The sequence below is a fragment of the Amycolatopsis sp. MtRt-6 genome (assembly GCF_017308975.1).
GTDB lineage: Bacteria > Actinomycetota > Actinomycetes > Mycobacteriales > Pseudonocardiaceae > Amycolatopsis.
The window spans coordinates 332886-388508 of the sequence record NZ_JADWPD010000003.1; the positions used below are offsets into that span (position 1 = coordinate 332886).

57 protein-coding genes and 4 pseudogenes (2 of these 61 running past the window's edge) are annotated in these 55623 nt (G+C 71.7%); 20 read left to right on the forward strand and 41 right to left on the reverse strand.

Annotation, left to right across the window (positions count from 1 at the left end; translation table 11 throughout):
• Positions 1-89, forward strand: partial view of a helix-turn-helix domain-containing protein gene (locus tag I4Q55_RS07830; protein WP_206785333.1) — the 3' end only. 271 nt of this gene lie to the left of the window's left edge; the window shows 89 of its 360 coding nt (coding positions 272-360); the start codon falls outside the window, past its left edge; it ends in the stop codon at positions 87-89.
• Here I4Q55_RS07830 and I4Q55_RS07835 read toward each other — a convergent pair.
• Together I4Q55_RS07835 and I4Q55_RS07840 are read right to left on the reverse strand one after the other, a co-directional pair.
• The gene (locus tag I4Q55_RS07835) at positions 86-1321 is read right to left on the reverse strand and encodes a DUF445 domain-containing protein (RefSeq protein ID WP_206785334.1); all 1236 of its coding nucleotides are present in this window, start codon (positions 1319-1321) and stop codon (positions 86-88) included. The genes I4Q55_RS07830 and I4Q55_RS07835 overlap by 4 nt on opposite strands.
• 4 nt (positions 1322-1325) lie before the next feature.
• Entirely contained in the window at positions 1326-2114 is a 789-nt protein-coding gene (locus tag I4Q55_RS07840) for an Abi-alpha family protein (protein ID WP_206785335.1), read from the reverse strand.
• A gap of 72 nt (positions 2115-2186) precedes the next feature.
• Between I4Q55_RS07840 and I4Q55_RS07845 the strand changes: the two genes are divergently transcribed.
• Positions 2187-3008, forward strand: coding sequence for a maleylpyruvate isomerase family mycothiol-dependent enzyme (locus I4Q55_RS07845; RefSeq protein ID WP_206785336.1), 822 nt, complete (start codon positions 2187-2189; stop codon positions 3006-3008).
• On the opposite strand, the gene I4Q55_RS07850 is transcribed toward I4Q55_RS07845, so the two are convergent.
• Positions 3005-3412 (reverse strand): lipopolysaccharide assembly LapA domain-containing protein, encoded by a 408-nt coding sequence (locus I4Q55_RS07850; RefSeq protein WP_206785337.1) that lies wholly within the window; start codon positions 3410-3412, stop codon positions 3005-3007. The two genes, I4Q55_RS07845 and I4Q55_RS07850, sit on opposite strands and share 4 nt — an antisense overlap.
• Before the next feature lie 46 nt (positions 3413-3458).
• Positions 3459-4598 carry a dipeptidase gene (locus I4Q55_RS07855; protein WP_206785338.1) on the reverse strand — a complete coding sequence of 380 codons (1140 nt, stop codon included), beginning with the start codon at positions 4596-4598 and terminating at the stop codon, positions 3459-3461.
• A gap of 100 nt (positions 4599-4698) precedes the next feature.
• On the opposite strand from I4Q55_RS07855, the gene I4Q55_RS07860 reads away from it, so the two are divergent.
• Both I4Q55_RS07860 and I4Q55_RS07865 read left to right on the forward strand, forming a co-directional pair.
• The gene (locus I4Q55_RS07860; RefSeq protein ID WP_206785339.1) at positions 4699-5145 is read left to right on the forward strand and encodes a MarR family winged helix-turn-helix transcriptional regulator; all 447 of its coding nucleotides are present in this window, start codon (positions 4699-4701) and stop codon (positions 5143-5145) included.
• A gap of 48 nt (positions 5146-5193) precedes the next feature.
• Positions 5194-5574 carry a VOC family protein gene (locus I4Q55_RS07865; protein ID WP_206785340.1) on the forward strand — a complete coding sequence of 127 codons (381 nt, stop codon included), beginning with the start codon at positions 5194-5196 and terminating at the stop codon, positions 5572-5574.
• A 349-nt stretch (positions 5575-5923) separates the two neighbouring features.
• On the opposite strand, the gene I4Q55_RS07870 is transcribed toward I4Q55_RS07865, so the two are convergent.
• The 9 genes and pseudogenes from I4Q55_RS07870 to I4Q55_RS49035 all read right to left on the reverse strand — a co-directional run.
• Complete coding sequence (locus I4Q55_RS07870; RefSeq protein ID WP_374194455.1) at positions 5924-7009, reverse strand: ISAs1 family transposase; 1086 nt, start codon at positions 7007-7009, stop codon at positions 5924-5926.
• A gap of 208 nt (positions 7010-7217) precedes the next feature.
• Positions 7218-7732: pseudogene (locus I4Q55_RS07875) on the reverse strand (amidohydrolase family protein); the annotation flags it as partial.
• The gene (locus I4Q55_RS07880) at positions 7729-9273 is read right to left on the reverse strand and encodes a benzoate-CoA ligase family protein (RefSeq protein WP_206785341.1); all 1545 of its coding nucleotides are present in this window, start codon (positions 9271-9273) and stop codon (positions 7729-7731) included. The gene I4Q55_RS07880 and the pseudogene I4Q55_RS07875, both read right to left, overlap by 4 nt.
• A gap of 8 nt (positions 9274-9281) precedes the next feature.
• Positions 9282-10703, reverse strand: a complete 1422-nt coding sequence (boxB, locus tag I4Q55_RS07885; RefSeq protein ID WP_206785342.1) for a benzoyl-CoA 2,3-epoxidase subunit BoxB — start codon at positions 10701-10703, stop codon at positions 9282-9284.
• Positions 10704-12320, reverse strand: coding sequence for a 2,3-epoxybenzoyl-CoA dihydrolase (gene boxC / locus I4Q55_RS07890; RefSeq protein WP_206785343.1), 1617 nt, complete (start codon positions 12318-12320; stop codon positions 10704-10706). It lies immediately after the preceding gene.
• A gap of 32 nt (positions 12321-12352) precedes the next feature.
• Entirely contained in the window at positions 12353-12778 is a 426-nt protein-coding gene (locus I4Q55_RS07895; protein WP_206785501.1) for a hypothetical protein, read from the reverse strand.
• Positions 12779-12886: 108 nt separating this feature from the next.
• Positions 12887-13759 (reverse strand): annotated as a pseudogene (locus tag I4Q55_RS07900) (GNAT family N-acetyltransferase); the annotation flags it as partial.
• A gap of 153 nt (positions 13760-13912) precedes the next feature.
• Positions 13913-15217 (reverse strand): glycoside hydrolase family 3 C-terminal domain-containing protein, encoded by a 1305-nt coding sequence (locus I4Q55_RS49030; protein ID WP_307793150.1) that lies wholly within the window; start codon positions 15215-15217, stop codon positions 13913-13915.
• A 28-nt stretch (positions 15218-15245) separates the two neighbouring features.
• Positions 15246-16346: pseudogene (locus tag I4Q55_RS49035) on the reverse strand (glycoside hydrolase family 3 protein); the annotation flags it as partial.
• Between the two features lie 89 nt (positions 16347-16435).
• On the opposite strand from I4Q55_RS49035, the gene I4Q55_RS07910 reads away from it, so the two are divergent.
• Entirely contained in the window at positions 16436-17017 is a 582-nt protein-coding gene (locus I4Q55_RS07910) for a TetR/AcrR family transcriptional regulator (RefSeq protein WP_206785344.1), read from the forward strand.
• A 3-nt stretch (positions 17018-17020) separates the two neighbouring features.
• Here the strand turns inward: I4Q55_RS07910 and I4Q55_RS07915 are convergent, their stop codons facing one another.
• Both I4Q55_RS07915 and I4Q55_RS07920 read right to left on the reverse strand, forming a co-directional pair.
• Positions 17021-17404, reverse strand: coding sequence for a PPOX class F420-dependent oxidoreductase (locus I4Q55_RS07915; RefSeq protein ID WP_206785345.1), 384 nt, complete (start codon positions 17402-17404; stop codon positions 17021-17023).
• Between the two features lie 17 nt (positions 17405-17421).
• Positions 17422-18024 carry a dihydrofolate reductase family protein gene (locus tag I4Q55_RS07920; protein WP_206785346.1) on the reverse strand — a complete coding sequence of 201 codons (603 nt, stop codon included), beginning with the start codon at positions 18022-18024 and terminating at the stop codon, positions 17422-17424.
• Positions 18025-18113: 89 nt separating this feature from the next.
• Here I4Q55_RS07920 and I4Q55_RS07925 point away from each other — a divergent pair, with 89 nt between their 5' ends.
• Positions 18114-18569: a helix-turn-helix domain-containing protein gene (locus tag I4Q55_RS07925; RefSeq protein WP_206785347.1), complete on the forward strand. Its 456-nt coding sequence runs from the start codon at positions 18114-18116 to the stop codon at positions 18567-18569.
• 9 nt (positions 18570-18578) lie between these two features.
• Here the strand turns inward: I4Q55_RS07925 and I4Q55_RS07930 are convergent, their stop codons facing one another.
• Positions 18579-19025, reverse strand: a complete 447-nt coding sequence (locus I4Q55_RS07930) for a MarR family winged helix-turn-helix transcriptional regulator (RefSeq protein ID WP_206785348.1) — start codon at positions 19023-19025, stop codon at positions 18579-18581.
• A gap of 49 nt (positions 19026-19074) precedes the next feature.
• Between I4Q55_RS07930 and I4Q55_RS07935 the strand changes: the two genes are divergently transcribed.
• A complete protein-coding gene (locus tag I4Q55_RS07935) occupies positions 19075-19542 on the forward strand; it encodes a DUF1579 family protein (RefSeq protein ID WP_242545485.1) in 468 nt (155 codons plus the stop codon).
• Between the two features lie 41 nt (positions 19543-19583).
• Entirely contained in the window at positions 19584-21497 is a 1914-nt protein-coding gene (locus tag I4Q55_RS07940) for an ABC transporter ATP-binding protein (RefSeq protein ID WP_206785350.1), read from the forward strand.
• 240 nt (positions 21498-21737) lie between these two features.
• Here the strand turns inward: I4Q55_RS07940 and I4Q55_RS07945 are convergent, their stop codons facing one another.
• Together I4Q55_RS07945 and I4Q55_RS07950 are read right to left on the reverse strand one after the other, a co-directional pair.
• The gene (locus I4Q55_RS07945) at positions 21738-22493 is read right to left on the reverse strand and encodes a 2-keto-4-pentenoate hydratase (RefSeq protein ID WP_206785351.1); all 756 of its coding nucleotides are present in this window, start codon (positions 22491-22493) and stop codon (positions 21738-21740) included.
• Positions 22490-23296, reverse strand: a complete 807-nt coding sequence (locus I4Q55_RS07950; RefSeq protein ID WP_206785352.1) for a 2-keto-4-pentenoate hydratase — start codon at positions 23294-23296, stop codon at positions 22490-22492. The genes I4Q55_RS07945 and I4Q55_RS07950 overlap by 4 nt, the downstream gene beginning before the upstream one ends.
• A 138-nt stretch (positions 23297-23434) precedes the next feature.
• Here I4Q55_RS07950 and I4Q55_RS07955 point away from each other — a divergent pair, with 138 nt between their 5' ends.
• Genes I4Q55_RS07955 through I4Q55_RS07965 form a run of 3 tightly spaced genes read left to right on the forward strand, consistent with a single transcriptional unit; the run spans position 23435 to position 24992 of the window.
• Positions 23435-23938, forward strand: coding sequence for a VOC family protein (locus I4Q55_RS07955; protein WP_206785353.1), 504 nt, complete (start codon positions 23435-23437; stop codon positions 23936-23938).
• Between the two features lie 56 nt (positions 23939-23994).
• Positions 23995-24567, forward strand: a complete 573-nt coding sequence (locus I4Q55_RS07960; RefSeq protein WP_206785354.1) for a hypothetical protein — start codon at positions 23995-23997, stop codon at positions 24565-24567.
• A 23-nt stretch (positions 24568-24590) separates the two neighbouring features.
• Complete coding sequence (locus I4Q55_RS07965) at positions 24591-24992, forward strand: CoA-binding protein (protein ID WP_206785355.1); 402 nt, start codon at positions 24591-24593, stop codon at positions 24990-24992.
• On the opposite strand, the gene I4Q55_RS07970 is transcribed toward I4Q55_RS07965, so the two are convergent.
• The 12 genes from I4Q55_RS07970 to I4Q55_RS08025 form a co-directional block, all read right to left on the reverse strand.
• Positions 24989-25516: an NHL repeat-containing protein gene (locus I4Q55_RS07970; protein ID WP_206785356.1), complete on the reverse strand. Its 528-nt coding sequence runs from the start codon at positions 25514-25516 to the stop codon at positions 24989-24991. The two genes, I4Q55_RS07965 and I4Q55_RS07970, sit on opposite strands and share 4 nt — an antisense overlap.
• 74 nt (positions 25517-25590) lie before the next feature.
• Complete coding sequence (locus I4Q55_RS07975; RefSeq protein WP_206785357.1) at positions 25591-26151, reverse strand: GvpL/GvpF family gas vesicle protein; 561 nt, start codon at positions 26149-26151, stop codon at positions 25591-25593.
• The gene (gvpJ, locus tag I4Q55_RS07980; protein WP_206785358.1) at positions 26148-26489 is read right to left on the reverse strand and encodes a gas vesicle protein GvpJ; all 342 of its coding nucleotides are present in this window, start codon (positions 26487-26489) and stop codon (positions 26148-26150) included. Before gvpJ (I4Q55_RS07980) ends, I4Q55_RS07975 begins: the two co-directional genes overlap by 4 nt.
• The gene (locus tag I4Q55_RS07985) at positions 26486-26746 is read right to left on the reverse strand and encodes a gas vesicle protein K (protein ID WP_206785359.1); all 261 of its coding nucleotides are present in this window, start codon (positions 26744-26746) and stop codon (positions 26486-26488) included. The genes gvpJ (I4Q55_RS07980) and I4Q55_RS07985 overlap by 4 nt, the downstream gene beginning before the upstream one ends.
• Entirely contained in the window at positions 26743-27003 is a 261-nt protein-coding gene (gene gvpJ / locus I4Q55_RS07990) for a gas vesicle protein GvpJ (protein WP_307793151.1), read from the reverse strand. Before gvpJ (I4Q55_RS07990) ends, I4Q55_RS07985 begins: the two co-directional genes overlap by 4 nt.
• A gap of 163 nt (positions 27004-27166) precedes the next feature.
• Positions 27167-27901 carry a GvpL/GvpF family gas vesicle protein gene (locus tag I4Q55_RS07995; RefSeq protein ID WP_206785360.1) on the reverse strand — a complete coding sequence of 245 codons (735 nt, stop codon included), beginning with the start codon at positions 27899-27901 and terminating at the stop codon, positions 27167-27169.
• Positions 27898-28197 carry a gas vesicle protein gene (locus tag I4Q55_RS08000; RefSeq protein ID WP_206785361.1) on the reverse strand — a complete coding sequence of 100 codons (300 nt, stop codon included), beginning with the start codon at positions 28195-28197 and terminating at the stop codon, positions 27898-27900. Before I4Q55_RS08000 ends, I4Q55_RS07995 begins: the two co-directional genes overlap by 4 nt.
• Before the next feature lie 17 nt (positions 28198-28214).
• Entirely contained in the window at positions 28215-28559 is a 345-nt protein-coding gene (gvpO, locus tag I4Q55_RS08005) for a gas vesicle protein GvpO (protein WP_206785362.1), read from the reverse strand.
• 186 nt (positions 28560-28745) lie between these two features.
• A complete protein-coding gene (locus I4Q55_RS08010; RefSeq protein WP_206785363.1) occupies positions 28746-29426 on the reverse strand; it encodes a response regulator transcription factor in 681 nt (226 codons plus the stop codon).
• A complete protein-coding gene (locus I4Q55_RS08015; RefSeq protein WP_307793152.1) occupies positions 29426-30814 on the reverse strand; it encodes an ATP-binding protein in 1389 nt (462 codons plus the stop codon). Before I4Q55_RS08015 ends, I4Q55_RS08010 begins: the two co-directional genes overlap by 1 nt.
• Before the next feature lie 157 nt (positions 30815-30971).
• Positions 30972-31688: a type 1 glutamine amidotransferase gene (locus I4Q55_RS08020; RefSeq protein WP_206785364.1), complete on the reverse strand. Its 717-nt coding sequence runs from the start codon at positions 31686-31688 to the stop codon at positions 30972-30974.
• Complete coding sequence (locus I4Q55_RS08025) at positions 31681-32910, reverse strand: Mur ligase family protein (protein ID WP_206785365.1); 1230 nt, start codon at positions 32908-32910, stop codon at positions 31681-31683. Before I4Q55_RS08025 ends, I4Q55_RS08020 begins: the two co-directional genes overlap by 8 nt.
• Positions 32911-33703: 793 nt before the next feature.
• Between I4Q55_RS08025 and I4Q55_RS50530 the strand changes: the two genes are divergently transcribed.
• The 3 genes from I4Q55_RS50530 to I4Q55_RS08040 are packed head-to-tail and all read left to right on the forward strand — an operon-like array spanning position 33704 to position 36751.
• Positions 33704-34486, forward strand: coding sequence for an IclR family transcriptional regulator (locus tag I4Q55_RS50530; protein WP_206785366.1), 783 nt, complete (start codon positions 33704-33706; stop codon positions 34484-34486).
• Positions 34487-34500: 14 nt separating this feature from the next.
• A complete protein-coding gene (locus I4Q55_RS08035) occupies positions 34501-36189 on the forward strand; it encodes an L-lactate permease (RefSeq protein WP_206785367.1) in 1689 nt (562 codons plus the stop codon).
• A gap of 10 nt (positions 36190-36199) precedes the next feature.
• Complete coding sequence (locus I4Q55_RS08040; protein WP_206785368.1) at positions 36200-36751, forward strand: HD family hydrolase; 552 nt, start codon at positions 36200-36202, stop codon at positions 36749-36751.
• On the opposite strand, the gene I4Q55_RS08045 is transcribed toward I4Q55_RS08040, so the two are convergent.
• The 4 genes from I4Q55_RS08045 to I4Q55_RS08060 form a co-directional block, all read right to left on the reverse strand.
• Complete coding sequence (locus I4Q55_RS08045; protein WP_307793153.1) at positions 36748-37635, reverse strand: SDR family oxidoreductase; 888 nt, start codon at positions 37633-37635, stop codon at positions 36748-36750. The two genes, I4Q55_RS08040 and I4Q55_RS08045, sit on opposite strands and share 4 nt — an antisense overlap.
• Positions 37636-37713: 78 nt before the next feature.
• Positions 37714-38979 carry an RNA polymerase sigma factor gene (locus tag I4Q55_RS08050; protein ID WP_206785370.1) on the reverse strand — a complete coding sequence of 422 codons (1266 nt, stop codon included), beginning with the start codon at positions 38977-38979 and terminating at the stop codon, positions 37714-37716.
• Between the two features lie 39 nt (positions 38980-39018).
• Positions 39019-39369, reverse strand: a complete 351-nt coding sequence (locus I4Q55_RS08055; RefSeq protein WP_206785371.1) for a YciI family protein — start codon at positions 39367-39369, stop codon at positions 39019-39021.
• A complete protein-coding gene (locus I4Q55_RS08060; RefSeq protein ID WP_206785372.1) occupies positions 39369-39791 on the reverse strand; it encodes a YciI family protein in 423 nt (140 codons plus the stop codon). The genes I4Q55_RS08055 and I4Q55_RS08060 overlap by 1 nt, the downstream gene beginning before the upstream one ends.
• 146 nt (positions 39792-39937) lie before the next feature.
• Here I4Q55_RS08060 and I4Q55_RS08065 point away from each other — a divergent pair, with 146 nt between their 5' ends.
• Positions 39938-40921: a small ribosomal subunit Rsm22 family protein gene (locus I4Q55_RS08065; RefSeq protein WP_206785373.1), complete on the forward strand. Its 984-nt coding sequence runs from the start codon at positions 39938-39940 to the stop codon at positions 40919-40921.
• 22 nt (positions 40922-40943) lie between these two features.
• Positions 40944-41543, forward strand: a complete 600-nt coding sequence (locus tag I4Q55_RS08070; protein ID WP_206785374.1) for a dihydrofolate reductase family protein — start codon at positions 40944-40946, stop codon at positions 41541-41543.
• 63 nt (positions 41544-41606) lie between these two features.
• Here the strand turns inward: I4Q55_RS08070 and I4Q55_RS50930 are convergent, their stop codons facing one another.
• The 3 genes and pseudogenes from I4Q55_RS50930 to I4Q55_RS08080 all read right to left on the reverse strand — a co-directional run bounded on the left by I4Q55_RS50930 (position 41607) and on the right by I4Q55_RS08080 (position 43973).
• Positions 41607-42347 (reverse strand): transposase, encoded by a 741-nt coding sequence (locus tag I4Q55_RS50930; RefSeq protein WP_206785375.1) that lies wholly within the window; start codon positions 42345-42347, stop codon positions 41607-41609.
• A 113-nt stretch (positions 42348-42460) separates the two neighbouring features.
• Positions 42461-42850: pseudogene (locus I4Q55_RS50935) on the reverse strand (transposase); the annotation flags it as partial.
• A gap of 274 nt (positions 42851-43124) precedes the next feature.
• Positions 43125-43973 (reverse strand): maleylpyruvate isomerase N-terminal domain-containing protein, encoded by an 849-nt coding sequence (locus tag I4Q55_RS08080; RefSeq protein ID WP_206785376.1) that lies wholly within the window; start codon positions 43971-43973, stop codon positions 43125-43127.
• A gap of 73 nt (positions 43974-44046) precedes the next feature.
• Here I4Q55_RS08080 and I4Q55_RS08085 point away from each other — a divergent pair, with 73 nt between their 5' ends.
• Both I4Q55_RS08085 and I4Q55_RS08090 read left to right on the forward strand, forming a co-directional pair.
• Positions 44047-45384, forward strand: a complete 1338-nt coding sequence (locus tag I4Q55_RS08085) for a cell wall metabolism sensor histidine kinase WalK (protein WP_206785377.1) — start codon at positions 44047-44049, stop codon at positions 45382-45384.
• A gap of 56 nt (positions 45385-45440) precedes the next feature.
• The gene (locus I4Q55_RS08090) at positions 45441-46757 is read left to right on the forward strand and encodes a DUF2079 domain-containing protein (protein WP_206785378.1); all 1317 of its coding nucleotides are present in this window, start codon (positions 45441-45443) and stop codon (positions 46755-46757) included.
• 282 nt (positions 46758-47039) lie between these two features.
• Here the strand turns inward: I4Q55_RS08090 and I4Q55_RS08095 are convergent, their stop codons facing one another.
• Complete coding sequence (locus tag I4Q55_RS08095) at positions 47040-49580, reverse strand: CHAT domain-containing tetratricopeptide repeat protein (RefSeq protein WP_307793154.1); 2541 nt, start codon at positions 49578-49580, stop codon at positions 47040-47042.
• 92 nt (positions 49581-49672) lie between these two features.
• Between I4Q55_RS08095 and I4Q55_RS08100 the strand changes: the two genes are divergently transcribed.
• Positions 49673-49960: a hypothetical protein gene (locus tag I4Q55_RS08100; RefSeq protein WP_206785380.1), complete on the forward strand. Its 288-nt coding sequence runs from the start codon at positions 49673-49675 to the stop codon at positions 49958-49960.
• Between the two features lie 101 nt (positions 49961-50061).
• On the opposite strand, the gene I4Q55_RS08105 is transcribed toward I4Q55_RS08100, so the two are convergent.
• The 3 genes from I4Q55_RS08105 to I4Q55_RS08115 are packed head-to-tail and all read right to left on the reverse strand — an operon-like array spanning position 50062 to position 52738.
• Positions 50062-50547, reverse strand: a complete 486-nt coding sequence (locus tag I4Q55_RS08105) for a hypothetical protein (RefSeq protein WP_206785381.1) — start codon at positions 50545-50547, stop codon at positions 50062-50064.
• Positions 50544-51119, reverse strand: coding sequence for an RNA polymerase sigma factor (locus tag I4Q55_RS08110; protein WP_206785382.1), 576 nt, complete (start codon positions 51117-51119; stop codon positions 50544-50546). Before I4Q55_RS08110 ends, I4Q55_RS08105 begins: the two co-directional genes overlap by 4 nt.
• Positions 51116-52738, reverse strand: a complete 1623-nt coding sequence (locus I4Q55_RS08115; protein ID WP_206785383.1) for a S8 family serine peptidase — start codon at positions 52736-52738, stop codon at positions 51116-51118. The genes I4Q55_RS08110 and I4Q55_RS08115 overlap by 4 nt, the downstream gene beginning before the upstream one ends.
• A gap of 198 nt (positions 52739-52936) precedes the next feature.
• Here I4Q55_RS08115 and I4Q55_RS08120 point away from each other — a divergent pair, with 198 nt between their 5' ends.
• Positions 52937-55623, forward strand: the 5' portion of a protein-coding gene (locus tag I4Q55_RS08120) for an RHS repeat domain-containing protein (protein WP_206785384.1). The gene runs 421 nt beyond the window's last position; 2687 of the gene's 3108 nt are visible here — the first part of the coding sequence; it begins with the start codon at positions 52937-52939; its stop codon lies beyond the right edge, outside the window.

Below are 55623 nucleotides of genomic sequence, written 5' to 3' on the forward strand. Positions count from 1 at the left end.
TGGACGAGCCGCTGCACGCCCTGTCGGCGTGGGCGGCGAAGCACCGGTCGAAGGTCGCGGAGGCACGTCGCGCCTTCGACGTCGCCTAAGCCGCCAGGTGCTCCAGGACCAGCACCTGCGCCTCACCGACCGCGAAGCCCAGCACCGCTCCCGTGGCGATCAGGATCCACTCGTCCTGCTCGAACGCCGGCCGCAGCAAGCGCTCGAACTCCTTCGGTGACAGCTGCTTCATCTTCGACACCAGCACGTTCCGGATGTCCATCGCGTCGGTCGCGTAGTCCTCGATGTACCGCATCGTCTCCGGCAGGCGCGACATGATCTGGGACGAAATCGCCAGCTTCATGTCCTGGTACTTGCGGCTGCCCACCGCGAACACCAGCAACGGCTTCGCGACGCTGCCCAGCTCGCGGTCGAGCTGACGCTGGATCAACGCCAGCACCCGGTCCGACAGCGGCCCGTGCAGGATCGCCTCGATGACGTTGTGCGGGGTGATGATCTCCTTCGCGATCAGCGACCCGTACGCCTCCGCGACCTCCGCGCGCCGCTTCAGGAAGAGCCCTTGCCACTGCACTCCGAAGTACCTGCGCGGCTCGATCGGGTAGAAGATCATCCGCAGCGCCAGCCAATCCGTGAACCAGCCCGTGAACAGGCCGAACAACGGCATGATCGGCGGGAACTTGAACAGCACCCACGCCACCATCTGGATCACGCCGATCGCGCCGCCGAACACCAGGCCCGACCGGGCGATGAACTTGAACTCCCGCGCGCCCGCCTCCTGGAAGATCCGGTTGAGCAGGCGCTTGTCCTTGACCAGGCTGGTGACCACCATGCCCTTCAGGTCGAACACGCTGTCCACATCGGACTTGATCAGGTCGAGCACCGCCGCCACCATCCGCGGCGCCTCCTGCTGGACGCGCGCGATCACCAGCCGCTGCACCCGCACCGGCAGCGACTCCCACAGCCCCGGCTGGTAGTGCGCCGCGACCTCGCGCACGATGTCCTCGACGCCCGCCAGCAGCGGTTTTTCGATCTCCCGGGCAATCCGCCCGGCGTCCAGCCGCGCCACGACCTCGGCCGGCTTGATCAGCTGCTCGGTCATCGTGTCGCAGGCGATGCTCGCCATCCGCGCCGCGCGCTTCGGCACGATGCCCTGCCAGCCGAGGAACGGCTTGACGCCGATGAACTCCACCGGCTGGAACATCATCCGGATCGCGACGAGCTTCGTGCCGTAGCCGATCAGCGCCGCGACGACGGGGATCGAGACGTAGAGGGGCCAGTGCCGGCCGAAGTCGGCGACGATGCCGCTGAGGAAGGCCCCCATCCGGCTACCCGAGACTCGGGTCGCAGGCCTGCCAGAACTGCGCGCCGAGGCGCGACACGTGGATCGTCCGCCGGACGAACTTCGCGCGCCGGACGTGCTTCTCCGCCTCGCGCACCGTCTCGTCGGTCAGCAGGATCTCGTACTGGGTCTCCAGCGACGGCACCTCTTCGTCGAGGTCGACCAGGCCGAGCCCGATCAGCCGGGTGACGTAGCCGGGCACCTGGTCGGGCAGCGACACCCCGGCCGCCTTGCCGACCGTCGAGGCGTTGCGCAGCACGACCCGGCCGTTGCCGCCGAGACCGGTCCGCTCGACGACGTCGACCGCGGGGAACGGCGACCCGTCGGACAGCGCGGACAGGATCCGCGCCTCGTCCGGCGTCAGCTGGCGCAGGATGATCGCGTAGAAGTACTCGCGGGCGCGTTCGCGGCCGAAGCCGATGGAGTGGTTGAGCAGCTCGGCCATCGCCGCGCGCAGCGGCTCGGCGTGGTTGTCGCGCGCCGGCACGAGCGTGACGGTGGCTTCGACCTTGTCGGTCACCGCGCGGTTCATCGCCGACGCCGCGGTGAGCGCCGCGTGGTAGGGGTCGTCGACCTCGTCGAGCCGGCGGCGCAGCTCGGTGAGCAGCTGGCGCTCCACCTGCCGCACACCGCGCTCGGCGGTCTCGACGCCGGGGAGCTTGCGGCCGAGCGCGAAGCCGGTGCGCGCGGCCCAGCCCGCCACCTGACCGGCGCGGCGGGCCAGGTCGGCCACGTCGTCGGCGGCACCCCGGCCGTTCGGTCGCTCTGCGTTCACCGGCGGACTCCCCTCTGCTTTCGCGCTGATGCTACCTGCGGGTAGGCCGAATGGAGGTGTTTGGATGCACACATGAGTCCGACGCGCTGGGGCCCGCCGATCGACGTCCTCCCGTACTTCTCCAAAGAAGAACAAGCGCTGATGACGCTGCTCGGCGCACTCACCGAAGAGGACTGGACGCGGCCGACCATGTGCGCCGGCTGGACGGTCAAGGACGTCGCCGCCCACCTGCTGGGTGACAAGGTCGGCCGGCTGTCCCGCGGCCGGGACGGGCACGCCTCCGAAGCCCCCCGTCCGGGTGAGCCGTTCCCCCGGTTCATCGACCGGATCAACGAGGAGTGGGTCGTCGCGTGCCGCCGGCTCTCGACGGACGTCCTGCTCACCATGCTGTACGAGTTCATGGGCCAGACGACCGAGTACTGGGCCGGGCAGGACCTCGACGCGCTCGGCGAGCCGGTGAGCTGGGCCGGCGCCGAGCCCGCGCCGCGCTGGCTGGACGCGGCCCGCGACTATTCGGAGTTCTGGGTCCATCACGTGCAGATCCGCGAGGCACTGGAGCACACGCCGCTGGAGGCCGAGTACGCCGAGCCGATCGCCGACACGTTCGTCCGCGCGTTGCCGCACACCCTGCGTGACGTCGAGGCCCGTGCCGGCAAGCAGGTCGGCTACACGGTGACCGGCCAGGGCAAGTGGCACGCCCGCCGCGAGCGCGACGGCTGGGTCCTGGACCGCGGTGCCCCGCCGTCCCGCACCCCGCTGGCCACCGTGACGACGGACCTGGACACGTTCTGGCGGCTTTGCACCCGCAACGCGACGGACCTCGACCGGGTGAAGACCACCGGGGACGAAAACGTTTGCGCGGTGCTGCTCGGGATGACCTCGATCATCGTCTAGCGGCGCCGCGCCTGCTTCCGCAGCTGCAGGATCCGGGCCCCGCCGATCAGCGCGACCAGTGCCGCGCCGCCGATCGCCGAGAACAGCATCGCGATCGCCAGCGGCAGGCTGCCTTCGGCGCCGAAGAAGCGCACGGTCGCCGGGTCGAGGTTCTGCAGGATGAAGATCAGCAGCACGACCAGCACGAGCAGGCCGGCGATCACCGCGACCCAGGTGCCGCTGATCCGCGTCGGGCGGACCTTGCCCGCCGGTTTGGCGGGCGCCGGCCGCACCGGCGTCGTCTCCTCCGCGCCGGGCCGGACGTCGCCGGCGCGCAGCTCGGCGGGTTCCAGGGCGCCTTCGGGCAGTTCGTGGTGGGTGGGACCGGTGGGGCGGTCGGCCGCGCCCCCGCGCGCGTGCGTCATGTGCCCAGTGTCCGTCCGGCGCACGGGGAGCGCTGCCTCAAACCCCCTAACGGGCGAAGCCGTCGACTTCCCGCAGCACGCGGAGGGTGTTCTTCCCGGCCAGCTTCGCGCAGTCGTCCTCACTCCACCCGCGCTCGAGCAGCGCGGCGAACAACACCGGGTACTTGGACGTGTCCTCCAGCCCTTCCGGCAGCGAGCCGACGCCGTCGTAGTCGCCGCCGAGGCCGATGTGGTCGATGCCGGCGACCTCGCGGGCGTGCTCGACGTGCGCGACGACGTCCTCGACCGTGGCGAGCGGCTTCGGCGGGCCGTCCCACTCCTTGACGAACTTCCCGCGCAGCGTCAGGTTCCGGTGCTCCAGCCCGGCCGCGCCCATCGCCGCCTCGAGCCGCTCGTTCCAGGCGGCGACCTTCGGCGAGACGAACGCCGGCACGAAGGTGATCATCGCGACGCCGCCGTTGCCGGGCAGCATGGCCAGGACGTCGTCGGGGATGTTGCGGGGGTGGTCGTTCACCGCGACGCAGGACGAGTGGCTGAAGATCACCGGCACCGAGCTGACCTCGATCGCCGCCCGCATCGTCGACGGCGCGACGTGCGACAGGTCGACCATCATCCCGATCTTGTTCATCTCCCGCACGACGTCGCGGCCGAACTCGGTGAGCCCCCCGTGGGCGGGCTCGTCGGTGCCCGCGTCGGCCCAGGTGGTGTTGAAGTTGTGCGTCAGCGTCATGTAGCGGACGCCGAGGCGGCGCAGGATCCGCAGCACGCCGATGGACTCGGCGATGCTGTGCCCGCCCTCCGCGCCGAGCAGCGACGCGATCCGCCCGTCGGCGAACGCGGCCTCGGCCTCGTCCGCGGTGGTGACGAGCCGGAGCCGGTCGGGGTAGCGCTCGGCCAGCTGGTGGACGACTTCCACCTGCTCCAGGACAGCGGTCACGGCGCTGTGGCCTTCGAACTCACAGGGCACGTACACCGACCAGAACTGCATGCCGAGCTTCCCGTCCGCGAGCTTCGGGAAGTCGGTGTGCAGCGCGGGCTGCCGCACGGTCAGGTCGAGGGACGCGGCCGCCTCGACCGGGTTCGGGCCACCGTGCTGCCGCAGCTCCCACGGCAGGTCGTTGTGCCCGTCGGCGAGGATGACGGCGTCCAGCAGTTTGGTAGCACGCTGTAGTGCCTCGTTAGTCATCGGCCGATCGTAGGGACGTCCGGCATACGCTTCGTACAAATGCGCTGACGTCTTGCTTGGAAGAAGTATTCCGGCGAAGTTTTGCGGTAAAGTGCGGTCCGTGGACACCGACGACGACGAGATCGTCACCTGGTGGGGCCTGGTCATCGAGGGCTACCTGGCCACCCAGGACAGGCTGATGGGCGAGATCGCCGACCGCTTCGGGCTCGCGCCCGCGTCGTTCGACATCCTCCTGCGGCTGGTGCGCTCGCCCGAGCACCGGATGCCGATGACGCGCCTGGCCACGGAGGCGGCGCTGTCCAGCGGCGGCTTCACGAAGGTGGCGGACCGCCTGGTGGCGGCCGACCTGATCTGCCGGATCCCCAGCCCCGACGACCGCCGCGTCACGTTCGCGTCGCTGACCGAACACGGCCTGGAGGTCGCGAACAAGGCCCGCGCGGCGGCCGCGGACATCCTGCGCCGCATCGTGCTGACCCCGCTCGGTGACGACGCCCCGGCACTCGCCGAAGCCATGCGGACACTGCGCGCGTTCAACACCGAGCGTTGAAAAAGTCGAGGTCACGCCCGGGACGGCCGACGGCGCACCATGAGAGCCATGCTGACCGAATCGACCATCACGACGATGCTCCCGGTGACCGACAGTGAACGAGCCGGCCACTTCTACGCGGACGCCCTCGGCCTGAAGCAGACGGGCCGCGGCGAGGACGGAACCCTCTACTTCGCGGCGGCGGGCGGCGCAATCGGCCTCCGCCCGATGCCGGCCGGCGCGCAGAGCGAGAACACGGCGCTGAGCTTCGAAGTCGGCGATCTGCCCGCCGAGGTCAGAGCCCTGGAGGACCGCGGCGTGCGGTTCCAGGACTTCGAAATGGAAGGCCTTCGCACAGTGGACCACATTGCGCAGCTGGGCAACGAGCGCGCGGCCTGGTTCAACGACTCCGAAGGCAACGTGCTCTGCCTGCACGAGGTCATGGGCTGACCACCCTGGGGGCGCGGGGGTGCCGCCCGGTTGCCGGCAGGCACCCCCGCGTGCGCAGCCACTTCTCCGCCGCCTTGGCATCGGCGGCCGGGCCGTCGCCGAGCAGCGGAGCGAGCACCGTGCATCCGGTGTTCTCCCGCAGGCCTCCTATCCAGCTGCAGGCCGCTGGGGTTTCGTCGGCCGTAGCTCCGAACGCCGTTCGGCAACAGTTTGTCCACAAGGCACGGACGGTGTGGACAACATCGACGATTCATCTTCGCTGGGCGGGTTTTGTCGGCCGTCGCCGATAGACTGGACTTGGGCACGCCCCCCAGGGAGGGCAGGGTTCCGGCAAAGTCGTTTGTGCTGGTCATGGGGTGATTCCGTAGAGGGTGAGTGGTCGGGTGGCGTCGCGGGCGGTGTGGCGGAGGCCTTGGGCGATGTTGGTGTGGCCTGTGGTGCGTAGGGCGCTGATGGCGAGGTTGCGGAGGGTGGCCATGGCGCGGGGTGCGGTGCCGGTGCGGACGCGGGAGGCGTCTTCGCGGTAGGTGGTGTCGCGGACCCAGTGCAGCCGGTTTTCGATGCACCAGTGGCCGCGGAGGAAGGCAGCGATCTCGGCAGGGCCGGTGTGGGCGGGCAGGCTGGTGATGCCGTAGCCGGTGTGGGTGTGGCGGATGCCGGTGACACGGTTGGTGCGGTATCGGGTGAGTTGGAAAACCGTGGCCGTGTGCGGGAAGGCGAGGTCATCGGGTGCGGGAAGAATCTCGATGGTGCGTTGTTCGAGGCGGCCGTGCCCGATCCCGGTGCCGGTGTGGTGGGTGGCCTGCGGCCAGGGCATTGTGGTGAGCCGGGTGTGGAGCCGGTGCTGGTTTGCTTTGACGGTGAACACGTAGTGCGCGCCGCGGCCGGCGAGGTAGGCGGCCAGGCCGCGGGTGGTGTGCAGGGCGTCGGCGGTCACTACCGTCCCGGTCAGGTCGATCTGGTCCAGTAGCGGCTGCATCCAGGTGATCTCGCTGGTCCCGGTGGTGACCTGTTGCTGGGCCAGCACGGTCCCGTTGTGGTGAGTCAGTGCGGACAGCAGATGGACACCGGCTCCGCCGGTGCGGGCGAAGGTGCCGCGCAGTGATTTGCCGTCCACCGCGATCGCTGTCGCAGTGTGTTCCGGTGGGGTGGTGGCGGTGATCCAGTTGCTGATCGCGGCGTCGAGGTCGTCGCCGTCAATGGCGCGGAGCACTCGCCGCAGGGTGGCCTCGTCCGGTGCGAGGTGCCGGTCACGGCGGGGGTCGAACCGGGTGCCCAGCCGGGCCAGCACACGCTGTGGTGCGTCCGCGGCCCATTCCCCGATCGCGGTGAACGACTGCGCGCCCGCCGCGACCGCCGCTGCGGCCAGTGTCAGGATCGATACCAGCGAATGCCGCACCCCGCGCCGTTTCCGCGGGTCAGGTATCAGGGCCAGATAGTCCCGCAGGTCAGCTACTTGATCGAGGCCGGTGGAAGCCAGTCGGGTCAGCACAGCCGGGATGGGAGAAGATGCAACAGCAGGCACGGCTCTCTCACAGATCATGGGCTTCGACAACCACATGATCACCACCGAGAGCCGTGCCTGCCTGCACCAACACGACTTTGCCGGAACCCTGCCCAGGGAGGGTGGGGAGCTGTCAGGCCGCCGGACTGCCCGCCACCACGTCGGACAGCAACTCCGGGTTGCCGAAACTCGTGCGGGAGCCGGGAAAGCTCGACGTTCCCGAGTGGAGGATCACCGGCACGCCGCGGTCGAGGCACAGCTGGTAGACCGGGTACAGCTCCTTGTCCGCCGGCGAGAACGCGCCGTGCACCGGGTGGATCTTCAGTGCCACCGCGGGTGGTGCAGGTACGGGTTGACGTTCGCCACCAGCCGGAACCGCTCCGGGTTGAAAGAAACCAGCGGCAGGTTGTCCTCGATCGGCTGGATCCCGGTCGCGCGCGGGCTGTACTCGCAGAACAGCAGCACCCGGTCGACGCCTTCGGACGCCATCAGTTCGTCCATCGCGGACGGAACCACCTCGCCCGAAGCCGCGTACACCGAACGCCACGGGGACGACCCGCCGAAGTCGTGCGCCCACTGCAGCCACGCTGGCTTGAGCGTCGGCAGCCGCGGCGTGTGGACGTGGGCGTCGACCACGAAGTGCCCGTCGATCACGGGCTGGGTACCGTCCGCAGCGAGTCGCGGACCAGCTCGCGGATGACGTTGCGGCGGATCTTGCCGGTCGCCGTCTTCGGCAGCTCCGCCAGCTCGACCACCCCGCGCGGGCGCTTGAACGCCGCCAGCCCCTCGCGGCAGAACTCGATCAGCTCGGCCGGCTCCACCGCGAACCCGGGCGCGGGCACCACGCACGCCACCGGCTTGTCGAGGCCGTCGGCGTCCGGCGCGGCGACGACCGCGACCTCGGCCACCGCCGGGTGCTGCCGCAGCCGTTCCTCCACCTCGGACGGTGACACCCAGATCCCGCCCGCCTTCAGCATGTCGCCGAACCGGCCCAGACACGAAAAGGTGCCGTCTTCGTTCCGGACGTAGCTGTCGCCGGTCCGCAGCCACTCGCCCTGGAAGACGAGCTTCGTGGCGTCGTAGCGGGCCCAGTACCCGGTCGCCGTCGACGGCCCGGCGACGAACAGCTCGCCCGGCTTCCCGGCGGCGTCGATCACCGCCCCGGCTTCGTCGCGGAGCTGCACGGAATACCCGGGCACGGGGACGCCGGTGCTGCCCGGCCGCACCGAACCCGGCTGGTTCGACAGAAAGATGTGCAACGCCTCGGTCGACCCGATGCCGTCGAGGATCTCCAGCCCGAAGCGGGCGCGGAACCGTTCGAACAACGACGCGGGCAGCGGCTCGCCCGCCGAAACCGCGTACCGCACCGAAGAAAACGAGTCGTCCGGGACATCGCTGGCGAGCAAGGCCGCGTAGAACGTCGGGACCGCGAAGAACAGCGTCGGCTGCTCTTCACGAGCGCGTCGCGCGAACAACGCGGGCGTCGGCCGCGAAGGCTCGAGCAGCGTCGTGCCGCCCGCGCCGAGCGGGAAGAAGCACGAATTCCCCAGACCGTAGGCGAAGAACAGCTTCGGCACGGACAGGAACCGGTCCGCCGGCGTCGTCGCCAGCACACCGCGCGCGTACGTCTCACAGACCGCGCGGATGCTCGCGTGGCGGTGCATCGCGCCCTTCGGCTGCCCGGTCGTCCCCGAGGTGTACAGCCACAACGCGGGCGAGTCTTCCCACGTCCGTCCACTGTGGAACGAGCCGGTCAGCGACGGCCAGTCGTGGGTCCGGACGGAGAACCCGGCGCCGTCGCAGCGGTCGAGCACGACGTCGGTGACCTCGGGAGCGAGCGACAGCGCCGTCACCGCCTGCTCGGCGAACTCCCCGGACACGCACAGCACGCGCGCCCGCGAGTCGGCCAGCACCTGGCCCAGCTCCGGCGCGGTGACCATGGTCGACACCGGGACGGCGACCGCGCCGGCCAGCATCGCGCCGAGGATGCCGGTGAGCAGCTCGACGTCGTCGACCATGCAGAACATGACCCGCTCTTCGGGCCGCACGCCGAGTTCGAGCAGCCCGCCGGCGACGCGCCGGGACTCCGCCGCCAGCTCGGCGTAGGTGAGGGTGCGGCGGGGCGACACGACCGCGGTCGCGTCCGGGCGCCCATTCGAAAGCAGGTACTCCGCGGCATTGAACCCTGTCGCCACCAGGCCTCCTACGTGAGGTACACGTACTCGTAGTCGATGGGCTTCCCGTTGATGCCCTGCCGCGGCGGCGCGACCCAGCTCGCGATCTTCCCCCGCTCGTACACCGGGCGCATCAGCGAGCGGACGAACGTGAGGTCCTCGGTCGTGGGCAGCCACTGGCGTTTGCCTGCCTCCCAAGTCGCCTCGTCGACGATGGTGCCGTCGGGAGTGACGTGGTGGCCGGAGTTTATGCCCACTTCGCGGTTGAAGCCAGGGTGCGGCAACCGGAACGTGTGGTCGATGCCGGCGTCGGAAAGGATCTTGTTCCACCGCTTCACGCCGGTCTGGCAGTCGGCCACGTACTCGCTGCGCAGGTCGAGGTTCAGCAGCAGGATCGCCTGCATCTCCTCGGTGCTCCAGGTGCCGTCGCCGTTCGGCCGCTCCAGCGTGCGGGCGTCCTCGGTGAGCTTGTGGTCGTCCTTGCGGCGGGCCTCCTGCCAGCGCCCCTTGAGCCCGGCGGTGTAGTAGTTCGCCGCGTTCGTCGACGTCTCGCTGCCGAACAGGTCCAGGGACACCGTGTAGTGGAAGTTGATGTACTTCTGGATGATGTCCAGCGGGATGCCGCCGTGCGGGCCGATGTCGTCCGTGTCGTGCTCGCGGATCAGCTCGGCGCTGCGTGTCACCACGCGGTCGACGCCGGTGGTGCCGACCATCATGTGGTGCGCTTCCTCCTTCAGCATGAACTCGCAGGTGCGCGAGAGCGGGTCGAAGGAGCTCTCCTTGAGCGTGCCGAGCTGGTACTTCCCGTCGCGGTCGGTGAAGTAGGTGAACATGTAGAAGGCCAGCCAGTCGGCGGTTTCCTCGTTGAACGCGCCGAGGATGCGGGGCGCGTCGGGGCTGCCGGAGTTGCGCAGCAGCAGCCCTTCGGCCTCGTCGCGGCCTTCGCGGCCGAAGTAGGCGTGCAGCAGGTACACCATCGCCCACAGGTGCCGGCCTTCTTCGACGTTGACCTGGAACAGGTTCCGCAGGTCGTACAGGCTCGGCGCGGTCAGGCCGAGGAGCTTCTGCTGCTCGACCGACGCCGGTTCGGTGTCACCCTGGATGACGATCAGCCGCTGCAGGTCGGCGCGGTACTCGCCGGGCACCTGCTGCCAGACCGGCTCGCCCTTGTGCTCGCCGAAGGCGATCCGGCGGTCGGGGTCGCGCTCGGCGAGGAAGATGCCCCAGCGGTAGTCGGGGACGTTGACGTGGTCGAAGTGCGCCCAGCCTTCGCGGCCGACGCTGACGGCGGTGCGCAGGTAGACGCCCTGCGTCTCCAGCGTCGGCCCCATCTCGCCCCACCAGTGCAGGAACTTCGGCTGCCAGCCCTCCAGGGCCCGCTGCAGCCTGCGGTCTTCGGAGAGGTTGACGTTGTTGGGGATCTTGGCGTCGTAGTCGATCTTCCCGGGCATCTAGACCCGCTTCCTGTCGAAGACGGCCTTCTGTCCCGTACCGTAGCGGCGCAGCGCGCCTTCCGGTCCGGATGCGTTCGGCCGGGTGAAAATCCAGTTCTGCCAAGCCGCCAGCCGGCCGAAGATCTTGGTCTCGATGGTCTCGGGACCGACGAACCGGTGGTTGGCCTCCATCCCGGTGAGCGCGTCCGGGGAGAGCGACGCCCGGCCTTCGAGCGCGATCCGGATCTCGTCCTCCCAGTCGAGGTCGTCCGGGGCGTCGGTGACCAGGCCGAGTTCCAGGGCCTCGGCCGGGGTCAGTTCGCGGTCCTTCTCGCGCCCGAGCCAGGCGAGGTGGTCGTCGTCGCCGTAGAACCGCGCCTGCAGGCGGGTGAGTCCGTTGCCCATCGGGAAGGCACCGAAGTTGGCCTCGGTGAGGCAGATGCTTGCGCGGGCGTCGCTCTCTTCGTCGTCGATCGGCGGGCCGTCCAGGATGTACTGGCGGTCCGCGGCCAGCGCGATCTCCAGCAGCGCGCCGGTGAAGCAGCTGCCGGGTTCGATGAGCGCGATCAGGCTGCGGCTGGTGACGTCGAGACGCTTCAGCGTGCGCTTGAAGTAGTGCGTGATCTCGTTGGCGAGCCAGTCCTTCTGCCCCAGCACAGCCTCTTCGTGCGCCCGGACCTTCGCGGGGTCGCCCTGGGTCCGCAGGATCCACGTGCCGGCTTCGACCTCGTTGGTGCGCAGCCGCAGGATGGCGTCGTCCAGCTCGCGGGTCATCGCGAGGAACCAGCCACTCGCGCCTTCTTCGTGCAGGTCACCGGGGTCTTTTTCCGGCCCCTTGATGGTGATCGTCGCCTGGTCCTTGGCGACGTCGATGTCGACATGGCGATGTTCGAGCGGGGTCAGCTCGATGCCCTGGTCCGCCTGCCTGGACTCGCGCGCGAGTCCTCGCGCCTTTTCGAGGACCTTCTCGCGGAAGTCCTGCCGCGGCACCAGTTCGTCGACCAGGCGCCAGTCGACCGCCGTCCGGCCCTTGACGCCGTCCGGGCGCGTGGCGAAGACGTCGGCGAGGTCCCGGCGCACGCGGCGCTTGTCGACGACCCGGGTCAGGCCGCCGGTGCCGGGCAGCACGCCGAGCAGCGGCACCTCCGGCAGCGCGACGGTCGAGGAGTTGTCGTCGATCAGGAAGATCTTTTCGCAGGCCAGCGCGATCTCGTAACCACCGCCGGCACAGGTGCCGTTCACCGCGGCGACGTAGACCTGGCCGGAGTTCTCGGTGGCGTCCTCCATGCCGTTGCGGGTCTCGTTGGTGAACTTGCAGAAGTTCACCTTCCAGTGGTGCTCCGACGCGGCGAGCATGCGGATGTTCGCGCCGGCGCAGAACACCTTGTCCTTCGCGCTGGTCACGATGACCACGCGGACCTCGGGGTGTTCGAACCGCAACCGCTGCGTGGCGTCGTACAGCTCGATGTCGACGCCGAGGTCGTAGGAGTTGAGCTTGAGCTCGTAGCCCGGGACGAGCCCGCCCCGCTCGTCGACGTCCAGCTCCAGCCACGCCACCTCCCCGTCGATCCGGAGGCGCCAGTGGCGGTACTCGTCAGGATGGCGTTCGAAGGCAACCGGTGTGGTGGTGGTCACTCCCCCGAGTGTCTACATGCTTTCGACGAACGTCAATGTTGTGTAGAAAATTGATCTCGGGTGGTCACCCGGTTGAGCGTGGCCCAGGCCCAGGTGAGGAACACCCACAGCGCCAGCCCGGCCGCGGCGTCGGTGAAGATCGTCGCGAACCAGAAGGCGGGAATCCGCGGGACGCCGGTGAGGAAGTGGCCGAGCGTGACCATCCCGGCCAGGGAGTAGACCAAGAGGAACGCGAGCGCTCGCGGGTACCGGTGCCGCACATACGCGCGGTAGCCGAGCCAGCCGAACGCCGTCAGCAGCACCCAGGTGCCGGCGACGACGATGCCGCCGGCGAGGACCGAGATGCCCTGGAGCTGGGGGTAGTCCGCGTACCGGATCGCGTTGTGCGCGTAGTGGATCGCCGTACTGAGCAGCGAGAAGGCGAGAATCACGCGAAGTGGTGCCAGTCCCTTGTCCATCACGGCCCCCGATTTGATAGATCGCTCTAGCGAAGGTACCGCGCGGCGGCCGCGCCCCGCCACGCCCCGGCCCCCGGGGGGGGAGGCCCCGGCGCAGCGGGGGGGGGCCACCGGGTAACCCGCCTTCGCGAAGGCCTTGGCCATCGGGACGTTGCCGACGTCGGTGCCCGCGACGATCCGGTCCGCGCCGTAGCCGACGAGGTCGTGCGTGGCCTCGACCAGCAGGTCGTAGGCGTAGCCGTGGCCTCGCTGCTCGGGCACCACGGCCACGTAGCCGATCACCGGGTCGTAGACGTTGCGGCTGGGCAAGGTAAGGCCGACCAACTCGCCTTCGCGCGTGTACGCCAGCCGCCACCAGTCACGCGGCCCCGGCATCCACTTCATCAGGTCGAGGTCCTCCTGCGCGGCCGCGTCGAGGCCGTGCTCCTCGATGGTCTTCCGCGCGTGCGCGTCGAGGCTGCCGACGTGCACCCGCTTGAAGACGTCGAGGATGACGTCGTCGTCTGGCTCCGGCCGGAACTCGAGCCGGCCGGGCTTCTCCGGCAGGCCGTTTTCCGGGGTCCAGCGGAAGCGGTAGCGCTCGACGAGCTTGCGGTAGCCCGCCTTTTCGGCCGCCTCGACCCGGCCGTTCACTTCGCGTGCGACGTCCGGATCGTCCTGCCAGCCTGGCGGCGTGTGCAGGGCGTACTCGGCACGCAGCGGCGCCGTCTTCAGCAGCTCGACCGCCGCGTCGAAGTCGGTGAAGTCGAACCAGTCCAGGGCGACCGGGTCTTCGCCGGGCTTGGCCCACCAGGCGGCCCGGGCCACGACGACGTCGTCGCGCAGCGCGACCCAGACCCGCTCGGGCGGGTATTCGCCCCGCTTCGCCATCTCGGTGAAGTCGTCGCCGAGCAGCTTGCGGCCGACGAGACCGCGGTCGGGCAGGGAGGTGAACAGTGCTTCTTCGCCCGCTTCGAGCGGGCGAATGACCAGATCGGTCATGAAAGTCCTTCCAGGAGTACGCGCTCCCGGTCAGACAGCCGGCACCCTCGCGGCGAGGTGGGAGCGCGCGATCGGTTGCGTGATCATCGTTCCCACCTCCTTTCTCCTGTTCGAGGGTGCGCCGGTGACCTTAGTGGCACCCGCCCGCGGTGATCAACGTATTTTCTGCAGCACCACCCGCGTGCTCAGCCGCGGTTCGGCGTAGGAGTGCGACGCCTCCACGACGTACTCGCCCGCGATGTGCTGCCAGCCGTCCTGCCAGACTTCGGCCGACCTCGCCGCGATGACGACGTCGGCCTCGACGGTCTCGCCGGGCCGGGCTTCGACGCTCGCGAACCCGGCGAGCCAGCGCCGCGGGCGGTCGCCGCGTTCGGTCGGGACGAGATAGATCTGGACGACTTCGCGCCCCTTGCGCGTTCCGGTGTTGCGTACGCGGACCCGGACGCGCGCGCCGCCTTCGTCGTCCGGGTAGGCGTCGAGCTCTTCGTACTCCCACGTCGTGTAGCCCTGGCCCTGACCGAACCAGTACGCGGGTTGCCGGTCGGCGCGGGCCCAGGCGCCGTAGCCGATGTACACGCCTTCGTCGTATTCGAGCACGCCGTCTTCCGGCGTCACGTTGGTGACCGGCGCGTCTTCCAGCTTCGCCGGCCAGGTCGTGGGCAGGCGGCCGCCGGGTTCTTCGCGGCCGAAGAGAACGTCGGCGAGCGCGTCGCCGCCGGCCTGGCCGGGGAACCAGGTAAGCAGCACGGCGGCGACGTCGTCGCGCCACGGCAGCTCGACCGGGGAGCCGGCGTTGACGACCACGACGGTGTTCCGGTTCGCCGCGGCGACGCGCGCGACGAGTTCGTCCTGGCGCCCGGGCAGGGCGAGGGACGTCCGGTCGAAACCTTCGCTCTCGACCTCGGCGGTCGTGCCGACCACGACGACGGCGACCTCCGACTTCGCCGCGAGGGCCACGGCTTCGTCGAGGCTCGCGTCCGGGTCGAGGACCGGGCCGCGGTGGCCGAGCGCGAAGGTGACCCAGGCGAAGGTGCCCCTGGCGAACTCCGCCATCTCCGAGGGGATCCAGTAGGTCAGGCTGACGTCGACCGGCTCGCCCGCGGTCAGCTCGACCTCCCGCCGCTGCTCGTGGACCTGCATGACGGACGTGAAGATGTCCCCGCCTTCGGGGAGGTTCACGCCGTCGAAGACGGTGTGGCCGGCGACGGTGAGGCGGAGGTCGCCCGGACCGGTGATGCCGAAGGTGTGCGTGCCGCTGCGGTCCGGCAGGAACGTGCCGGCGATCTCGACCGAGCCGAGCGTGCCGATGTCGAGGCCGGCCGGCAGTTTCGCCGATCCAGTCGATCCTGGCTTTGCGCAAGGGGAATTCCGCGAGTTCGGTGCCGTCGGCGGCGCGGGCGGTCGCGCGGAGCCGGAAATTGTCGGTGGCGGTCGGTAACGTCGTGCGCGGATCGGCACCGGGTGCGTAAGCGAGCTCGGTACCAGCGGGAACGGCGGCTTTCAGGCCGTCGAGAGGGGAGGCGACGTGGTCGGGGAACACGGTGGCACTGCCGCCGCCGAGGATCTTCGGGTCCGCGGCGAGCGCGCCGATGAGCGCGATGCTCTGCGGGTTCCGCAGGGGCAGCACGCCGGTTTCGTTGCGGAGCAGCACGAACGACCGGTGCGCGACCTCGCGCGCGACCGCATCACCGTCCATATCGGACGCTTCGGGCGCGGGGGTGTCGCCGAGCGCGCCGGTCCGGTGGGCGAGCAGGAGCACGCGGCGCACCATGGCGTCGACCACTGCTTCGTCGGCTTCGCCGCCACGCACCGCTTCGGCGAGCCGGTCGCCGAACACCGTGCGGGGGCCGGGCATGGCCACGTCGAGGCCGCCGTTGGCGGAGGCGACGGTGTCGCGCGCGGCCAGCCAGTCGGAGACGACGAAGCCGTCGAAACCCCATTCGCCGCGCAGCACGCCGTTGACGAGTTCGGCGTGCTGGGTCATCGTGGCGCCGTTGACACCGTTGTAGGCGGCCATGATCCCCCACGGCTTCGCGCGCCGGACGATGAGCTCGAACGGCGCGAGGTAGAGCTCGCGCAGGGCACGCTCGCCCACGCGCACGTCGACGGTGAAGCGTTCGGTCTCGAAGTCGTTGGCGACGAAGTGCTTGACCGTGACGGCGACCCCGCCGTCCTGCACGCCGGTGACGTAGCCGGCGCCGATCATCCCGGTGAGGAGGGGGTCTTCGGAGTAGCACTCGAAGTGCCGTCCACCCAGTGGCGAGCGGTGGAGGTTGACCGTCGGGGCGAGCAGCACGTGCACGCCCTTGCGCCGGGCTTCCTGCGCGAGCAGGCGGCCGGCCTTGACCGCCAGGCGCGGGTCCCAGCTCGCGGCGAGCGCGGTCGGGCTGGGCAGCGTCACCGAGGGGTCGTCCGGGCTCCAGTGCGTCCCGCGGACACCCACCGGGCCGTCGGAGAGCACCAGGGAGGCGAGCCCGATCCGCGGCAGCGCGGGCAGCGACCAGACGTCCTGACCGGCGAGCAGGCTCGCCTTCGCGTCCAGGTCGAGTTCGGCCAGCAGGGCGTCGACGTCGAAGCTCATGCGCATCCTCCGGGAACGGTCCTGCTGTCACCTTACCTGGCGATGAGTAGTGAACGTTATGTTCTCGTGACATTTTCTGCCGTAGGCTCGGGATCATGACCCGGGCCAGGGGCGCCGACCGCCGAGCCAGCATCGTCCGCGCGGCGTTCGAGGTGATCGCCGAGCGCGGCTACCGCGGCACGTCACTGGCCGCGGTGGCCGAGCGCGTCGGGCTGACGCAGCAGGGGCTGATGCACTACTTCCCCACGAAGGAAGATCTGCTGACGGCGGTGCTGGAGACCCGCGACGAGTGGGACCTGCTGCACTTCGGCCACGCCCGGCCGGGCGACCCGTCGGCGATTTCGGTGAGCCAGCTGGCGGAGCTGGTCGACTACAACGCCACGCGGCCGGGGATAGTCCAGACGTACACGGTGCTGTCGGCGGACAGCGTCACGGAGGACCACCCGGCGCGGCAGTACTTCCACGACCGCTACGCCCGGGTCCGGGCGGGCATGACCCAGATGCTCGAACGCCACCGCGACGAGCTGCCCCCGGGCACCACGCCGGAACAGCTGGCCCCGATCGCCATCGCGGTCCTCGACGGCCTCCAGCTGCAGTGGCTGCTCGACCCGGAGGAGGTCGACATGTCCGCCGGGTTCCGCACGTTCCTGACCCTGCTGGGGGTGAAGCCGGACTGACGGTCAGCCCATTCCCACGCTCTGGCGCTCCACCTCGATCAGCAGGACGACCCGCTCCTGCTCACGCGGGTACGGACCACCGGTGTACTTGGCCGCGATCCGGTCGACGATCGCCCAGGCGGCGTCACCCTCGACCCACTCCACCACGCGCCCACGGATGATCACCGGCTCGAACGGGTTGTCCACCGGGGTCAGGGAGAGCGCGACACGCGGGTCACGGCGCAGGTTGCGGGCCTTGCGGGAGTCCGGCCCGGTGAGGACGGCGATGCGGTCGCCTTCCGGGTCGACCCAGACCGGGACGGAGTGCGGCGCGCCGTCGGGCAGGACGGTGGCCAGGTGACCGGTCACGGTCGTGGCGAGGACGCGGCGGACGTCGGCGTCAAGCATGGTCGGCTCCTTGGGTTTCAGGCGACGGGGTTTCCGGCGACGGAGTAGTGGAGGTGGGTGACGCCGGGCGCGGCCACGGCCTCGATCAGGCTCAGCCGCACGTGCGAAGGCAGCTCCCGGAAGAACGACCGGCCACCACCGAGCAGGACCGGCACCTGGTGCAGCACGACTTCGTCGACGAGCCCGGCCCGCAGCGCCGAGGCCAGGACACCGCCACCCATCAGGCCGACGTCCTTGCCACCGGCCGCCTCGCGGGCCGCCGCGATCGCGTCCTCGACGTTGCCGACCAGGGTCTGCCGCTCGGTCAGCTCCGGCGCGGGCCGGTGGCTGACCAGGAACAACGGCGCATTCGGGTGCGGGCTGCCGCCGCCAAAGCGCTCCGAGTCCTCGTAGGTGTTGCGCCCCGCCACGATCGCACCCACCCGGCCGGCGAGCGAGTCGAAGACGCGGGCGCTCGGCTCGCTGAGCTTGAAGAAGTCGAAAACCCGGCTCCGCGTGTCCCCGTCGGAGTACCAGTCGAAGAGCATCCCACCGTCGCCGAGGCCCTGACCGGGGCGAGCGCCGCGACCGGTGATGTAGCCGTCGACCGACACGGCGTGAGCGCTGATGACCTTGCTCATCGGGCATTCCCTTCTGGGTTCCTTCAGGAGACTCCAGAACCGTAGCAGCTCAAGTTCCTTAAGGGAACCCCGAGTGCTAGCCTGGGTTCATGCAGCGCACGAACTTCAGCGAACTGGCGGCCTGCTCGATCGCACGCACGCTCGACGTCATCGGCGAACCGTGGTCACCACTGATCCTGCGCGACGTGTGGGCCGGGATCAGCCGGTTCGAGCAGCTCCAGGCGGACCTGGGCATCTCGCGCAAGGTGCTCACCGAGCGGCTCAACCACCTGGTGGCCGAGGAGGTCCTCGAGCGCCGCCCGTACGACAGCCGTCCGCGCTACGAGTACGTGCTGACCGAAAAGGGCACCGAGCTGGTGGACATGCTCATGGTGATGACCCGCTGGGGCGACAGGTGGCTGGCGGGCAAGGCGGGCCCCCCGGTGCTCTACCGCCACCACGCGTGCGGCGAAATAGGCACCGTAGACCTGCGCTGCACCCATTGCGGCGAGCCGATGCACGCCACCGACATCGACTTACTGGCCGGCCCCGGCTCCACCCGCTGAGCGACGCCGCTACAGCAGCCGCGGCTGAGCCACCACCGCACGCAACCGCTGGAGCGTCCGCAGCGTCGTCTCCAGATCCTCCAGCGGCACCTCGGCCGCGATCTCCTCCGCCCACGCGACCTGCGCCTCCCCCAAGGCCCGCATCGCCGCGCGCGCCTGCCGCGTCAACGCCAGCAACGGCGCCCGCGCGTCGGCCGGGTTCGGCAGGCGGTCCAGCATTCCGTTGCGCAGCAAGCGGTTCACTGTCTCCTGCACACTCTGCCGCCGCAGCCCGCGGCGGCGGGCCACCTCCGCAGCCGTCGCCGGGCCGTCCTCGAGGAAGCCCAGCACCTGCCACTGGGCCGCCGTCAGCCCGACCGGCGCCGTCAGCGCGTCGCCCGCGGCGAGGAAACCGCCGTTGCAGGCGAAGACCGCGTCGATCACGCGGGTGAACGTCTCGGCTCGATGCGACCGCATGCGTGCTAGTCTCGCACATCGACAGGTACCTGTCGAAATGGAGACGACCATGGACATGCCCCGCCTCGGCCCCGCGCACGACGCGCTGAAGGCGTTCGTCGGCGACTGGACCGGCACCGAAGAGCTCGCCGCCTCGCCGTGGGCGCCGGCCTCGACCGCGCGCGCCGACTGTGAATACCGCTTGGCGCTCAATGGCTTCGCCGTGGTCCAGCACTACCGGCAACGCCGCGAGGACGGGTCGGAGTTCCTCGGCCACAACGTCTTCACCGCCGATCCGGCCACCGGCGAGACGCTCTGGTACGGCTTCGACAGCTACGGCTTCCCGCCCGCGTCGCCCGCCCGCGGCAGCTGGACCGGCGAAACGCTGACCCTCGAAAAGCACACCGCGCGCGGGGTGGCCCGGCACCGGCTCACCCCGGACGGCGGGACGCTGACGCACGAGATCGACGTCCGGATGGGTGAAAACCCGGAGTACAGGCCGTTTTTGCGGGCCAGGTACACCCGGAAGAACCAGTAGCGCCCCCGAAATTGTCGGACCCCCGGAGTACAGATGAGGGCGTGTCCGGAACCACCGACCCGCCCCCGCTGATCGGGGTCGAAAACGTCAAGATGCCCGAGTGGGCGCGCGTCGACGAACGCGTGGCCGCCGCGGGCTTCGCCCAAGCTGTGCGCACGCTGCCCACCGCGATCTCCGTCGTGCTGCGGCTGGCGTGGCGGACATCGCCACGGCTGACGCTGCTGGCCGCCGTGGTGCACGTCGCCTCCGGCTGCGTCACCGCGTTCGGGTTGCTCGCCACCGCGAACGTCTTCACCGCGCTGCTCGAACAAGGCCCGACGCCGGATCGGGTGCTGCAGTCGCTGCCGGCGATCGCGGTCGTCACCGGGTCGTACGCGGCGCGCGCGCTGCTGGACGCCGCCGTCGCCGCCGTCGAGGGTGCGTTGCGGCCCCGGGTCACCGCGGCGGCGGACGACGCGGTCACGGCCTCGGTCGTGCGCGTCGGGCTGATCGCGTTCGAGGACGCGGACTTCCGCGAACTGGCCCGGCAAGGCGCGCGGTTCGGGGTGCGGGCCATCGAGACGAGCCTGCGGCGGCTGGCCGACCTGACGTCGTCGGTGATCTCGCTGGCGGCGGCGATGATCACGGCCGGGCTCCTCAACCCGTGGCTGGCCCCGGTGCTGCTGCTCGCCGCCGCGGCCGACGGCTGGGCCGCCGCGCGCGTCGCGAAGCTGAACTACCGGCACTTCCTGGACACCGTCGGGCGCAACATCCGCAAGTCGGTCGTCGAAGAGGTCGCCACCTGGCGTTCGATGGCCCTCGAGCGGCACGCCCTGACGCTGCAGGAGCCACTGCTCGGCGAGTACCGGCGCATCTCGCGCAGCCTCACGCGCGAGGAGATCCGGCTGGCGCACCGGAGCAACCTGGTGCGCACGAGCGGGCGGGCCGCCGCGGGCTTCGGCACGGCCGTCGCGTACCTCGTGCTCGGCTGGCTGCTCTACACCGGCGCGATGGAGCTGGCACTGGCCGGCACGGCGGTGCTGGCGATGCGCACGGCGTCGACGGCGCTGTCCAACACCATGCGCGCGGTCAACTCGCTGTACGAGGACTCGTTCTACATCGGGTTCTACAACCAGCTGCTCGCGGAGTCCCGGAAGCGGCAGCCACCGCCGACGTCGATAGCGGCGCCCGCCGACCCGGCCGAGATCCGGCTCGACGGCGTCACGTTCACCTACCCGGGCCGGGACAACCCGGCCCTGCGGGACATCTCGCTGACGATCCGGCGCGGCGAGGTGGTCGCGCTGGTCGGCGAGAACGGTTCGGGCAAGACGACGCTCGGCAAGCTGCTCACCGGGCTCTACCCACCGGACGAGGGCACGGTCAGCTGGGACGGCGTCGACCTCGCGCGAGCCGACCCGGCCTCGGTGCACGCGAACATCGCGGTGATAGCGCAGGAACCGGCGGAGTGGCCGATGACAGCGGCGAACAACATCACGGTAGGCCGCCTCGGCCGCCCCGACCCGGAGCGGCAGGCGTGGCGCGAAGCGGTCGACTACTCGGGCGCGGACGAGGTGATCGCCTCCCTGCCCGCCGGCGAGAAAACGGTGCTGTCGAAGAAGTTCGACGAGGGCCACGACCTGTCGGGCGGCCAGTGGCAGCGCATGGGCATCGCGCGCGGCATCTACCGCGACGCCGCGGTCCTGGTGGCCGACGAACCCACGGCGGCCCTCGACGCCCGAGCCGAAGCCCGGGTGTTCGCGGGTCTCCAGCACGCAAGCCGATCAGGCCGCGGCCGCCGCACGACGGTCCTGGTGACCCACCGCCTGGCCAACATCCGCTCGGCAGACCGCATTTTGGTACTGGAGAAGGGAAGGCTGATCGAGCAAGGAACCCACGACGACCTGATCCGAGCGGGCGGCGTCTACCACGAGCTGTACGAGATCCAGGCCCGCGCCTACCGAAACGGCGCCCCATGACCAGCCGCGCGTCGGTTTCGGCGCACCACGCGCCACCACGACCACCACCAGCCGGTCACCCGCCGGCCGACCCCGCTGCCACGCGAGTCGACCTTCCAATCACGCGAGCCGACCTCCCGGTACGCGAGTTCGCCGGCCCGGTTCGCGTCACTCGCGTGCCTGGAGGCGGATCTCGCGTGATTGGGCGCGTATCTCGCGTGATTGGAGGGGTATCTCGCGTGATTGGCGGGGCAACACGGCTCAGGTGGCGAGGGTCAGGGAGCCCAGGTGGGAGAAATGGGCGGCGACGCGGGAGCTGCGGCGGAGCGGGACCGCGTCCGTCATGCCACCCGTCAGGACCAGCCAGCCCGGCTCCAGAGCCAGGCCTCGGGCCGAAAGGACGTTGGCCGCCAGCGCGAGAGCCTCCGCCGGGTGGCCCATGACCGCCGCGCCCGTGGCCGTGTCGACGATCTGGCCGTCCACCTCCAGCAAAGCGGCCTCCAGGGACAAGTCCAACGACGAAGGCGGAACCCCGACCGGCCCCACACTGAAGTACGCCGACGAGCCGTTGTCCGCGACGGCGTCCGGGAGCGTGAACCGGTAGTCCTCGTACCGGCTGTCGATCACCTCGATGCCGCCGTACACGCGGTCGACCGCCGCGAGGGCCGTGGCCGCCGTCACGCCCGGGCCCGCCAGGCGGCGGCCCAGCACGAACACCAGCTCCGGCTCCGCGCGCGGGTGGATCAGCGACGGCACCGGGACACCCGCCGGCAGCACCATCGCGTCCGTCAGCCAGGCCAGCAACGGCGCGTCGATCCCCATCCGCTGCTGCTTGGCACGGGACGTCAGGCCCAGCTTCACCCCGACCAGCGTCTCGCCGCGGGCCCGGCGCTGCCGCAGGGCCTCGTCTTGGATCGCGTACGCCGTGTCGACGTCCAGATCCGGCCACTCGGCCGAGAGCGGCGCGCGCTCCGAAACCGTCTCCAGCAAAGAAGCAGCCGCTTCTCGCACGTTCATGCGTCCTCCGATGAAGCAGCAGGAGCGAAGACCGCCGTGACACTGCCGACCCCGGCGATCGTGGTGACGATCGTGTCGCCCGGCGACACCGGGATCGCGCGGGTCATCGACCCCGGCAGCACGACGTGCCCGGGCTCCAGGGTGACGCCCAGCGGGCCCACCGTGTTCGCGAGCCACACCAGCGAGTTCAACGGCGACCCGAGCACCGCGCCGCCCGCGCCCGTCGCCGCCACCACACCGTTCTGGTACAGCACGCACCCCGCGAGGCGCAGGTCGGTGGCCGAAAGCGCGGTCGGGCTGCTGCCGAGCACCACCCCGCCGGACGACGCGTTGTCGGAGATCGTGTCGAACAGGGAGATCTTCCAGTCCTGGATGCGGGAATCGACGATCTCCAGCGACGGCAGCACGAACTCGACGGCCCGGACCGCGTCGGCGACTGTGACGCCCGGGCCGCGCAGGGCCGAGCCGAGCACGAACGCGATCTCCGGCTCGATCCGCGGCTGCAGGAACGCCGACGTCGGGATCGGCTGGTGCTCCAGGTGGAACATGCTGCCGGTCAGGTGCCCGTAGTCGGGCTGGTCGACACCCATCTGCCGCTGCATCGCCGCCGACGCGAGGCCGACCTTGTGCCCGCGGACGGCGTCGCCGCCCTCGACCCAGTGCCGCACCTGCTCCTGCTGGATCCGGTACGCGTCCTCGACGCCTGCGTCGGGATACGTCTTGATCAGCGGCTCGATCGGCTCGCGCGTGGCATAAGCCCGCGCCAAAGCCGAGGCGGCCTCCTGCACCTCGCTGACATCCACCTCCGGGACTCTGCCGTGCCCACCGCGCGCACACAAGCGACGACGTTCCACTCAACGGAACTCTCGCCAGACAACCTCTTGCGCGCGAGATAAATCGGGCGTACCGTCGAGGACACACCAGGAAGGGACGTGAGGGACATGGCACCGACCCAGGCCGAGGTCGCCAAGCTCGCCGAGATCCGGGACGAGCTGCGCGCGCGCCACCTGCGCCCGGCCGCCGAACGCCCGGCGACGAACGGCCGCGGCATCCACCACACCGCGCTGATCTCCAGCGACGTCGAGCGGACCATCGAGTTCTACCAGGACATCCTCGGCTTCCCGCTCACCGAGCTGATCGAGAACCGCGACTACCCCGGCTCCAGCCACTTCTTCTTCGACGTCGGCAACGGCAACGCGGTCGCCTTCTTCGACCTGCCCGGCCTGGACCTCGGCCCGTACGCCGAAGTCCTCGGCGGACTGCACCACCTGGCCCTGTCCGTCACGCCCGAACGGTGGAGCGCGATCAAGGACAAGCTCGACGAAGCCGGCGTCCAGTACCTGCTGGAGAGCAAGACGTCCATCTACCTGTCCGATCCGGACGGTGCCCGCGTCGAGCTGATCTCCGACCCGCTCGGCGAGATGTACGGCGAGAAGATCGGCTGAAAGCGTGGTCCAGGCGTCGCGCGCCAACTAGCCTGTGCGCGACGTCTGGAGGTCCGATGCCCGACTGGTCGCTCTCCCGCGCGAAGGCGCGGCTCGATCACCGCGAACAGCTCGACGAGCTCACCGCGCGCACCCGGTTCGAGGTGCGGCTGCACCTCAACGAGCCGGCCACGAACGGCGCCTACGACGAGCTCACGAGCATCTTCGCGATCGGGCACGGCGAATGCGCCGCCCTCCTCAAGCACCACCGGCTGCTGCCGTGGTGGGAACGCGCGCTGCTGTTCCGCTACGCGCGGCGCCTGCACGGCAAGGCGATCACGCGCAGTGTCGGCGTGGTTCCCGCCGAGGTCGCGCCGCAGGCAGCCCGCGCGTTCGGCGCGGAGATCGCCGAGCTCGCCCCCGGCTCCGGGGACACCGGCGCGAAGTACGACCTGCAGGGCCGTGGCCTGCTGACCGTGTTCCGGATCGCCGTCGGCGCCAAGGGCGAGATCTGGCCCGACCGCCACGAGGTCGCGACGACGTCCGCCCGCAACATCCTGACCTGCGCCGCGACCTTCGCCCGCCGGAAGCCGTGGCACGTTCTGTGGCCCGTCTACCGGGTGCGCGGCCTGCGGCTCTGGAAGCTTTGACGCCGCTCGCGCGTTCCCCCGGTATGAACGCAGAGGAAATCCTCGCCCAGGCGAACACCATCGCCGTCGTGGGCCTGAGCCGCGACCCGGCCAAGGCGGCGCACGGCGTCCCCGCGGTCCTGCAAGCGCACGGCTTCCGGATCATCCCGGTGCACCCGACCGCGACCGAGCTGCTCGGGGAGAAGGTGTACCGGTCGCTGAAGGACATCCCGGAACCGGTGGACCTGGTCGACGTCTTCCGCCCGTCGCCCGAAGCGCCGGGCATCGCCGCCGACGCCGTCGAGATCGGCGCCAAGGCGCTGTGGCTGCAGCAGGGCATCGTCTCCGCCGAAGCGCGCCGGATCGCCGAAGAGGGCGGGCTCGCCTACGTCGAGGACCGCTGCACCGCCGTCGTGCGCGCGACCGCGTCGATCTCGAAGAACTAGCCCGACGCTCCGAAGTGGACGATGCGGTGGTTGCCCGGCTCGGCGACCCAGACACCGCCCGCGCCGTCGTCGGCCATGTCCCGCGGCGAACCGAGCGGCTCCGCCGTGCCGGGTAGCGCGGCGCCCGTGCGGATGTCGAACCGGGCGACGCGCCCGGTGTCGTCGACCAGCAGCCGGCCGGCTCGGTCGAGCGCGACCGCGCGGGGCCGGGCCAGGCCGCCGAACTCGCGCACGAACCCGCCCTGCCACGAAAACTGCACCACGCGGCGATTGCCGGTGTCGGCGACGTAGACGTTGCCCGCCGCGTCGACCGCCACCCCTTCCGGCGCCTTGAGCCGCCCGGCCAGGACACGCACGAGCGCGCCGTCGCGGGTGAACGCCTGGACCCGGTCGTTGCCGGTGTCCGCCACCCACACGCGGCCGCGCGCGTCGACGGCGATCCCGGACGGCGCGCGGAACTGCCCCGGCCCGCAGCCGGGCCCGCCGAACGCCCGCGGCAGCGCGGCGGCTTCACTGCTGGTCACAGCATCAGGATCACCGGCCGGGAGCCGCGGCGGCCAGGGCCTGGACGAGTGTTCAGCGACTGTTCCACCCCCGCTCACCAGCTCCAGCGGGAGCACGTCCGCCGGTCGAGGAAGCTGTACGCGGGCAGCGGCCCGAGCCAGTCGGCCTGGACGCCGTCGTCGCGCGCGAGCCCGGCGACGGTGTCCCGGACGACGAGCAGGTCGCCCAGCCCGACCAGGAACGCCCACCGCTCGTCGGCACTCTCGCCCGCCGGCAGCGCCACGGAGTCGCGGGCCCGTTCGGCGACCTGGGCGAGGAGGACATCCGAGCGGGCCGCCCGCCACGCCGATCCGGGTTCGGTGAACCGCAGGCAGACGTGCACCTCGGCCAGGCCGTCGAGCCGATCGAGGTCGGCGCGGTAGGTGCCGGCGGCCGGGGCGAGCACCTCGGTGCGGACGGTGTCCTCGTCCTCGGCCACGGTGCCGAACCGGACCGGCAGCACCGGGCCGCCCTCGACGAGCGCGGACACCACCGCCAGGTGCGCGGCCGGGTCCGGCTCGGGATCGCCGACGACCATCGCCAGGTCTTCCCAGCACACCGTCCGGCGTGCGCGCGGGTGCCCGGCCCGGACGACGCCGTAGAGCTGCAGCGTCACGGCTTTTTGGCCGGAACGGCCTGCTCCACCGCAACGGCCTGCTCCACCGGGACGGCGACGGCCGGGGTCGGCGGCGGGGGCGGGATCAGCCCGACGGTCTGCCCGAGCCCGATGGAGACCTGCCCGGGGTTGGGCAGGTTCGCCTGCGCGTTGATCCGCTGCATCGCCTCGAGGTAGCGGATGTAGGTGTCGACGCAGGCGATGACGACCCTGGCCTCGATCGACAGCAGTTCGATCCCGATCAGGGACACCTTCACCGAAGCGTCGATGACGAGTCCCTTGTCCAGCAGGATGTTGAGGGTTTCGGCGAGCCCGCCGCCCTGTCCTGGTGTGGTCACTGTCTTCGTCCTTCCGTGGCCGGGATGTCAGCGGGAATGTCAGCGGGGATGTCGTCGAGGGCGGCGCGGATCTCGGCGAACCGGAGCTCCAGCGCGATCAAAGCCTGGCCGAGCGCTTCGACCTGGGCCGGGGTGAGGGTGCCGGCGTCGAGCCGCCGCAGGGCCTGCCGCTCCAGCACCTCCTTGAGGATGTCGAGCACGGTGATGACCAGGTGACCGAGCCCGCGGCCGGCATCGGCGGCGATCCGCTCGGTCATTCGGCGGCCCCTTCGATCCCGAGCAGCAGCAACCGCAGGTCGAGCCGCACGAGATCGATGCCGGCGAGCGAGATGATCACGTCCCCGGTGACGACGGCCCCGCGGTGCACGACCCGGTCGAGCAGGTCGACGACGGCCTCGGCGGCGTTGGTGCCGGAGGGGGTGAAGACCTCGGCGAGCAGGTCGCCACGGCCGGCTCGGCTCGGCGCACCGGCGCCCATGAGCAGGTCATCGATCGCCGCCGCGGGGGTGGACACACCGGCGCCCGCCGCCGCGGGGGCCGAGGCACCACCGCCCACCGCCACAGAGGCCGACGCACCACCGCCCACCGCCGCGGGAGCCGACGCACCACCGCCCACCGCCACAGGGGCCGACGCACCACCGCCCACCGCCGCGGGAGCCGGCGGCCGTGGGCCCGCGTCAGCCATGGGCCGTCGCTCCGAGCTCGAGGTCCGTGAACGAATACGGGGGCCACGGTCCCGATGTCTCCACCGTCGCCCCCGCCGCGCTCAGCTCGCGGGCGAACCACTCCACCTCCGTGTGGAACGCCGCCTCGCGGCCCGTCTCCACCAGGTACGCCGTGTTCATCAGCACGCCGTGCGGCCTGGCCCGCTCCACGCTGTCCGCCGCGTGGCGGCGCAATGCCTCCTCGAGCCGACCGGCCGCACCGGCCACGTCTTCGCGGGCCCGCTGGATCGCCCGCAGCCGTTCGCGCCGCCGCACCAGGTACTGCGTTCCGGTCAGCCCCGCCGCGTCGGGGCGGGTCGTCGCGGCCGGCTCGGTGTGCCGGACCCGGACGCCCCACTCGCGGTGCCCGGCCACCTCTTCAAGGCAGTCGCGCGCCTGGTCGTAGCCCGCCGCCAGCAGCCGGCGGGCGGCGTCTTCGCCGTCGAGGACCGTGCCGAACCGCAGCGGCAGCACCGGTTCGCTGCGGAACACCGCGCGCACCACGGCGTCGTGCTCCCGGGCCAGCTCCGCGAGCGTGCCGTCGACCGGGTCGAGCGTGTCGATGCGGTCGAAGCGCGCCGGCGCCACTTCGGAGACGACCACGCCGAGGTCGCGGTAGCCGATGAGCCGCGGCTGCGGACCGATGTCCAGTGTGGACGGCCGGTTGCGGGTGATCGCGTACGCGCACAGCCAGTTTCCGGTGGTCACCGGGGTTCTTCCCTTCCGTCCGGCACGGGCAGCCGAGCCTCCAGTTCGGCGACGCGCGCCGCCAGGTCGGTCCCCTCGAGTTCGCCCCGCGCGGCATTCGGCGCGAAGAACGGATCGTTCGTCCACCAGTCCATGCCCATTTCACGGGCGGTCTGCGCGGACGCGATGAACAGCCGGATGCGCAGGGTCAGCAATTCGACGTCGACAACGCTGACGCCGATGTCACCGGCGATGACGACGCCCTTGTCGAGCACGCGTTCCAGAATGTCCGCCAACGAATCGGACGAAGCGGCCAATCGTGTCGACCTTCCTTTCAGGAATCCGTGGTGCCCCGCGTGAACCGCCGCAGCCGCTCACACGCGCCGAGCTCACCGTCGGTGTCGATGTCCACCCGGTAGGTGGCCATCACGCTGGTGGAGTCCGGGATCCGGGCCAGCTCGACGACGTCGATGAGCACGGACCAGCCGCCCTGGCCGCGGCTGCGGATCCCGGTCACGGCGTGCGGCGTGAGCCCGGTCACCATGCCGAACTGGGCGGTGGCCGCCTGAATGGCGTCGGCGGCGCGCAGCCGGGAAACGGTTTTCCCGGCAGCTTCGGGGGAAGTTTTGTTTTGCGCAGGGTCGTTTTGAGCAGGGAGCGGCAGTGGCGATTCCGTCATCGCTTTCCTCGTCGCGGGTGAGGGTGCCCACCGTAGCAACACGAAGGATCAACCGCAGCGCCGTCGCGGGACGGCATTTTTCACCGGTTCGCGGGTATTATTGGGCGATCCGCGGCAATCAGCGAGAGCAAATGGCGCAACCCGCGGGCGTCCGGCGGCACCAATTTCCGGAAAACGCGCGGTTGATTACGATCGGGTAACGTCTACCAGCCGGTAGCCCACGCCGCGGACCGTCTCGATGGTGCGGGTGCCGAACGGCGTGTCGATCTTGCGCCGCAGGTAGCCGATGTAGACCTCGACGACGTTCTCGTCGCCGTCGTAGTGCGCGTCCCAGACGTGGGTCAGGATCTCGTTCTTCGACAGCGCCGTCCCGGCCCGGCGCAGCAGGAACTCCAGCAGCCCGAACTCCCGCGCGGTGAGCTCGATCCGCTTTTGTCCTCTGTGGACGGTACGGGCGGAGGGGTCGAGCCGCAGGTCGCCCGCCTCCAGCACGGCGGGCCGGGCCGGGGCGCCGCGCCGCAGCAACGCGCGCAGCCGGGCGATGAGCACGACGAAGGAGAACGGCTTGGACAGGTAGTCGTCGGCGCCGAGGTCGAACGCGTCGGCTTCGTCGTACTCGCCGTCCTTGGCCGTCAGCATCAGCACCGGCGTCCAGTTCTCCGCCGCCCGCAGGCGCTTGAGCACCTCGTAACCGGACAGTTCGGGCAGCATGATGTCGAGCACCACGACGTCGTACTCGTGCTCGGTCGCCCGCCAGAGGCCCTCGCGACCGGTGTGCGCGACGTCGACGGTGAAGCCCTCGGCGACCAGCCCCCGCCGCAGCGTCTCCGCGAACTCGCGCTCGTCCTCCACGATCAGCAGGCGCACTACTCCTCCTTCGGCAGGTCGATCACCGGCAGCTCGATCACGAACCGCGCGCCGGGCTCGTCGGACTCGGCGTAGCGCGCCCGGCCGCCGTGGCGGGCCGCGATGCCGGCCACGATCGGCAGGCCCAGCCCGGTGCCGCCGTGCCCGCGCTGCCGCGACGCGTCGAGCCGGACGAACCGCTCGAAGATCCGCTCGCGGTCGGCTTCCGCGACGCCGGGGCCGTCGTCGCTCACCTCGACGACGGCGAGGTCACCGCGCACCGCGCTGCTGACGCGGATGCGCGAGCGCGCGTGCCCGCGCGCGTTGTCGACCAGGTTGCGCACCGCCCGCCGCAGCTGGGCCTCGCTGCCGTGCACCTTTGCCGGCCCAGCGCGGACCTCGACGTCCGCCGTGGTCTCGCCGCGGACCCGCTCGGCTTCGGCGCGGACGATGTCGTCGAGGTCGACCTCGGTGCGCTGCGGCCGGTCGGTGGCATCGTCGGTGCGGGCCAGCATGAGCAGGTCGTCGACGAGCTCGCGCAGCCGCGCGGTCTCGCGGCCGATCACCGGCACCAGGTCGCCGGTGCTCTCCGGGTGCCGCCCGGAGACGTCGAGAGCAGTGCTTATCGTCGAGAGCGGTGATCTCAGTTCATGGCTGGCGTCCGCGACGAACCGGCGCTGCGCGGCCTGGGCCGACGCGAGCCGGGACAGCATTTCGTTGAGCGTCACGGCCAGGCGGTACACCTCGTCGCCGCCCGGTGGCAGCGGCACGCGCGCGGCGAGGTCGCGCGTCGAGATCTCCGCGACGGTCCGGCGCATCCGCTCGACCGGCCGCAGCGCCGAGCCGACCGCGCGATACACCGCGAGCCCGGCGATCGCCAGCAGCGGCACGGCGATCAGGCCGAACAGCAGCGTCAACCGCGTCGAGGCCTCCGTCACCGGTTCCAGCGAGCGCGCGGAGATGACGGTGAACGGCCCGCCCGGCCCGTTCACCTCCTGCGACACGACGCGGTAGTCGTCGTTGTCGCCGTTCAACCCGAGCGGCAACGTCTCGACCATCTCGTGCCCGACGGCGGGGCGGGCCGTGGTCAGCGGCGGGTGCCCGACGATCGCCGGGTCGCTCGCGATCGGCGTGCCGCGCGCGTCGAGCACCTGCGTGACGGCCTCGGTGTCGCCGGTGCTGGCGACGTCGCTCGCGCTCAGGTCACGCGCGCCTTCGCGGATGAGCTGGATGGCCACCTGACGCCCGGTACCGCGGGCACTCTCGGTGACGCTGCGGTCGAGCGACTCCTCCAGCAGCAGCACCACGACCACGCCGGCGGCGGCGATGGCCAGCGCCAGCGCGAACACCGCCACCGCGGTGGTGCGCATCCGGACGCCGGTCGCGGCGATCACCTTGCCCAGTCTCACCAACGCAGCGTAACCGGCCCCAAGCGCCCCAATGTGGCCTTGGTTGCGTTGAACGCACCCAAGGTGGCCTTCGGTGCGTTGAACGCACCGAAGGCCACATTGGGGCGCTGGCCGGTGGCCAACAGCGGCGGGGCGGGAGGCTGGCTGGACCACGGGCTTACCGGCGGCGGCGCGGGGTGGCGAGCCGCTCCCCGCGGAGGCGCTCGACCTCGGGAACGCGCAACGGGCCGAGCGGGTGCCCGATCGTCCAGGCCAGCAGGAGGTCGGCCAGCGCGGGGTTGCGGGCGAGCGCCGGGCCGTGCAGGTAGGTGCCCACGACCCGGTCGGTCACCGCGCCCTCGGTGCCGTCGCCGTTGCCGGTGCCGCGCACGACCTGCCCGAGCGGCTCGCTGCCGGCACCGAGCTTGCTGACGCCGAGGTGGTTTTCGAACCCGGTCAGCGACTCGCCGGCCAGGAGCCGGGACGGCGTCGCGACCAGCTCGGCGACCGCGCGCTGCTCGCCGGGTTCGGTGGTGACGTCGAGCAGGCCGAGCCCGTCGTGGTCGACGCCGTCGAGGCCGCGGAAGCGGGTGCCGAGCACCTGCAGGCCGGCGCACACGCCGAAGACCACCGCGCCGGCCGCGACCGCCCGCCGCAGGCCCGGATATTTCCGCAGGTGCGCGGCGGCCAGCGCCTGGGCGCCGTCCTCGCCGCCGCCGAGCAGGTAGACGTCCAAAGTGGACGGGACCGGCTCGCCGAGCCCGACGGGGACCACCTCGGCGTCCAGCCCGCGCCACTGCAGCCGCTTGGCGAGCACCTGCGCGTTGCCGGTGTCGCCGTAGGTACCGAGCACCTCCGGCAGCAGAAGTCCGATGTGGACAGTCGACTCAGCCATCGGGCAGCTTGCCCACCAGGTCGCGGAACGCGGTGTAGTTGGCGACCAGCTCGACGGCGCCGGGCGGCAGCGCGTCGATCGCGGCGACCGGGTCGGGCTCGGCCCAGTGCGCGACTTCGGCGTAGCAGAGCCGCACGGAGAGGTCGGCGCCGCGCTCGCCGGTGACGACCACCTGGCGCCCGCGGAGCCGTTCGAAGTGCACGTCCCACAGCCAGGACAGGTCGCGGCCGTCGGCCTCCTGGGCGTTGACCGCGACGACGACGGGGGTGTCCTCGTCCAGCACGCGCAGCGTCTCCACCCAGCCGGCCGGGTTCTTGGCCAGCATCAGCCGCACGGAGTGCCGCGACCGGCGGATCGTCCGGTAGCGCCCGCCGATGTCGGTGATGGTCCGCAGCCGGGCGGCGGCGGTGTGCGGCGGCACGCCGAGCCGGTGCGCCGCGGCGAGCGCGAGGGCGGCGTTCGCGCGGTTGACCTCGCCTGGCAGCCGCAGGTCGAGGTCGACCTGGCGGCCACCGGGCGTCCGGACGAGCTCGCCGTCGAGGGTCCAGCCGGGTTCCGGCCGGGCGAGCCCGCACGCGCAGCTCCAGTGCCGATCGTGGGTCTCGACGCGGCCTTCGCAGCGCGGGCAGGCCGTCGAGTCACCGGTCCAGCGGCGGCCGGCACTGACCCACACGGGCTTCGCGGCCGCGCTCGCGGCGGAGGTCACCAGGACGTCATCGCAGTTCGCGACGACGACGGTGTGGTCCAGTTCGGCGATGGCGGCCCGCAGCTCCCGCTCGGTGGCGCGGACCTCGCCGACCCGGTCCAGCTGGTCGCGGCTCAGGTTGAGGAGGACGAGGACGGCGGGCCGGACCTGGTCGGCGACCCACGGCAGGTAGGTCTCGTCGACTTCGAGGACCGCGTAGGGCGCGTCGGGCCGGGCGGTCAGGGCGGCGAGGACGCCGTCGGGCATGTTGGCACCATCGCTGTTGGCGGCGACCTCGGCGAGCGTCTCGAGCGCGCGGGTGAGCATGAGCGAGGTCGTGGTCTTGCCGTTGGTGCCGGTGACGAGGACAACGGTGCGTTCCCGGCCGAGCCGCCGCAGGGCGGCCGGATCGAGGGCCAGCGTGACGCGGCCGCCGATCATGCCACCGCGGCCGAGCCCCGAGCTGCGCGAGAGCCACGAGGTCAGCCGCCCGGCGGCGACGGAGGCGCGGGTACGGAGAGGGCTTCGGACGGACACCGGCTGGATGCTGCCCGGCGGCCGCTGTGATTTTCCTGAGTTGGTGGCGGGGGTCTCTCGCGCTCGTGGGTGGGTGGGTCGGTGGGTTGGGCGGGTAGGCGGTTTGGGCGAAGCGCCTGGGCGGGGTGGACATCGACGATCGGGCTGCGCTTTTCGGCTCGGGCTGCGGATGCCGGCCGCGGCGGATCGGCTGGATCGCCGTCGACCTCTCGCCTTCCGGCCGCAGCAGATCGGCCCAGACCGCGGCCGACCCTTCGCCCTCCGGCCGCAGCGGATCGGCCAGACCACCACCAACCCACGCCAGCCAGCCGCAACGGATCGGCCGGACCGCCGCCGACCCCACGCCATCCGGCCGCGGCCGGCCTCACCCCGCGTACCACCGCTCACCCGAATCCCGGGCTCAGCACCCTGCCGGGCGCAGCCGGAAACCCACCCCGCCCGCGGGGGCGCCCCCCGGGTCCAGCGTATCGGCGCGGACCGACAAGAACGGCGAATCAACCGCCGCCGACCGCGCTTTATCCACATTGCCGCCCACCTGTTGACAACCTCCGCGACATTCACGGATATGAACAACCGCCCGTCGAACCTGTCGAACACGACTGGTCGCGGCTCGCGCAACCGCCATAGGTAGGAAACTTAACCATCGGATGTTGAACCAATTAGCATCCACAACCACTCGCATTGTTCCGACTTATTCCAAGATCTTCCACAGATTCATCGGAGGTGTTACCGTCCAACCCCAGCCAGCGGAAAGGTGTTCCGCTGAGCGGGAAATCGTCCAACGGAGGACAACGTGGGACCTGAGCGCGGGCTTGAACAAAGCGGGACTCTCGAACGCGGCCTCGCCGTGCTGGAGCACGTCGGCCGGCATCAGGAGATTTCCACCAATGCGATCGCGCGGCAACTGGGGCTTTCCCGCAGCGCCGCCTACCGGATCGTCGGCACCCTCAAGAACCTCGAGTACCTCGAGGCCGACCAGGTCACCGGGCGGGTCCGGCTCGGCACCCGGCTCGTCGAACTGGGGGCGCGGGCGATGGCCGCCACCGATCTGCACCGGTGCGCCCCTCGGTACCTCGCCTCGCTCGCCGAACGGTCCGGGGAAACCACCTACCTCGCCGTTCCCGACAACGACACCATGGTCTACGTCGCCACCGAACGCAGTGCCAGCGCCGTCACCCTCGCCTGCCGGCTCGGCACGCGGCGGCCGCAGCACGCGACGTCGCTCGGGAAGGCCTGGCTCGCCGCGCTGCCCGAGGCCGATCGGCTCGAACGCATCCGCCGGATGAAGCTGGACTCCCTCACCCTCAAGACCATCGTCGACCCGCATCGGCTGCTCGACGAGCTCGCGAGGACCAGCCGGCGCGGGTGGGCGGTCGACGAGGTCGAAAACGAGCCGGACGTCGGCTGCGTCGCCGCCGCCGTGCGGGACCACTCGGGGCGGCCGATCGCCGCCATCAGCGTTGCCGGGCCCGCGCCGCGCGTGCTGCGCCGGCTCGACGAACTCGGGGCCTCCGTGGCCGGGACCGCCGCCGCCCTGTCGCTGCGGCTCGGGTACGTCCGGAGCCGGCCGGCCTGAGCGGAGGAGCCGACGTGACCTGGGTCCAGGACTACCAGCCGGCGGGTGGGCTGTGGGTTTCCGCGTTGCTCGCCGCGCTCCCGATCATCGTGCTGCTGGTCTCGCTCGGGGTCATCCGGTTCTCCGCGCACCTCTCCGCGGCTCTCGCCCTGGTGACGGCGCTCGGCGTCGCCCTTCTCCTGTACCGGATGCCGGCCGCGCTGACGTTCGGCTCCGCCGCGATGGGTCTCGTGTTCGGCGTCTGGTCGGTCGCGTGGATCGCCTTCCACGCCGTCTACTTCCACAACGTCACCGTCGCCACCGGCCGGTTCGACGCCATCAAACGCGTGCTCGCCGGGTTCAGCGAGGACCGGCGGCTGCAGGCGCTGCTCATCGCGTTCAGCTTCGGCGCGCTGCTCGAAGGCGTCGCGGGCGGTGGGTCGCCGATCGCGATCACCGCGGCGATGATGGCCGCGCTCGGGTTCCCGCCGGTGAAGGCCGTCGTGCTGGCGCTGCTGGCGAACACCGCCCCGGTCGCCTTCGGCGGGCTGGGCAACCCGCTGATCGTGCTCGGCAGGCTGACCGCGCCGATCATGCACCTCAAGCCGGAGCAGGCGACCGAGCTGTTCTCGGCGGCGGTCGGCCGCCAGGTCCCGGTGCTGGCGCTGATCATCCCGGCGTTCCTGGTCGTCGTCCTGGCCGGCTGGAAGCGCATGCTCGAGGTGTGGCCGGCGGTGCTGACCGCCGGGCTCGCGTTCGCGGCCATGCAGTTCGTCGCGGCCAACTACATCAGCGCCAGCCTGGTCGACGTCCTCGCCGCGCTCACCGCGATGGCCGCGCTGTGGCTCCTGACCCGGTTCTGGCAGCCCGCGACGGTGTGGCGCTTCGACGGCGAGGAAGCCGTCGCGACCAAGAGCCTCGGCGCCGCCCAGGCCGAGCGCGGCGCGCTGTACGCGTGGCTGCCCTACGTCATCCTGGTCCTGGCGATCTTCCTGACGCGGATCGGCACGATCTTCAAGAACCTCCCGACCTGGCTCGACCTGACGAAGCTGCTGCACCGGGCCGACTGGGTCTTCGCCTGGCCCGGGCTGCACAACCACGTCGTCCAGCACCCGCCGATCACGGCGAAGGACACGCCGTACGCGGCCACGCTGACCGTCGACTTCCTGTTCTCGCCCGGCACGGTCGCGCTGCTCGCGGCGGTGCTCGCCGGGTTCGCGATGGGCGCACGGCCGAAACTGCTGCTGGCGACGTACGCCAAGACGCTGCACCAGATGCGCTGGGCGCTGGCGACGATCTTCATGATCCTGGCGATCGCGTTCGTGATGAACTACTCGGGCGCGACGCAGACGCTGGGCCTCGCCCTGGCGACGACCGGCGTGGTCTTCCCGCTGTGCTCGGCCTACATCGGCTGGCTGGGCGTGTTCCTGACCGGCTCGGACGCGTCGACGAACAGCCTGTTCGGCCCGATGCAGGTGATCTCGGCGCAGCAGCTGGACCTCAACCCGATCCTGGCGGGCGCGACGAACACCTCCGGTGGCGTGATGGGCAAGATGATCTCGCCGCAGAACCTCTCGATCGGCGCGACGGCGATCGGGCAGAGCGGCAAGGAGGGCTCGCTGCTGCGGCAGACGTTCCTGTGGTCGCTGCTGCTCACCGCGGTGGTCGGCGTGATTTCGCTCCTCCAGGCGACGATCCTGACGGCGATGATCCCGTCGCCCTAGGCTGGGCGGCATGAACGAGTCACTGGCCTCCTTCGGCTTCGAGCTGGGCCTGCTCAAGCGCGTCCGCCGGTCCGGCTGGTGGCACGCGGGCGTCCGCGACCCGGAGTCGGTCGGCGAGCACAGCCTGCGCGCGGCCCAGCTCGCCGCGCTGATCGCGGCCGAGGAGGGCGCCTCGCCGGAGCGGGCGGCGTTCCTCGCGCTGTGGCACGACACGCAGGAGACGCGCACGGGCGACCTGCCGCTGACGGCCGGCGACTACCTGCGCAAGCCGGAACCGCGGCAGATCACCGCCGACCAGACGGCCTCGCTCCCCGCGCGGTCACGTGACCTGGTTCGCGAGGCCGTCGACGAGTACGAGACCCGGACGTCGCCGGAAGCGTTGTGCGCCAAGGACGCGGACAAGCTGGAGATGCTGCTGCAGGCCTTGGAGTACCGGGACGTCGGCGTCCGGCCGGTCGACGAGTGGATCGAGTCGGCGCGGACGGGCCTCAAGACGGAGACGGCGCGGAAGATCGCCGAGGCGGCGATGACGCTGTCCCCGCTCGCCTGGCGCGACCGTTAGCCCTGCGGCGGCATGGCCATCGGCGGCATGGTCATCGGGCGGCCGGTGCCGAGGCCGCCGTCCACCACCACGGAGGTCCCGGTCAGGTAGGAGAAGTCCGGCGACGCCAAGGCGACCACGGCGGCGGCGATCTCCTTCGGCTCGGCCATCCTCGGCAGGCCGTGGACGTTCAGCGGGCCCCACGCCTGCTTGAACTGCGCCCACTGGTCGTCGGAGAGGCCGGTCCGGCGGACGAACGCGGTGTCCGTGGTGCCGGGGTCGATCGTGAGCACCCGGATCCCCTTGGCGCCGTAGTCCAGCGCGGCGGCCGACACGATGCCCTGGATCGCCCGCTTGCTGGCGGTGTACGCCGCGTGCCCGGGCCGGGTGTGCCCGGCTTGCGAGGAGGCGGTGCAGATGATGACGCCGCCGTTCGCGAGCAGGTGCGGGACCTCGTACTTGATCGCGAGGAACACCCCGCGGGCGTTGGTCCGCTGGACGTTTTCCCATTCGTCGACGCTGATCTCGTGCGTCGGCTTGGCGACGGTGACGCCCGCGTTGTTGAACGCGATGTCCAGCCGGCCCCAGCGGCGCACCACCGCGTCCACAAAGGACTCGACCTGCGCCGGCTCGCGGACGTCGGCCTGGACGTAGAAGCCCCGGCCACGCAGCTCGCGCTCCACCTCGCGGCCGAGTTCGGCACGCCGGCCGCAGAACCCCACCCGGGCGCCCTGGGCCGCGAACGCGAGAGCGGTCTCCCGGCCGATGCCCGAGGTCGCGCCGGTGATGAGCACGACCTTGCCGTCGAACCGGCCCTTCGCCGCGGTCGCGGCGCTCGCCGACGTCCCGGCGAGCACGGCCGCCGCGCCCGCCGCGCCGCCACCCAGGACGGCACGCCTGGTCACAGTGTTCCCCACAGTCCCTCCAGTTGGATAGTTGGACTATCTACAATGGAGAGTAGCGCTATCCAACTGAGAGGAGCCTCAGCCGGCGACGGCGGTCGCGCGGTCCAGCAGCAGAGCGCGCTCGCGAGCGTTCTCGGTCATCTCGGCCGCCCGGCGGAACTCCTGCTCGGCTTCCGCGCGCCGGCCCAGCTTCTCCAGCAGGTCGCCGCGGACGCTGGGCAGCAGGTGGTAGTCCTTCAACGCGGGTTCGCCGGCGACGGCGTCGACGACCGCCAGGCCCGCCTCGGGTCCGTAGGCCATCGCCACCGCGACCCCGCGGTTCAGCTCGATCACCGGCGACGGCTGAAGCTTGCCGAGGCCTTCGTACAGTGCCGCGATCCGCACCCAGTCCGTCTCCTCTGCCGTCCGCGCCCGGGCGTGGCAGGCCGCGATCGCCGCCTGGGCGGAGTACGGGCCGTACGCGCCGTCGGCGATCTGCTCGGACAACGTCAGCGCCGCGAGGCCGTGCTGGATCAGGAACCGGTCCCAGCGGGCGCGGTCCTGGTCCAGCAGCAGCACCGGTTCGCCGTTCGGGCCGGTGCGCGCCTTCGCGCGGGACGCCTGCAGCTCCATCAGCGCGACCAGGCCGTGGACCTCGGACTCGCCCGGCATCAGCCCGGCGAGCACGCGGCCGAGCCGCATCGCCTCTTCGCAGAGCGCCGGCCGCATCCAGTCGTCGCCGCGGGTGGCCGAGTACCCCTCGTTGAACACGAGGTAGATGACTTCGAGCACGGAGGACAGCCGGGCGACGCGCTCGTCGCCCTCCGGCACCTCGAAGGGCACCTTCGCCGCGGAGAGGGCCTTCTTGGCCCGGACGATCCGCTGGGCGATCGTCGATTCGCGGACCAGGAAGGCACGCGCGATCTCGTCGGTGGTCAGGCCACCGAGCATGCGCAGCGTCAGCGCGACCCGGGCCTGCGTGTTCAGCACCGGGTGGCAGGCGACGAACAGCAGGCGGAGGACGTCGTCCTCGATGTGGTCGTCGAGCGCGGCGTCGAAGTCGGGCAGGACGCCGTCGCCGAGCCGCTGGTCGCGTCCGACTTCCTCGAGTTTCTCGGCGTACCGCTCGTTGCGGCGGAACTGGTCGATGGCGCGCCGCTTGGCGGTGGTCATCAGCCACGCGCCGGGGTTGCGCGGCACGCCGGCGTCCGGCCACTGCTCCAGCGCCGCGACCAGGGCGTCCTGCGCCAGCTCCTCGGCGAGACCGACATCGCCGCGGGCCATCCGGGCCAGGCCCGCGATGAGCCGCGGCGATTCGATCCGCCAGACCGTCTCCACCGTGCTCCGGGTGTCCGCAACCGTCACCCGGCCATTCGACAGGGTGATCAGCCGCGGTGCAACCCACTACTCGCTGATCCGGCGAATCTCCAGCACGCCACCCTTCGCCTCGGGGTTGGGCGCCTGCTTCATCAGCTCGACGACCTCCTCGAGCGACTCGCCGTTCAGCACCCAGAAACCCGCGATCAGCTCCTTCGTCTCCGCGAAGGGCCCGTCGATGACCTTCGGCTCGGCGTCACCCTCGAAGACGACACGCACGCCTTCGGCGCTGGCGGTCAGGCCCTCGGCGAGCACGATCCGGCCTTCGCTGAACAGCCGGTCGTTGAACTGCGCCATCTCGGCCAGCTCCTCGGCGCTGGGCTGGAACCCGGCGGCCTCGGACTCGGCGCTGGCCTTGACCATCACCATGAAGCGCATCAGGCGTCCCCGGCGGCTTGCGCGCGCAGCCGTCCCTCCAGCTCTTCGACCTCGGGCGTCATGTTCTCGAAGTCGGACGCCTCGGCGACGCGCCGGATCTCGACCTCGCCGTGTTCCCCCTCGGGGTTCGGCATCCGCTTGATCCACTCGACGCACTCGTCGCGGTCGCGGCACTCGAGGATCCAGAACCCGCCGACGAGCTCCTTCGACTCGGTGAAGGGGCCGTCGACGACCTTGGGCTCCTCCTTGCCGTCGAAGACGACCCTGGCGCCCTCGGAGCTGGGCGTCAGGCCTTCGCCGGCGAGCAGGACGCCGGCCTTGACCAGCTCTTCGTTGAACTTCGCCATCTCCTCGAGCAGCTCGGCGCTGGGGGCCTTGCCGTCGGTCTGCTCGTCCGTCTTGACGATCACCATGAACCGCATCGCGGTCTCCTCTCGGTCGGTCCTGCCTACGCGTCGAACGGCCGGGCGCCGGATCGACAGCTCCGGCGAAAAAGTTTTCGCGCGGGAAAACTAGCAGCTCAGGGCGGGGTCGGGGGGACAATTCGGACAGGGCAGAATCGTCAGCCGTGGCGGTACTCCCCGACGATCTCTCCTCCGCGCTCGACGACGAGCTGGCCCGGCACCCCCTGGCCCGGCTCACCCAGTCCGTCGACCGGCTCAGCGCGCGCTACCGCCAAGGTGACGCGGCCACTTCGCCGATCCTCACCTCCGAAGCGGACGTCGCCGCGTACGCGGGCTACCGCATGCCTGCCACCTACGCCGCCGTTCACGCCGTGCTCGCCGAAGCCGCTTCGCGTGCTCCCGGCTTCGAGCCGCGTACCCAGATCGACGTCGGCGGCGGCACCGGTGCCGCTGTGTGGGCGGCCGCCGCCGTGTGGCCTTCGCTCGCCCGGTGCACCGTGCTGGAACAGGTCGCCGGCGCCATCGGGCTCGGCAAACGGCTGGCCGCCGGCAGCGACCGGGCCGCCGTCCGGGACGCCGAATGGCGGCGTGGGCTCGTCGATCCCGCCTCGCCCGCCCCGGACGCCGACCTCGTCACGCTGTCCTACGTGCTCGGCGAGCTCCCCGGCGCCACCCGGGCCGACGTCGTGCGCTGGCTGGCCGCCAAGGCCGGCGCCGTCGCGCTGATCGAGCCCGGCACGCCGGCCGGGTACGAGCGGATCCGCGTCGCCCGCGCCCAGCTGATCGAGCTCGGCCTGCACGTCGTCGCGCCGTGCCCGCACGACGCCGCGTGCCCGATCGTGCCCGGCGAGGACTGGTGCCACTTCGCCGCGCGGCTGCCGCGGTCGGGGCTGCACCGGAAACTGAAGGCCGGCACGCTCGGGTTCGAAGACGAGAAGTTCGCCTACGTCGTCGCCACGCGAAGCACGCCGGAGCGGCCGGAAGCGCGGATCATCCGGCACCCGAAGAAGCACAAGGGCTGGGTCGCGCTCGACCTCTGCACGGCTTCCGAAGGGCTGAAGCCCGCGGTCGCCGTCTCGAAGAAGCAGGGCCCGCGGTACCGCGCCGCGCGGGACGCCGAATGGGGCGACGGCTGGTCTTCCGCCTGATCCGCTGGCAAGGTGGCTGCCCATGGGGAGAGTCATCGCGGAGATCAGCATGTCGGTGGACGGCATCGTGGCCGGCCCGGACACCAGCGCCGACCACCGGCTGGGCAAGGGCGGCGGCCTGCTGCACGACTGGATGTTCGAGGGCACCGACGCCGACCACGAGGTCGCGGGCCGGCTGTTCGACGGCACCGGCGCGTTCGTCGTCGGCCGGTCGATGTTCGACGTCGGCGAGGAGCCCTGGGGTGCCGACGGCACGTTCAAGAAGCCGGTCTTCGTCGTGACGAACCGGCCGCACGAACCGGTCGTCAAGGGCCCGACGACGTTCACGTTCGTCACCGACGGCCTCGAAAGCGCGCTCAGCCAGGCGAAAGCCGCCGCGGGCAACGACAACGTGGTCCTGATGGGCGGCGGCACGACCCTGCGGCAGTTCCTGCTGGCCGGGCTGGTCGACGAGCTGCGCCTGCACGTGGTCCCGCTGCTGTTCGGCGCCGGCGTGCGGTTGTTCGACGCCGAGACCGGGAAGCACGTGAAGCTGGAACGCACCGCCGTGCACGAGACGCCGAACGCGACGCACCTGACTTTCCGCGTGCTCCCGCTCGCCTCCGGCCGGCTCGGCAGCTGATATGGAGGGGTTGTTTGTCAAGCGGGCAGGCTGAAGCTGGCTCGATGTGGTGGTCGTGCCTGGTCAGTGGGGTGCCGGCGGGAGACTTCGGTGTGTGTGGGGCGTTGTCGGTCGACGCGCGGTCAAGGCTGATATACGCGGGTTGGTTACCGCATGACCGGGTGTTCGTCGGGCGTGTTCCGCGTCTCCAGGGTCGAGCGTCGCACCCCCGCCGGCGTGGTCGGAGTAGCGGGTCGCTCCTCGCGCTGCCTGCGCATGCCGCCCGGCCAGTTCGCGGGCGACGGCGACCGCGCTGATCGTGGACCGCTTGCTGCGGGTGTCCAACCGAGTCCAGCGGCGATGCAGCCGCCGGTTGCCGGCCTCAGCCCGCGCCCGCACCGCCGCCGGTTGACCGTCCTGTCGGCGGACCACCTCCCGGCTGAGCCGGCAGCGTTTGCGGTGGTGCCAGGCGGCCTCGACCAGCAACCGCCGGGCGTGGGAGTTGCCGGTCTTGGTGATCGCTCCTTGGTGGCGGTGCTCGCCGCTGGAGGACTCCGCGGGCACCAGACCGACATAGGCGCCGATCGAGGCGCCGGTGAACCGATGCCAGTCCCCGATCTCGGTCGCCAAGCCGAACGCGGTCAGCGTGCTCACCCCGCGCAGGCAGCTCAACCGGCCCACGACCGGCGCGAACACCGGGGTCGCGGCCAGCTCGGTGATCGCGGTGTCCAGCCGAGCCCGGCGGGCCTGCGTGACCAGCACCGCGTCGTAGGCTTCCTCGAAGGCGAGCCGGACCCCGACCCGGTCGAAGGCCAGCGACCGCACCCAGGCCTCGTGCGCGCCAGTCCACGCCGAGCCGTCATAAGCAACCCTTGCCGCAGCAGCAACTTCGACAGCCGGTGCCGGGCCCGCATCAAATCCCCGCGGACATCCTCCCGCGCCCGCACCAGATCCCGTGCCGCTTCCTCGGTCTCACCGGGCACCCGCACCGCCGGCAGTTCCCCGATCCGCAGGAGCCGCGCCAGCCGCTCGGCGTCGCGGCGGTCGGTCTTGACCCGATCCCCGGGCGGCCGCTCCAGTTTCGACGGGGCGACCACCACACATCGCACCCCGGCCCGTTCCAGCGCCCGCGCCAGACCGAACCCGGTCGGGCCGGCCTCATACGTCACCGCCGTTGGAGCGGGCAGCGAACACACCCACCCCGCCACCGCCTCGGTCTTCGGCGACAGCCGCAGCGACCGGACCTCTCCGGCCTCGTTGTCGATCGCGCAGGCCACCACCGACCGGGCGTGAACATCCAACCCGACACACGTACGCTCGATAAACACCGGCGCCTCCCGTAAACCGCGGCTCTACCACCACCAAGCGTGGCGGCAACCCGCGCCAACTTACGAGCGAGGCGCCGGCCCTCCATACGGTCTTGGGCGTGCCTGACAAAAGGCCGAGCCGCCTGACCACGCGATCGACCGCTCCCGCGGCGGCTGGAGCACCGCGCCATCCGCGCGACCGCGTCGTCGCTGTGCTCCCCGACCCAGCCGATCAGGCCGCGCCCGCAAACACCGCGGGTTCCCGCAACGGGCGTTCACCGGCCTTCAGACACGCCTAGGGCATGTGCACCGTGCGGAGGAACTCCATCAGCCGCCACGGGCGGCGTCCGCCGACGCGGACCTTGCCGCTGAGCACCGCGCGCAGCGGCGAGATCCGGCCGAACATCATCGGCACCAGCACCGCCGGGTCGAAGGTCAGCCGGGCGTCCGCCGTGCCGTCGGGTTCCGTCACCCGCAGGCCGCCGTTGTGCAGCACCATGACCACCGGTGCGGTGTAATCCGACCGGAACTCCACCGCGATCCGGCGGGGCGACGGCTTGGCGTAGTCGAGCAGCCGTCCGACGTCGTTGCGGACCATACCGACGAAGAACAGCTCCAGGAACATTCCCACGTGCGCCGGGTCGATCCGCCACGGCGTGCCACTCGCGCGGGCGATGTCCTGGCCGTGGATGCTCATCTCGTTGACGAGGTGCGCGAGCAGGCCCGCCACCGGGACGCGGCTGCCGCCCAGCCACCAGATCGGCTTCTCCGGGTCGTAGTCGCTGCTGGCCCGCAGCACTTCCGCGATGTCCGCGCGCAGCCGTTCAGCCAGCCGGTGCGGGTCGCGCTCGGGGTAGGCCGTCATCGCGATGTCGTTCATCGCCCCGACGGTCTCGATGTTCGCCGAAGCGATCGGCTCTTCCAGCTCCGGCAGCGGCAGCGGCAGCGGACCGCCGTCGCCCTTGACCATGGCCGTGTAGACGAGCGCGATCCAGCCGACGTGCGCCGCCGTCTCGACGACCGACCAGTCGCCGATGGCCCGTGCGTGCGGGTCCGGCGCGTTCTCGACCGCGTCCGCGAATCGGCCGCCGACCTCCGAGAAGGCCGCACGCACCGCGTGCCACTGCGAAAGTTCGATCGTCATGGGGTTTACGGTAGAGCCGCGGTCCGGCCTCCCGAGTCTCCGAAAGTGCGGACCGCGAAGGTATCTTCGCCGCATGGCCCGGTTCCGGATCTTGCCCCGGTCGACCCGGTGGCGGGTCTCCCTCCTCGCCGCGCTCGCGTCGGCCGTCGTGCTCGGCCTCGGGTCGTTCTGGTTCGTGAACGCGCTGCAAAGCAGCCTCGAACCCAACGCCGGTGCCCGGGCGAGCGACAAGGCCGACACGCTGGTCGCGCTGCTGAACTCGGGAGTCGCCCCGGCCGACGTGCCGCAGCGGTACCCCAAGGGCGGCGGGTACCTGATCGGCAGGCAGGCGGCCGACTGCTCGCTCGACAGCCCGAAGCGGTTCTCCGGCGACCAGCCGGTCGAGGTCTACGCGCCGGACTGCGTGATCGTCCAGCCGTTCGGCCGCGACGACCAGGTCTACCGCACCGCGCGGACGAAGGACGGCCGCTACGCGGTCGTGTCCGCGGAGAAGCTCGACCCCGTCGGCCTCGAGACCGTGGCCACCGCCCGGCAGATCCTCTGGGGCGCGGTGCCGGCCGCCTCGCTGTTCATCGGCGCCGTCGCCTGGTTCGCCGTGCGGCGGTCGCTGCGCGCGGTCGGGACCATCCGGGCCGAAGTCGACGGCATCCGCGCGCGGGACCTCGGCCGCCGGGTGCCGGTGCCCGACTCCGGCGACGAGATCACCGAGCTCGCCGTCACGATGAACGCGATGCTGGCGCGGCTCGACGAGTCCGTGCGGCGGCAGAGCCGGTTCACCGCGGACGCGTCGCACGAGCTGCGCACACCGCTGGCGTCGATGCGCACGCAGCTCGAGGTCCAGCTCGCCCACCCCGACCGGCTCGACTGGCGCCGCAGCGTCGAAAACGCCGTGCTCGACGTCTCGCGGATGGAAACCCTCACCGGCGATCTGCTGCTGCTCAGCAAGCTCGACGCCGACCAGCCGGCCGGCACCGGCCGGATCGCGCTGGCGGACCTCGTCACCGGGCACGTCGCCGCCCGGCTCCCGCGTGACGGCGTCGAAGTGCGCACGGAAATCCACGCCGCGCCGGTGGTCCGGGGACACGCGGGACGGCTGGAGCGCCTGTTGCGGAACCTCGTCGACAACGCCGAGCGGCACGCCGGGAGCCGCGTGACGATCACGCTCGCCGAGGACGGCGGCCAAGCCGTGCTGACCGTCCGGGACGACGGCCCCGGCATCCCGGCCGAACACCGCGAGCGCGTCTTCGACCGGTTCGTCCGCCTCGACGACGACCGCGCGCGCGAGGACGACGGGGGCTCGGGGCTCGGGCTGGCGATCGCCGCGGAGATCGCGCGGACGCACGGCGGCACCCTGCGCGTCGCCGAGGGCACGTCGGGCGCGTGGCTGGAGCTGCGCCTGCCGCTTGCCTGAAGACTTCTTCAGGCTCCTTAAGCTCCGGTTCAGCGTCGCCGCACGAGCATCCCGCCATGCTGATCGACTTCGCGCCGGCTCCGGCGCGCACGCGCGAGAGCCGCGCGGTCCCCTACGTCGTCGCCACGGTCGCCTTCGCCGGGTACGCCGCCTGGTCGCTGCAGCGGCTGCGGACGTTCGACGCGAGCGGGTTCGACCTGGGGATCTTCGAACAGGCGGTGCGGTCCTACGCGCACGGCCACTGGCCGGTGTCGGACCTGCTCGGCCCCGGCGCGCCGACGCTCGGCGACCACTTCCACCCGATCCTCGCGCTGCTGGCGCCGCTCTACCTGCTGTGGCCGTCGCCGGGGTGCCTGCTGGTCGCCCAAGCCATGCTGTTCGCGCTGTCCGCGGTGCCGGTGACGCGGTGTGCGATCCGGCTGCTCGGCACCCGCCGGGGTGCGCTCGTGGGCGCCGGGTACGTGCTGTCGTGGGGGCTGCTGTCCGCGGTGAACTTCGACTTCCACGAGATCTGCTTCGCCGTCCCGATGCTGGCGTTCACCGCCGAGCACCTGTTGCACGAGCGGTGGCGGCCCGCGGTGTGGTGCGCGTTGCCGCTGGTGCTGGTCAAGGAGGACCTGCCGCTGACGCTCGCCGCGGTCGGCGTGGTCCTGGTGCTCAACCGCCGGCGCCGGCTCGGCTGGACGGTGATCGTCTTCGGTGTCGTCACGTCCGCGTTGCTGTTCCTGGTGGTGCTGCCGGCGCTGAACCCGGCCGGCGCGTACGCGCACGGCGGCGGCCTCAACCCGTTCGGCGGGGCGATCGTGAAGGTGTCGATGCTGCTGGCCCTGCTGGCGCCGACGGCGTTCGCGGCCCTGCGGTCGCCGCTGCTCCTGCTGGCGGTCCCGACGCTGCTGTGGCGGCTGGTCTCGGCGAACGACCGCTACTGGGGCATGGGCTACCACTACAGCGCGGTGCTGATGCCGATCGTGTTCATCGCCGGCGTGCACGGCGCCCGGCGGCTCAAGCGCTATCTGCCGGCGTGCGCGGTGGTCGTCGGGCTGGCTTCGCTGGGCCTGCAGGCGGCGCACCTGACCGACGGCGTCTGGACGCCGGCGCAGCGAGCCGGCATCGACGCGGTCCTGGCCCGCATCCCGGACGGCGCGACGGTGCTGGCGTCCAACCGGCTGGCCCCGCACCTGACGTCCCGCTGCACGGTGCTGTTCTTCGACGGCGTGACCGGCGAGCGGCCGGAGTGGGTGGTCGTGGCGCAGCCGGAGCAGTCCTGGCCGACGACGCTCGCGACGAAGGCCGCGGCGCTGGCCGAGCTGGAGGACACGGGGTACGAGCGCGTCGACGGGACGGACGCCGTCGTGCTGCTCCACCGTGAGTAGGAAACTCGCAGCGGTAACCGGCCAGTCGGGGGGCGTGCCGGCCGGTTACCGCCGCACCGAGGAAGAGGGAACCCTCCGCCAGGAATGACGCGCGGCCCCGCGCTTCACTCGATCGAGTGACACCGGGCCCGTCCCCAGGCAGCCTTGATTGGGTCTCACACATCGAGTGGCGCCACCCTAGGCTTAAATGTCACAATGACGAGGCACTTAAGTGCCACGCAGCTGTGACAAATAAGCGTAGGGCGACAGAAGTGACCCCCTGACTTGGGGCGCGGGCGGCTGTCAGCTGCGGCCGAAGCAGACGAACGGCATCAGCGGTTCCGCCCGGGCCGCGTCCGCCAGCGCCCGCGCCGGGGGTGTGCCGACCGACAGCGCCTTGTGGAACGCGAGCATCACGCCGCCCGCCGTGCGGTCGTCCACCCTGGCCACACTCGACACCACTGTGCGGCTTCCGCCGTAGAGCAGCGCCGCCGTGAAGCCGAGCACCTCGTCGCCCGCGCGGACCACCGCCTGGCCGACGTCGCACGACGACAGCACCACCTGCTCCGGTGCCGTCGCCAGCTGCTGGACGTCGTAGGCCATCAACGGCCCGTCGGCCAGGTTGAGGCGGGAAAACAGCACGTTTTCCCGCTCGTGGTGGCCGTGCGCGGCGAAGTGGGCCAGGCGGCAGCCGTCGAACGCCTTGAGCGTGGCCGCCACCGTGGCGTCCGGGCCGGTCAGGACCTCGGCGTCCGGGTACAGCGGGGCCAGCCGGGCGACCTCCGCCTCCGCGTGGGTCAGGTCCGAGCCCGCGACCAGCAGCGGCGCCCCGGTCGCCCGGCCGGACCGGCGGCCGGCGTCGAACCAGGCCGACGACGACGGCGTGACCGTCACGGGGCGGCCGCGCAGCGTCGGCAGCAGCCCCCACGGGATCGCCGACAGCGCGCCGGTCGGCACGACGACCACGTCGAGGTCGCCGAGCCGGGACGCCAGCGGGGCCAGCAGGATCGCGTCCAGCGCGGTGACCTGCGTCCGCACCGACCGGCGGATGACCTGATCCAGCTTCGGCGGCAGCTGGCGCCCGCACAACGCGTCGAGGTCGCTGTGCAGCCGCGCGACCGGCTCCGCCACGGCCGACGCCGGGCCGAGCTCGACCAGCGCCACCCGGTGGTGGGCGATCACCTGCGCGCACAACGCGCCGCGGTCGGCGAGGAAGCAGACCATCGCGCTGCCGGTCTCGGCCAGCTCGTCGCCGATTTCGCGCAGCTTCGCCTCGACGTGGCCGGCGGTCACGCCCTCGGCCTGCCAGCCCTTGGCGCGGATCTCCCGCTCCAGCGCGGCACACCGCTTGACGGCCTGGGTGTCCGGCTTCCCGGCCAGCTCGCCCGCGCGGATCTGCATCGAGAGGAACCGCAGCTCGGCGACGGCGTCGACGATCTCCGGGTGGGACGGCGGGCGCACCGGCCGGAACCGGAACGCCTGGGCGCGCGAGCGGTCGAGCCAGCGGAACACGACACCCGGCGAGCGCTGGGCGAGCGCCGCGGCGAGCCCGGCGTCGGCGAGTTCCTTGCCCAGCGACGTCGTCCCGGTCTGCAGGTCGACGCTGCCGAAGCGGCTGCGGTGCCGCTGCAGCTGCGTCAGGCCGGCCCGCGCGTTCGCGAACGTCACGCGCCGGTGGCCGCTCGCCGCCCCGAGCTCGGCGAGCGCGAGCCGCCGCACCAGGCGGTTCTCCAGCGGCGCGGTCCGGCGGTCGCGCGGGGCGATGCCGGCGCGGGCGCCGTCGAGGTCGCCGAGCGCGATCCGGGCCCGCGCGGCCAGGAGCGCGGCGATTTCCGCGTCGTTGCGCAGGCCCAGCCCGGTGAGCCGGTCCGCGAGCGCGGTCGCCTCCGCGCCGATGCGGGCGATCCGGCGGCCGGCCGCGAAGTCCGCGCGCAGCACCGTCAGCTGAGCCACCGCCGCCCAGGTTTCGTTGCCGCGACGGCGAAAGCGGCGTTCGGCCCGGCCGGCCCAGCTCCGCGCGGCAGCCGGGTCGCCGCTCGCCAGCGCGGCCAGCGCCCTGGTCAGCTCGGCCTCGGCGTGTTCCTGGTTCATCCGCAGCCGCGGGAACTGCTCGAGCGCGGCGTCGAGTTCGGCGGCGGCTTCGTGCGGCAGCCCGGCGGCCAGCAGCGCCCGCGCCTTGTCGACGGCCAGCACCGGCAGCATCCCGACGCTCTGCTCGGCGTAGAACCCGCTCGCCGCGTCGAAGTCGCGCAGGGCGCCGGGGATGTCGCCGGTGAGCACCCGCGCCTGCCCGCGGCCGTGCGCGGCCTTGGCGAAGATCCTGGCCAGGCCGTCTTCCTGGGGGTGGCTCGCCCCGATCTGCTCGCACTGGTCGAGGTCGGCGAGCGCGAGCCGGACGCGCCCGGCGTACTGGTGCAGCATCGCGCGGTTGAGCAGCGTCCTGGCGAGCACGACGAACTCACCGGCCTGCCGCAGCAGCGGGATGGCCTCGTCGAAGCAGGTCAGCGCCTCGTCCATGCGACCGATCAGGATGAGCACGAGACCACGTTGCTGACGCAGGATCCCGCGCCCGGCGTCCGACACGAGGGCGTCGGCCTCGTCGAGCAGGGCTAGCCCGCGCGCGCTGTTGCCGAGCGCGGTTTCGACGGCGGCGTAGGTGCCGAGCACGCGTGTCGCGAGGTCAGGCCAGGCGGGCCACCCTTTCGGTGGTTCCGTGGCGGGCAGGCCCAGCAGCCTCGCGGCGGACCGGATCAGCCGGCCGCCGACCACGGGCTGGCCGTCGTTGGTCGCCGCGACCGCACGCCGGTGCAGGTCGCGGACCCGGTCTTCGACCGTCGGCGACACGACCAAGGGCTGCCCTTTCGGCCCGGGGAAGGACGCCCCGGATCGTACCTCCGAGTCAGAGGTATCAGGCAGTTCTTGCAGACTGCGGCACCATGGCGAACGAATCCCCCGCGCCGACGGTCGTCGACGCCCTGCCCCGCCGGTACCGCGGGATCGTCGTGGAGCTGCTGGCCGACCGCGCTCCGGACCTGCTGGCCGCGCTGCGCAGGCAGGAGAAACCGACGCTCGCCCAGCAGGAAGCGGTGCTCGAAGTGCTGGCCGATGCCTTCGTCGACAACCTCGGCCCGTGGGACGAACCCACCCCGCGAGGTGCGCTCATCGACGACGCGCTCGGCGCGTTCCTCGAGCAGTGGCCCGCGGAGGACCTCACCGACGAGTGACCCGAACCGCGTCACTGCCCGCCGTGTTGCCCCTCCAATCACGCGTGTCGCCCTTCCAATCACGCGTGTTGCCCCTCCGATCACGGGTGACCGGCCCGCGCTCAGAGTTCGATCGCCGGCGTGCTCACCGTCCTGGTCCGGCCGGCCGTGCGGACCAGCACCTGCACCATCCCGTGTGGGACCCCGCTCACCGCGAACCGGCCCTCCGCGTCCGACGTCGTCACCAACGGTCCCGAGCTCGTGCGGACCTCGATCGGGTGGGCGGCCGGTGGCGTGAGCCAGCCGTCCAGGCGGATCTTGCCCCCGGGTTCCGGGCTCACGTTCACCATGATCGTCAGGCTCTCGCTGTCGAACGTGATCAACCTGCCCTGCTCGGCGGCGCTGCGCGCGCCCGCGCAAACCACCTCCTCCCGGATGCGCATCACCTCCAGGTCGACGTCCTCCAGCCGGATCGCGAAGCGGATCTGGTCCACCAGCGTGGCGGGCATCGGGTCGGCGTCTTCCCACAGCTCGCGCACGCCGGCCAGCAGCCGGAAGTCGAGCTCGTCCAAGGGCTCGTCAGCGCCTGGTGGTTCGACGGTGGTCACAGCCAATCTCCTTCGCCGTTGGCGAGTAGCTGCTCGCGCAGGCGCGCGAGGCAGCGTCCCCTGGTCGGGCCGATACTCCCCCTCGGCATCCCCAGCCGGGCGCCGACTTCGGCGTAGTCCGGCCGGTGCACGAACGCCACGATCCGCAGCAGGCTGCGGCAGCGTTCGGGCAGGTTGTCCACCGCGCGCCACAGCCGCACGCGCTGGTCCTCGCTCAGCACCCCCTCCTCGGGTGCCGGCGATGCTTCGGTCAGCCGCTCCGGGAGCTCCGGCAGCGGCCGCTCGACCTGGCGCCGTTCCCCAGTGCGCCAGGCCTCCCGCTTGGTGACGGTGATCAGCCAGCCGGTCAGCGCGACCGGCGACCGGATCTCCTCGAACGAGCCGAGCAGCCGCAGCCACGTCGTCTGCACGACGTCGGCCGCCTGGTCGGCGTCCAGGCCCTGGTCACGCGCCACCTGCCAGAGCAACGGCGTGAGCAGGGCGACCAGCTCGTCCAGCGCCGCGCGGTCGCCCTCCCGCGCGGCGTCGAACAAGGTCGCCACGCGAGCGTGGTCGGTCCTGGCCACGTTCACAGCGCGCCCAGCGCGGTCCAGGCGCGCTTGACGACGGTCTCGCGGTCGACCGTGGCCAGGTCACCGGACTGCAGCAGGGCCTTGCCGAGCTCGGCGGCGGCCAGCGGCGCGGCGAACGACGTCCCGTCCCAGACCGCGAAGCCGGCGCTGTAGTCGTCCGGGTCGAAGGAGTTGCGGCCGAACCCGGGCACCTCGTGGTCGGCGGCCGCGGTGCCGCGGACGTCGGTCGGGTACGTGCTGACGACGCCGGCACCGGTCGCCCAGGCGCGCACCCACGGGCCTTCGTTGGAGAACAACGCCTTGCTCCCGGTGACGTCGGGGTTGAGCGCGCCGACGCTGATCACCTGCGGGCCGCTGCCGCCGCCGAGCGGCTGGTCGGCGAACGCCGCCGGGTAGAACCGGCGGGTGGTGGCGTCGTTGCCCGCCGCGGCGACGACGAGCACGCCAAGACCCAGCAGCTCGGCGATGGCCGCGCCGAACTGGCCGGTGTAGGCGACGTCCGCCGGGTTCTCCTCGTAGTAGCCCAGCGACAGCGAGACGACGTCGACCATGTCTTCCGGCCGGTTGTCCGCCTGTGCCGCCCGGACGCGATCGGCCAGCAGGTGCAGCGCGAGCAGCACGTCGGCCTCGTACGCGACGCCGTCGCTGTGCACCACGCGGATCGCGAGGGTGTCGGCTTCGGGGCAGGCCTGCCGGACGATGCCGGCGATGAACAGGCCGTGCCCGGTGTCGGTGTCGACGTCGCCGATCAGCGGCTGGCCGGTCGTCGGCGCGTCCCAGTAGTCCGGGAGCAGCTGGGTCGGCAGCGTGGCGCCGGACGCGAGCTGGGCCTGCAGGATCGCCGCCTGGATGCCCGGCGCGACGGCGAGCCCGGACCCCGCGGGCGGCGGTCCGCTGCGGTCGGCGAGGCCGAACCACGGGTGCGGGCCGATGCCGGTGTCCAGCACGGCGATCACCGGCCGCCGGTGCTCGGGCTTCTCGCTGCGGTACGGCGGAGCCGCGGCCAGCGTCACCGGGATCCGGTTGGCGCCGCGAGTGCGGCCGTAGGAGCTGCCCGCGCCGAACCCGCTGGTCTCCCAGGGTGTGCCGCCGAGGCCGCTGGTCTCCCAGGGGACCCCGCCGAACACCGGCGTGCTGAACAGCAGGTGCTCCGGCGAGATCCGGGCCACCACCTGGTTCAGCTCCGGCCGCTCGGCCGACGCCGCGGCCTTCAGCAGCTGGATTGCCTTCCAGCAGTCGACGACGACCGGATCGGCGTCTTCGCGGACGCGCAGCGCGACCCGGACGGGCAGGTCGTCGAGCTGCCGGACGCGGGCCACTTCCGCCGTGTCGACGACGACCGGATCGGCGTAGAGCCCGATCCGGGCGAGGACGTCGTCGATCGCGCCCAGCGTCTGCTGGTCGCGGAGGTACCGCTGCGGGACGAGGAACACGCCCGGCCGGTACACGGTGGTGCGCGGGGCCGGCTGCCCGGCCGCGACGACGGCGGTCGCCGGGTCCAGCACGCGCGCGCCGTGCCGGTCGAGCAACTGCCGGGGCGGGGCCGGGAGCTGGTTGAGCGTGCTCGCGTCCTCCACCGCTGCTTCCGCGGTCTCGTCCCGCACGAACCTGACGACCATCGGGTCCACCCTCCTGCTGCCTTCGCCCCCGTCACTGATCACCAACGGCACCCGGAAAAGACCCGCGGGCCGCCACTGGGATACGACACCGGCATCACGACTGCGTAACGGCGACGGCAAACGGGTGACGACGTATCTGGCGCCCCTGCCTCACCCACTTGGCCCTCCGGAAGTCACGAGTCCATCGGGGAGATCACCATGGTTGTGCTCCGGTCGAGCACGCACGAAGCCGCCTTCACACCGGAACCGGCGACCGGCGGTGGCTGCTTCACCGTGCCACTCGACCTGCCGCCCGGTCCCGGCGGCAGCGCGCCCGCGCTCGCGCTGCACTACGCGACCGGCGCGCCGAACGGCCCGTTCGGCGGCGGGTTCACGATCCCGCTGCCGCACGTCGGGCCGCCGGACGACCCCGCGCCGCACGGCGCCGCGGGCCGGCTCGTCCGCCGCGGTGACGGCTTCCTGCTCACCACCCGATCGGGCCTCCGGCACTTCCTCGCGCCCGGCGACGACACGACCTGGTACCTCGACCGCACCGAGGACGCCTTCGGCACCACGACGGCGTTCGGCTGGGCGCACCACAGCGGCCAGGCCTACCTCACGCGCGTCTCCTACGGCCCGTACGAGGTGGAGTTCACCTACGAGCCGCGGCCGGACGTGCTGCGCCGCGGCCGCGGCGGCACCCTCGTCACGACGGCGCTGCGGTGCGCGCGGATCGACCTGCGGGTGCCCGGCTCGGCGCGGCCGCTCGTACGGCGGTGGGCCCTCGGCTACGACGCCGACGACGTCACCGGCGCGTCCCTGCTGACGTCGGTGGCGCTCACCGGGTTCGACACCCAGGGCACCGAAACCGCCGCTCCGGCGCTGCGGCTGGCCTACGCCACCGTCGACGCCCCGCCGGCGCCGCGGCTCCGGCTGACCGCGCGGGCGCGGTCCGGCGGCGGGGTGTCCGTGCTCGACGCCGTGCCGTACCACCCCCTCGAAGAGCTGCCCCGCGCCGGACGGCTGTGCGAAATCGACAACGGGACGGGCCTGCGCACCGCCATCGAATACGCGACCGTGGCGTCGGTGCCCGTGGTCCGGCGGGTCTCGCAGCGCGAAGCGGTCACCGGCCACGTGGGCGTGACCGAGTTCGAGTACCACGACAGCAAGCTGCCGGTCTTCGGCCGCGTCGTCCAGGACGAGCTCGGCGACGAGTACGCGCCCACCCTGCGGACCGTGCGCTGGTTCGGCGACGACGGCTTCCTGGCCAAGGAGGAGACCTACGGCCTCGACGGCTCGCCGGCGGCGACCCGGCCGTACCGCCGTGTCGAGCACCGCCGCCGTCCACAGTGGACGCGTTCGGTGACGACGGAGTTCGAGCGCCGGGAGACGCCGGTTTCGGTCACCACGACGGAGACGGCCTTCGACCCGGCCGGCAACCCGACCCGGGAGGTGGAGACGACCGAGCGGCCCGGCCACGACCCGGTCGTGCGCGAGACGCGGACGAAGTACGCGACCGACCCCGAACACCGGTTCGCCGCGCTCCCGGCCCGGGTCCGCGCGGTGGACGGCACCGGGAAAGTCCTCTCCGACACGATCTTCCGCTACGACGAAGAGCCCGACGGCCTCGCCGGATCCCACGGCTTCCGCACCGCGCGGGAGGAGCTGGTGCTCACCGACGCGCTCGTCGCCGACGTCTACGGCGCGCGCCCGCCGGACCTGCGGCACCACGGCTACCACCGCCGTCCCGGCGAGGAAGGCTGGTGGGTCACGACCTTCCACGGGCGGCTCGGCTCGGTCGCCGGGCTGCGCACCACGACGACCGACCCGCTCGGCCACACCCGCGAGGTCCGGTATTCGGCCGACCGGTGCTTTCCCGAGGTGGTCACCGATCCCCTCGGGAACGTGACGATCACCCGCCACGACGTCCGCACCGCGCGGGTGTGCGAGGTGACCGACCCGGCGGGGGCGGTGACCACGCTGACCCACGACCCGCTGGGCCGCCCCGAAACGGTCGTGCGGCCGGGCGACTCGGCGGAGCTGCCGACCGTCCGGTACCGCTACGACGGCACCCGCGTCACCACCGAGCAGCGCGCGGTGTCCGGCGAGGCGGAGGTGCTGGTGACCGCGGAGCTGCGCGACGGCGCCGGGCGGCTGCTGGAGCGGCGGCACGCGGAACTGCTCGGCGACGTCGTCGACGAGCACCACGAGTACTGCGCGCGCGGCCTGGTGTGCCGGACCAGCCGGGCGTTCCGGGACGGCGATCCGCTGCCCCCGCCCGAGGAGTTCCGGTACGACGCGCTGGGCCGCCCGCTGCCCGTCCGGGAAAGCCGGCTCGAAGAGGAAGCCGGCGTGCCCGACCTGCTCGGCCGCGAGCTGCGCGGTTCGGATGGTTCGGTGCACGTCCGGGACGCGGCCGGCAACGTCGTCGAGTCGCGGACCACGGGCGGGCACACGGTGTTCCGGGTGCGGGACGCGGCCGGCCGGGTGGTCGCGGTGCTGGTCGACGACCCGCGCGGCACGCCGGTCACCACGTGCACCCACCACGACGGCGGGCTCGCGGTGCCGCTCGGCGCGGGGCCGCACAGCTGCGGGCGGCTGGTGCGCGTCACCGACGAATGCGGCGTGACCCAGTTCGGCTACGACGCGCTCGGCCGGCCCGCCGAGAAGCGCTGGCGCCCGGCGCACGTGGCCGTCGAGTACCGGCTCGACGTGACCCGCCGGGCCGACGGCCGGGTGTCCGAAGTGGTCTACCCCGACGCCGGCGACGGGCGGCTGGCCGTGCGGCACCAGTACGACGAGGTCGGCAGGCTGGTGTGCGTGCCCGGCTTCGTCGACGCCGTCTCCTACGACCTGAGCGGCCGCCGCACCGCGGTGCACTACGCGAACGGCGTCAGCGAGCACTG

Excerpts from the sequence above, each read along its gene's own strand:
- I4Q55_RS07845 (WP_206785336.1), top strand. The coding sequence starts at position 2,187 with ATGAGTCCGACGCGCTGGGGCCCGCCGATCGACGTCCTCCCGTACTTC.
- I4Q55_RS08055 (WP_206785371.1), bottom strand. The coding sequence starts at position 39,369 with ATGCGCTTCATGGTGATGGTCAAGGCCAGCGCCGAGTCCGAGGCCGCC.
- I4Q55_RS07945 (WP_206785351.1), bottom strand. The coding sequence starts at position 22,493 with ATGAACGTGCGAGAAGCGGCTGCTTCTTTGCTGGAGACGGTTTCGGAG.
- I4Q55_RS08040 (WP_206785368.1), top strand. The coding sequence starts at position 36,200 with ATGAACGAGTCACTGGCCTCCTTCGGCTTCGAGCTGGGCCTGCTCAAG.
- gvpO (WP_206785362.1), bottom strand. The coding sequence starts at position 28,559 with ATGACGGAATCGCCACTGCCGCTCCCTGCTCAAAACGACCCTGCGCAA.
- I4Q55_RS07930 (WP_206785348.1), bottom strand. The coding sequence starts at position 19,025 with ATGCGGTCGCATCGAGCCGAGACGTTCACCCGCGTGATCGACGCGGTC.
- I4Q55_RS07955 (WP_206785353.1), top strand. The coding sequence starts at position 23,435 with ATGGCACCGACCCAGGCCGAGGTCGCCAAGCTCGCCGAGATCCGGGAC.
- I4Q55_RS07985 (WP_206785359.1), bottom strand. The coding sequence starts at position 26,746 with ATGACCGAGCGGATCGCCGCCGATGCCGGCCGCGGGCTCGGTCACCTG.
- I4Q55_RS08080 (WP_206785376.1), bottom strand. The coding sequence starts at position 43,973 with ATGACGATCGAACTTTCGCAGTGGCACGCGGTGCGTGCGGCCTTCTCG.
- I4Q55_RS08085 (WP_206785377.1), top strand. The coding sequence starts at position 44,047 with ATGGCCCGGTTCCGGATCTTGCCCCGGTCGACCCGGTGGCGGGTCTCC.
- I4Q55_RS08100 (WP_206785380.1), top strand. The coding sequence starts at position 49,673 with ATGGCGAACGAATCCCCCGCGCCGACGGTCGTCGACGCCCTGCCCCGC.
- I4Q55_RS07855 (WP_206785338.1), bottom strand. The coding sequence starts at position 4,598 with ATGACTAACGAGGCACTACAGCGTGCTACCAAACTGCTGGACGCCGTC.
- I4Q55_RS08020 (WP_206785364.1), bottom strand. The coding sequence starts at position 31,688 with ATGGCTGAGTCGACTGTCCACATCGGACTTCTGCTGCCGGAGGTGCTC.
- I4Q55_RS07835 (WP_206785334.1), bottom strand. The coding sequence starts at position 1,321 with ATGGGGGCCTTCCTCAGCGGCATCGTCGCCGACTTCGGCCGGCACTGG.
- I4Q55_RS07960 (WP_206785354.1), top strand. The coding sequence starts at position 23,995 with ATGCCCGACTGGTCGCTCTCCCGCGCGAAGGCGCGGCTCGATCACCGC.
- I4Q55_RS07895 (WP_206785501.1), bottom strand. The coding sequence starts at position 12,778 with ATGGACAAGGGACTGGCACCACTTCGCGTGATTCTCGCCTTCTCGCTG.
- I4Q55_RS07925 (WP_206785347.1), top strand. The coding sequence starts at position 18,114 with ATGCAGCGCACGAACTTCAGCGAACTGGCGGCCTGCTCGATCGCACGC.
- I4Q55_RS08090 (WP_206785378.1), top strand. The coding sequence starts at position 45,441 with ATGCTGATCGACTTCGCGCCGGCTCCGGCGCGCACGCGCGAGAGCCGC.
- I4Q55_RS08060 (WP_206785372.1), bottom strand. The coding sequence starts at position 39,791 with ATGCGGTTCATGGTGATCGTCAAGACGGACGAGCAGACCGACGGCAAG.
- I4Q55_RS07850 (WP_206785337.1), bottom strand. The coding sequence starts at position 3,412 with ATGACGCACGCGCGCGGGGGCGCGGCCGACCGCCCCACCGGTCCCACC.
- I4Q55_RS07865 (WP_206785340.1), top strand. The coding sequence starts at position 5,194 with ATGCTGACCGAATCGACCATCACGACGATGCTCCCGGTGACCGACAGT.
- I4Q55_RS07920 (WP_206785346.1), bottom strand. The coding sequence starts at position 18,024 with ATGAGCAAGGTCATCAGCGCTCACGCCGTGTCGGTCGACGGCTACATC.
- I4Q55_RS07915 (WP_206785345.1), bottom strand. The coding sequence starts at position 17,404 with ATGCTTGACGCCGACGTCCGCCGCGTCCTCGCCACGACCGTGACCGGT.
- I4Q55_RS08115 (WP_206785383.1), bottom strand. The coding sequence starts at position 52,738 with ATGGTCGTCAGGTTCGTGCGGGACGAGACCGCGGAAGCAGCGGTGGAG.
- I4Q55_RS07935 (WP_242545485.1), top strand. The coding sequence starts at position 19,075 with ATGGACATGCCCCGCCTCGGCCCCGCGCACGACGCGCTGAAGGCGTTC.
- I4Q55_RS07965 (WP_206785355.1), top strand. The coding sequence starts at position 24,591 with ATGAACGCAGAGGAAATCCTCGCCCAGGCGAACACCATCGCCGTCGTG.
- I4Q55_RS08070 (WP_206785374.1), top strand. The coding sequence starts at position 40,944 with ATGGGGAGAGTCATCGCGGAGATCAGCATGTCGGTGGACGGCATCGTG.
- boxB (WP_206785342.1), bottom strand. The coding sequence starts at position 10,703 with ATGCCCGGGAAGATCGACTACGACGCCAAGATCCCCAACAACGTCAAC.
- I4Q55_RS07910 (WP_206785344.1), top strand. The coding sequence starts at position 16,436 with ATGACCCGGGCCAGGGGCGCCGACCGCCGAGCCAGCATCGTCCGCGCG.